General features: G+C 50.1%; 56 protein-coding genes, 3 pseudogenes and 1 other annotated feature (1 of these 60 running past the window's edge). Of the genes and pseudogenes, 36 read left to right on the top strand and 23 right to left on the bottom strand.

From position 1 onward, the window contains the following. Both KNO86_RS06240 and KNO86_RS06235 read left to right on the top strand, forming a co-directional pair. On the top strand, positions 1 to 413 hold the end of the coding sequence (locus tag KNO86_RS06240; RefSeq protein WP_214694150.1) for a UDP-glucose dehydrogenase family protein. The gene continues 829 nt to the left of window position 1, outside the view; the window shows 413 of its 1,242 coding nt (coding positions 830-1,242); the start codon falls outside the window, past its left edge; the stop codon is at positions 411 to 413. A 99-nt stretch (positions 414 to 512) separates the two neighbouring features. After that, a complete protein-coding gene (locus KNO86_RS06235; RefSeq protein ID WP_214694148.1) occupies positions 513 to 1,241 on the top strand; it encodes a DUF3784 domain-containing protein in 729 nt (242 codons plus the stop codon). A 12-nt stretch (positions 1,242 to 1,253) separates the two neighbouring features. Here the strand turns inward: KNO86_RS06235 and KNO86_RS06230 are convergent, their stop codons facing one another. Together KNO86_RS06230 and KNO86_RS06225 are read right to left on the bottom strand one after the other, a co-directional pair. Further along, on the bottom strand, positions 1,254 to 3,950 hold the full coding sequence (locus KNO86_RS06230) for an EAL domain-containing protein (RefSeq protein ID WP_214694146.1): 2,697 nt from the start codon (positions 3,948 to 3,950) through the stop codon (positions 1,254 to 1,256). Positions 3,951 to 4,062: 112 nt separating this feature from the next. Next, complete coding sequence (locus KNO86_RS06225) at positions 4,063 to 5,874, bottom strand: C40 family peptidase (protein ID WP_214694144.1); 1,812 nt, start codon at positions 5,872 to 5,874, stop codon at positions 4,063 to 4,065. A gap of 279 nt (positions 5,875 to 6,153) precedes the next feature. Here KNO86_RS06225 and KNO86_RS06220 point away from each other — a divergent pair, with 279 nt between their 5' ends. Continuing rightward, entirely contained in the window at positions 6,154 to 8,001 is a 1,848-nt protein-coding gene (locus KNO86_RS06220) for a sensor domain-containing phosphodiesterase (protein WP_214694142.1), read from the top strand. A 14-nt stretch (positions 8,002 to 8,015) separates the two neighbouring features. On the opposite strand, the gene KNO86_RS06215 is transcribed toward KNO86_RS06220, so the two are convergent. Together KNO86_RS06215 and KNO86_RS06210 are read right to left on the bottom strand one after the other, a co-directional pair. After that, positions 8,016 to 9,389: a sensor histidine kinase gene (locus KNO86_RS06215; RefSeq protein WP_353047684.1), complete on the bottom strand. Its 1,374-nt coding sequence runs from the start codon at positions 9,387 to 9,389 to the stop codon at positions 8,016 to 8,018. Positions 9,390 to 9,401: 12 nt separating this feature from the next. Further along, positions 9,402 to 10,088, bottom strand: coding sequence for a response regulator transcription factor (locus KNO86_RS06210; protein ID WP_214694138.1), 687 nt, complete (start codon positions 10,086 to 10,088; stop codon positions 9,402 to 9,404). A 106-nt stretch (positions 10,089 to 10,194) separates the two neighbouring features. Between KNO86_RS06210 and KNO86_RS06205 the strand changes: the two genes are divergently transcribed. The 3 genes from KNO86_RS06205 to KNO86_RS06195 are packed head-to-tail and all read left to right on the top strand — an operon-like array spanning position 10,195 to position 13,133. Continuing rightward, positions 10,195 to 10,956, top strand: coding sequence for an ABC transporter ATP-binding protein (locus KNO86_RS06205; RefSeq protein WP_214694136.1), 762 nt, complete (start codon positions 10,195 to 10,197; stop codon positions 10,954 to 10,956). Beyond that, entirely contained in the window at positions 10,943 to 12,775 is a 1,833-nt protein-coding gene (locus KNO86_RS06200) for an ABC transporter permease (RefSeq protein WP_214694134.1), read from the top strand. Before KNO86_RS06205 ends, KNO86_RS06200 begins: the two co-directional genes overlap by 14 nt. A gap of 13 nt (positions 12,776 to 12,788) precedes the next feature. Beyond that, positions 12,789 to 13,133, top strand: a complete 345-nt coding sequence (locus KNO86_RS06195; protein WP_214694132.1) for a YxeA family protein — start codon at positions 12,789 to 12,791, stop codon at positions 13,131 to 13,133. A gap of 49 nt (positions 13,134 to 13,182) precedes the next feature. Here the strand turns inward: KNO86_RS06195 and KNO86_RS06190 are convergent, their stop codons facing one another. Next, a complete protein-coding gene (locus KNO86_RS06190) occupies positions 13,183 to 13,626 on the bottom strand; it encodes a MerR family transcriptional regulator (protein WP_214694131.1) in 444 nt (147 codons plus the stop codon). Positions 13,627 to 13,943: 317 nt separating this feature from the next. Between KNO86_RS06190 and KNO86_RS06185 the strand changes: the two genes are divergently transcribed. The 7 genes from KNO86_RS06185 to KNO86_RS06155 all read left to right on the top strand — a co-directional run bounded on the left by KNO86_RS06185 (position 13,944) and on the right by KNO86_RS06155 (position 19,568). Next, positions 13,944 to 14,153 carry a hypothetical protein gene (locus KNO86_RS06185; protein WP_214694129.1) on the top strand — a complete coding sequence of 70 codons (210 nt, stop codon included), beginning with the start codon at positions 13,944 to 13,946 and terminating at the stop codon, positions 14,151 to 14,153. A 68-nt stretch (positions 14,154 to 14,221) separates the two neighbouring features. Then, on the top strand, positions 14,222 to 14,362 hold the full coding sequence (locus KNO86_RS06180; RefSeq protein WP_214694127.1) for a YvrJ family protein: 141 nt from the start codon (positions 14,222 to 14,224) through the stop codon (positions 14,360 to 14,362). Positions 14,363 to 14,389: 27 nt separating this feature from the next. Then, on the top strand, positions 14,390 to 14,602 hold the full coding sequence (locus KNO86_RS06175; RefSeq protein ID WP_074036277.1) for a hypothetical protein: 213 nt from the start codon (positions 14,390 to 14,392) through the stop codon (positions 14,600 to 14,602). Positions 14,603 to 14,628: 26 nt separating this feature from the next. Beyond that, entirely contained in the window at positions 14,629 to 14,841 is a 213-nt protein-coding gene (locus tag KNO86_RS06170) for a DUF2922 family protein (protein ID WP_074036279.1), read from the top strand. A 124-nt stretch (positions 14,842 to 14,965) separates the two neighbouring features. Continuing rightward, positions 14,966 to 16,810, top strand: a complete 1,845-nt coding sequence (locus tag KNO86_RS06165) for a methyl-accepting chemotaxis protein (RefSeq protein WP_214694126.1) — start codon at positions 14,966 to 14,968, stop codon at positions 16,808 to 16,810. Between the two features lie 182 nt (positions 16,811 to 16,992). Continuing rightward, on the top strand, positions 16,993 to 18,699 hold the full coding sequence (locus KNO86_RS06160; protein ID WP_353047683.1) for a methyl-accepting chemotaxis protein: 1,707 nt from the start codon (positions 16,993 to 16,995) through the stop codon (positions 18,697 to 18,699). A 119-nt stretch (positions 18,700 to 18,818) separates the two neighbouring features. Further along, positions 18,819 to 19,568 (top strand): SDR family NAD(P)-dependent oxidoreductase, encoded by a 750-nt coding sequence (locus tag KNO86_RS06155; RefSeq protein ID WP_074036282.1) that lies wholly within the window; start codon positions 18,819 to 18,821, stop codon positions 19,566 to 19,568. A 35-nt stretch (positions 19,569 to 19,603) separates the two neighbouring features. Here the strand turns inward: KNO86_RS06155 and KNO86_RS06150 are convergent, their stop codons facing one another. Further along, positions 19,604 to 20,479 carry a tetratricopeptide repeat protein gene (locus tag KNO86_RS06150; RefSeq protein WP_214694124.1) on the bottom strand — a complete coding sequence of 292 codons (876 nt, stop codon included), beginning with the start codon at positions 20,477 to 20,479 and terminating at the stop codon, positions 19,604 to 19,606. A 118-nt stretch (positions 20,480 to 20,597) separates the two neighbouring features. On the opposite strand from KNO86_RS06150, the gene KNO86_RS06145 reads away from it, so the two are divergent. Beyond that, positions 20,598 to 20,822 (top strand): YobA family protein, encoded by a 225-nt coding sequence (locus tag KNO86_RS06145; protein ID WP_214694122.1) that lies wholly within the window; start codon positions 20,598 to 20,600, stop codon positions 20,820 to 20,822. A gap of 19 nt (positions 20,823 to 20,841) precedes the next feature. Then, entirely contained in the window at positions 20,842 to 21,006 is a 165-nt protein-coding gene (locus KNO86_RS06140) for a hypothetical protein (protein ID WP_214694121.1), read from the top strand. 11 nt (positions 21,007 to 21,017) lie between these two features. Here the strand turns inward: KNO86_RS06140 and KNO86_RS06135 are convergent, their stop codons facing one another. Next, on the bottom strand, positions 21,018 to 22,208 hold the full coding sequence (locus KNO86_RS06135) for a S1 family serine peptidase (RefSeq protein WP_214694119.1): 1,191 nt from the start codon (positions 22,206 to 22,208) through the stop codon (positions 21,018 to 21,020). 159 nt (positions 22,209 to 22,367) lie between these two features. On the opposite strand from KNO86_RS06135, the gene KNO86_RS06130 reads away from it, so the two are divergent. Together KNO86_RS06130 and KNO86_RS06125 are read left to right on the top strand one after the other, a co-directional pair. Beyond that, the gene (locus tag KNO86_RS06130) at positions 22,368 to 23,498 is read left to right on the top strand and encodes an AI-2E family transporter (protein ID WP_214694117.1); all 1,131 of its coding nucleotides are present in this window, start codon (positions 22,368 to 22,370) and stop codon (positions 23,496 to 23,498) included. Positions 23,499 to 23,597: 99 nt separating this feature from the next. Then, positions 23,598 to 24,158 carry an AAA family ATPase gene (locus KNO86_RS06125; protein WP_214694116.1) on the top strand — a complete coding sequence of 187 codons (561 nt, stop codon included), beginning with the start codon at positions 23,598 to 23,600 and terminating at the stop codon, positions 24,156 to 24,158. Positions 24,159 to 24,192: 34 nt separating this feature from the next. On the opposite strand, the gene KNO86_RS06120 is transcribed toward KNO86_RS06125, so the two are convergent. The 5 genes from KNO86_RS06120 to KNO86_RS06100 are packed head-to-tail and all read right to left on the bottom strand — an operon-like array spanning position 24,193 to position 28,135. After that, complete coding sequence (locus tag KNO86_RS06120) at positions 24,193 to 24,912, bottom strand: carbohydrate deacetylase (protein ID WP_251126943.1); 720 nt, start codon at positions 24,910 to 24,912, stop codon at positions 24,193 to 24,195. After that, positions 24,881 to 25,174 (bottom strand): PTS sugar transporter subunit IIB, encoded by a 294-nt coding sequence (locus KNO86_RS06115; protein ID WP_214694114.1) that lies wholly within the window; start codon positions 25,172 to 25,174, stop codon positions 24,881 to 24,883. Before KNO86_RS06115 ends, KNO86_RS06120 begins: the two co-directional genes overlap by 32 nt. Beyond that, entirely contained in the window at positions 25,171 to 25,470 is a 300-nt protein-coding gene (locus KNO86_RS06110; RefSeq protein ID WP_214695105.1) for a PTS sugar transporter subunit IIA, read from the bottom strand. The genes KNO86_RS06115 and KNO86_RS06110 overlap by 4 nt, the downstream gene beginning before the upstream one ends. 29 nt (positions 25,471 to 25,499) lie before the next feature. Beyond that, positions 25,500 to 26,819, bottom strand: a complete 1,320-nt coding sequence (locus KNO86_RS06105; protein ID WP_214694113.1) for a PTS sugar transporter subunit IIC — start codon at positions 26,817 to 26,819, stop codon at positions 25,500 to 25,502. Then, positions 26,816 to 28,135 carry a 6-phospho-beta-glucosidase gene (locus KNO86_RS06100; protein ID WP_214694111.1) on the bottom strand — a complete coding sequence of 440 codons (1,320 nt, stop codon included), beginning with the start codon at positions 28,133 to 28,135 and terminating at the stop codon, positions 26,816 to 26,818. Before KNO86_RS06100 ends, KNO86_RS06105 begins: the two co-directional genes overlap by 4 nt. Before the next feature lie 174 nt (positions 28,136 to 28,309). Between KNO86_RS06100 and KNO86_RS06095 the strand changes: the two genes are divergently transcribed. After that, positions 28,310 to 29,026 (top strand): GntR family transcriptional regulator, encoded by a 717-nt coding sequence (locus KNO86_RS06095; protein ID WP_214694104.1) that lies wholly within the window; start codon positions 28,310 to 28,312, stop codon positions 29,024 to 29,026. 218 nt (positions 29,027 to 29,244) lie between these two features. Here KNO86_RS06095 and KNO86_RS06090 read toward each other — a convergent pair whose 3' ends face one another. After that, entirely contained in the window at positions 29,245 to 29,514 is a 270-nt protein-coding gene (locus tag KNO86_RS06090) for a type II toxin-antitoxin system RelE family toxin (protein ID WP_159562856.1), read from the bottom strand. Continuing rightward, positions 29,511 to 29,735 (bottom strand): type II toxin-antitoxin system RelB family antitoxin, encoded by a 225-nt coding sequence (relB, locus tag KNO86_RS06085; protein ID WP_214694103.1) that lies wholly within the window; start codon positions 29,733 to 29,735, stop codon positions 29,511 to 29,513. The genes KNO86_RS06090 and relB overlap by 4 nt, the downstream gene beginning before the upstream one ends. 142 nt (positions 29,736 to 29,877) lie before the next feature. Between relB and KNO86_RS06080 the strand changes: the two genes are divergently transcribed. From KNO86_RS06080 to KNO86_RS06070, 3 genes and pseudogenes are all read left to right on the top strand, one after another. Continuing rightward, positions 29,878 to 30,579: an ABC transporter ATP-binding protein gene (locus tag KNO86_RS06080; RefSeq protein ID WP_214694101.1), complete on the top strand. Its 702-nt coding sequence runs from the start codon at positions 29,878 to 29,880 to the stop codon at positions 30,577 to 30,579. Next, a complete protein-coding gene (locus KNO86_RS06075; RefSeq protein ID WP_074035973.1) occupies positions 30,579 to 31,346 on the top strand; it encodes an ABC transporter permease in 768 nt (255 codons plus the stop codon). The genes KNO86_RS06080 and KNO86_RS06075 overlap by 1 nt, the downstream gene beginning before the upstream one ends. A 3-nt stretch (positions 31,347 to 31,349) precedes the next feature. Further along, positions 31,350 to 31,707 (top strand): annotated as a pseudogene (locus KNO86_RS06070) (VOC family protein). A gap of 41 nt (positions 31,708 to 31,748) precedes the next feature. On the opposite strand, the gene KNO86_RS06065 reads toward KNO86_RS06070, so the two are convergent. Together KNO86_RS06065 and KNO86_RS06060 are read right to left on the bottom strand one after the other, a co-directional pair. Beyond that, a complete protein-coding gene (locus KNO86_RS06065) occupies positions 31,749 to 32,213 on the bottom strand; it encodes a hypothetical protein (protein WP_214694099.1) in 465 nt (154 codons plus the stop codon). A gap of 117 nt (positions 32,214 to 32,330) precedes the next feature. Then, positions 32,331 to 32,672: pseudogene (locus KNO86_RS06060) on the bottom strand (Rossmann-fold NAD(P)-binding domain-containing protein); the annotation flags it as partial. Positions 32,673 to 32,880: 208 nt separating this feature from the next. Between KNO86_RS06060 and tnpB the strand changes: the two are divergent. Continuing rightward, complete coding sequence (tnpB, locus tag KNO86_RS06055; RefSeq protein ID WP_214694095.1) at positions 32,881 to 33,969, top strand: IS200/IS605 family element RNA-guided endonuclease TnpB; 1,089 nt, start codon at positions 32,881 to 32,883, stop codon at positions 33,967 to 33,969. 165 nt (positions 33,970 to 34,134) lie between these two features. Here tnpB and KNO86_RS14705 read toward each other — a convergent pair. The 5 genes and pseudogenes from KNO86_RS14705 to KNO86_RS06030 form a co-directional block, all read right to left on the bottom strand. Beyond that, positions 34,135 to 34,353, bottom strand: a pseudogene (locus tag KNO86_RS14705) (NAD-dependent epimerase/dehydratase family protein); the annotation flags it as partial. Between the two features lie 69 nt (positions 34,354 to 34,422). Continuing rightward, positions 34,423 to 34,782 (bottom strand): nuclear transport factor 2 family protein, encoded by a 360-nt coding sequence (locus KNO86_RS06045; RefSeq protein WP_214694093.1) that lies wholly within the window; start codon positions 34,780 to 34,782, stop codon positions 34,423 to 34,425. Next, complete coding sequence (locus KNO86_RS06040) at positions 34,779 to 35,111, bottom strand: DMT family transporter (protein ID WP_214694091.1); 333 nt, start codon at positions 35,109 to 35,111, stop codon at positions 34,779 to 34,781. The genes KNO86_RS06045 and KNO86_RS06040 overlap by 4 nt, the downstream gene beginning before the upstream one ends. Positions 35,112 to 35,122: 11 nt before the next feature. Next, positions 35,123 to 35,431 (bottom strand): DMT family transporter, encoded by a 309-nt coding sequence (locus tag KNO86_RS06035; RefSeq protein ID WP_214694089.1) that lies wholly within the window; start codon positions 35,429 to 35,431, stop codon positions 35,123 to 35,125. A gap of 1 nt (position 35,432) precedes the next feature. After that, the gene (locus KNO86_RS06030; RefSeq protein ID WP_214694087.1) at positions 35,433 to 35,960 is read right to left on the bottom strand and encodes a TetR/AcrR family transcriptional regulator; all 528 of its coding nucleotides are present in this window, start codon (positions 35,958 to 35,960) and stop codon (positions 35,433 to 35,435) included. Positions 35,961 to 36,076: 116 nt separating this feature from the next. Between KNO86_RS06030 and KNO86_RS06025 the strand changes: the two genes are divergently transcribed. The 8 genes from KNO86_RS06025 (at position 36,077) to KNO86_RS05990 (ending at position 41,921) form a co-directional block, all read left to right on the top strand. Further along, entirely contained in the window at positions 36,077 to 36,643 is a 567-nt protein-coding gene (locus tag KNO86_RS06025; protein WP_214694085.1) for a zinc dependent phospholipase C family protein, read from the top strand. Continuing rightward, a complete protein-coding gene (locus KNO86_RS06020) occupies positions 36,640 to 36,927 on the top strand; it encodes a hypothetical protein (RefSeq protein WP_214694083.1) in 288 nt (95 codons plus the stop codon). Before KNO86_RS06025 ends, KNO86_RS06020 begins: the two co-directional genes overlap by 4 nt. Before the next feature lie 2 nt (positions 36,928 to 36,929). Further along, positions 36,930 to 37,151, top strand: coding sequence for a hypothetical protein (locus KNO86_RS06015; protein ID WP_214694081.1), 222 nt, complete (start codon positions 36,930 to 36,932; stop codon positions 37,149 to 37,151). A 228-nt stretch (positions 37,152 to 37,379) separates the two neighbouring features. Continuing rightward, complete coding sequence (locus KNO86_RS06010; protein WP_214694079.1) at positions 37,380 to 38,390, top strand: siderophore ABC transporter substrate-binding protein; 1,011 nt, start codon at positions 37,380 to 37,382, stop codon at positions 38,388 to 38,390. A gap of 9 nt (positions 38,391 to 38,399) precedes the next feature. Continuing rightward, on the top strand, positions 38,400 to 39,404 hold the full coding sequence (locus KNO86_RS06005; RefSeq protein ID WP_214694072.1) for an ABC transporter permease: 1,005 nt from the start codon (positions 38,400 to 38,402) through the stop codon (positions 39,402 to 39,404). Then, entirely contained in the window at positions 39,401 to 40,459 is a 1,059-nt protein-coding gene (locus tag KNO86_RS06000) for an iron chelate uptake ABC transporter family permease subunit (protein ID WP_214694070.1), read from the top strand. The genes KNO86_RS06005 and KNO86_RS06000 overlap by 4 nt, the downstream gene beginning before the upstream one ends. After that, on the top strand, positions 40,456 to 41,208 hold the full coding sequence (locus KNO86_RS05995; RefSeq protein WP_214694068.1) for an iron ABC transporter ATP-binding protein: 753 nt from the start codon (positions 40,456 to 40,458) through the stop codon (positions 41,206 to 41,208). Before KNO86_RS06000 ends, KNO86_RS05995 begins: the two co-directional genes overlap by 4 nt. A gap of 17 nt (positions 41,209 to 41,225) precedes the next feature. Then, entirely contained in the window at positions 41,226 to 41,921 is a 696-nt protein-coding gene (locus KNO86_RS05990) for a ferredoxin--NADP reductase (RefSeq protein ID WP_214694066.1), read from the top strand. A gap of 3 nt (positions 41,922 to 41,924) precedes the next feature. Here KNO86_RS05990 and KNO86_RS05985 read toward each other — a convergent pair whose 3' ends face one another. After that, positions 41,925 to 42,500: an anthranilate synthase component II gene (locus KNO86_RS05985; protein ID WP_214694064.1), complete on the bottom strand. Its 576-nt coding sequence runs from the start codon at positions 42,498 to 42,500 to the stop codon at positions 41,925 to 41,927. Beyond that, on the bottom strand, positions 42,497 to 43,828 hold the full coding sequence (gene trpE, locus KNO86_RS05980; RefSeq protein WP_214694062.1) for an anthranilate synthase component I: 1,332 nt from the start codon (positions 43,826 to 43,828) through the stop codon (positions 42,497 to 42,499). Before trpE ends, KNO86_RS05985 begins: the two co-directional genes overlap by 4 nt. A gap of 54 nt (positions 43,829 to 43,882) precedes the next feature. Further along, positions 43,883 to 44,114: a binding site (T-box leader), on the bottom strand. Positions 44,115 to 44,232: 118 nt separating this feature from the next. Between trpE and KNO86_RS05975 the strand changes: the two genes are divergently transcribed. From KNO86_RS05975 to KNO86_RS05950, 6 genes are all read left to right on the top strand, one after another. Then, on the top strand, positions 44,233 to 44,604 hold the full coding sequence (locus tag KNO86_RS05975) for a nuclear transport factor 2 family protein (RefSeq protein WP_251126070.1): 372 nt from the start codon (positions 44,233 to 44,235) through the stop codon (positions 44,602 to 44,604). Positions 44,605 to 44,764: 160 nt separating this feature from the next. Continuing rightward, positions 44,765 to 47,494 carry a S8 family peptidase gene (locus KNO86_RS05970; protein WP_214694061.1) on the top strand — a complete coding sequence of 910 codons (2,730 nt, stop codon included), beginning with the start codon at positions 44,765 to 44,767 and terminating at the stop codon, positions 47,492 to 47,494. 215 nt (positions 47,495 to 47,709) lie between these two features. After that, positions 47,710 to 49,026, top strand: coding sequence for an Ig-like domain-containing protein (locus tag KNO86_RS05965; protein ID WP_214694059.1), 1,317 nt, complete (start codon positions 47,710 to 47,712; stop codon positions 49,024 to 49,026). Between the two features lie 632 nt (positions 49,027 to 49,658). After that, positions 49,659 to 52,235, top strand: a complete 2,577-nt coding sequence (locus KNO86_RS05960; RefSeq protein ID WP_214694057.1) for an Ig-like domain-containing domain — start codon at positions 49,659 to 49,661, stop codon at positions 52,233 to 52,235. A gap of 193 nt (positions 52,236 to 52,428) precedes the next feature. Next, on the top strand, positions 52,429 to 54,993 hold the full coding sequence (locus KNO86_RS05955; RefSeq protein ID WP_214694054.1) for an immunoglobulin domain-containing protein: 2,565 nt from the start codon (positions 52,429 to 52,431) through the stop codon (positions 54,991 to 54,993). 171 nt (positions 54,994 to 55,164) lie between these two features. After that, positions 55,165 to 57,276, top strand: a complete 2,112-nt coding sequence (locus KNO86_RS05950) for a heparinase II/III family protein (protein ID WP_214694052.1) — start codon at positions 55,165 to 55,167, stop codon at positions 57,274 to 57,276. Positions 57,277 to 57,389 lie beyond the last annotated feature (113 nt).

The following is a 57,389-nucleotide window of genomic DNA, read 5'->3' as shown; positions in this document are numbered from 1 at the left end:
CACAAGCGCCGTACGTATTGTCGAAACTTCATCTAGAACCTAAGATGCGTGTCGCCATTCTCGGCTTGGCATTTAAACCAGGAACAGATGATATGCGAGATGCCCCGTCGATTCTACTCGCACACCATATGGTCGCCCGAGATGTCGAAGTCATCGGCTATGACCCAATCGCAACATGGGAATACCCGCAAGCGGCGAATGTTGAAGAAGCGTTGAAAGATGCAGATTATGCGATTCTCGTCACCGAGTGGGAGGAGCTTGTGAACTTGGCACCGGAAGCTTTCTCGGGCATGCGTCAACGTCGGTTGATTGATGCGCGGAATGCGTGGAAGTTCGCACGTGACCCAGGTGACGTCGCGTATGAAGGCATCGGGCGGATGCAACGACCGTCCAACACCCCGACATCAAACTGAATTTTCTTTGGGACCGCTCCATTCAGCGGTCCTGTTTTTGTGTGGGATGAATCTTTTTCGTGACGGATGACGTAAAGTAAAGAAGAGGAGGTGAGGCACATGTGGATTCTTGTATTGGCCGCGATCATCGTCATCGCACTCGGTTTTGCAGTGGACCGTCTCGGATGGCACGATTTGATTTCGGGCTACAATACGATGTCTACGGAGAAGAAGGAGCGGGTGAACGTTCAGAAAGTGGCACGTCTCGTCGCGTGGATGTGTTACGGGATTGGCGCCATCTTTCTCCTCATCGCGCTCATCGAAGGATTTGAATTGGACATTCCGCTCGCTCCATTCTTTATCGTGATGATGGTCTTCATCGTAGCCATGCTTTGGCGTATGCAAAAGTATGACGGCAATATTTATGACGAATCGGGACGCTTGAGACCGGGTGGTAAAAAACGTCTCATTCCGATTGTCATTGTCTCCGTCGTCTTACTCGTTGGAGTGCCGGCGCTCATGTTTTGGTTCAGTCAACCGACCGAGGTGACCGTGACAGATTCGACGATCGTCATTGAAGGGAGCTACAGCCGTGAGATTCCGTTCGATGAACTTGATGATGTGACGTGGACGACGTTACCCGAAATCGCGAGACGGACGAGTGGGGCGGAATCGGGATCACGCCTGACGGGACATTTTCGGACGAAAGCAGGGGAGGACGTTCTCCTCTTTATCGACCGTGATGTCGAGCCGGTCATTCGACTCGATTGGTCGGAAGAACCGATTTATTTGAATCAGTCCTCGGCAGAAGAGACGAGGCAATTATATGAGGACATTCGTTCTCGCTGAAGAAAGGGACACTCAAGTAGAGTGTCCCTTTGTGTTAACCCATAATTCAAATGAAGCCGCATCGAGTGCAGGTGAGAAGTAGTAGCCTTGACCGAGTTCGACTCCTTCCCGAATCATACGGGACAGGTCGCTCTCGGTCTCTATTCCTTCAGCGAGAGCGGTTAACTGTTGCTCGTTCGCAAAGCGTGAGACGGCGCGTAAGAAAGAAGTACTCTCTTTTGCTTTCCCGCTCACATACATCCGATCGATTTTCACTTCCTGAATCGGTAAGTGCCAAATCGCTTCGAATGAGGCGTACCCAGTCCCAAAGTCATCAATCGAGAGACAATACCCGAGGTCGGCGATATCTTCTAACCGTTCGAGTTCGCTCGCATACGACATGATATCCGATGACTCTGTCAACTCGATTTTCAGACGGTCCGGTAACCATGGATATTTCTCAATCGAATCACGAAGTTTCGTCACGATTGATGGGTCGACCGAGTGGGCCGACAAGTTGAACGAGAGAGAGATGTCTTCGAACAAAGTCCCTTGCCAAGCGACGAGTTGTTCAATCGTCAGGTCGAGGATGTTGTGCGACAGCCAAAGGATTTGATCAGACCGCTCGGCGATTCGGATGAATTCGTTCGGTGGAATAATTCCCATCTCAGGATGTGTCCAACGGGCGAGTACTTCCGCACCGACGACGCGTCCGGTTTTCAGTTCGACTTGCGGCTGATAGGCGACCGTCAAGTCACCTTTTCGAATCGCATCCGGAAGTGCCTGTTCAATCAAGGCGGCGAGTTGCATTTGAGCTAAAATGTCTGAGTCATACCAAACCGAAGGCGTACGCGTTTCTTTCGCGTGCTGTAAAGCTTTCATCGCTTCGAATAGGCAGTCATTATACGCAGCTTTCGTCTCGGTCGCACCGATTTGGATATGTACATTTTGCCGCTTGTGATTGACAATCAATTCGCTCGGGAACAGTTCCAACAATTCATGTTCATCTTCGGCAGTGAATCCTCTGACATACAACATGAACGTATCGTCCCGGTAACGACCGAAGAGATGGTGCGCATATTTCGATAGACGGGTTTCCACAGCGCGGGCGAACTCCGTCATGAGTAGGTCCGCATACGCCGGGTCGTACCAGTCGACGAGATGATGGTAGTCGTGTAATCGGATCAAGACGAACGCCCCGTCAATCTCTTGTCGCTCCCATTTTCTGATGAAGCCATACTCGTTATAGAGATTCGTCGCCAAATCGAAGCGGACGAGTCGGTCGACTTTTCGCTCCCGTTCGACCCGGTCGGTCTCGTCTTCGACAATCAAATAGTACGTCAGTTTTTCTTCCCGTTTGAGCGGGGTGAGTTTGATGTTCAAATAGCGTGTGTGTTCACCTTTTAAGTGAATGATGAACTGGGCGCTCGTCCCTTGGTCGGTCACGCCTTCGAGTGCTTGCTCGAACAGGCGCCGCCCCGTCTCGGTGAACAGTTGATTGATTTCGTATAAGTTTCGGTCACCGAAAAATTGACGGAACATCTCGTTTCGTTCCATCAGATTATATGAGTCGTCCATCAAGGCGATGGCGAGACCCGTCTCGGAGAAGAGCGATGACCAACGTTCGTGATAGCGAACGAGCTCTTGTGAGCGATTTTCGAGCTCATGGACGGTCGAATGGACGCTCACCGCAATCTCACGTAATTCATCCTCGATGCCACGGAAGTCATGTGTTTTTGGGAACGTCGCTTCGACCGGATCTAAGCTTGGGTCAATGGCGAGCGCACGTGCTTTCAAATGTGCCAAATCGTGATTGTACCGTTTACGCGTATAGTAGAGCAGGAAAATCAGTCCGAGCGATAAGAGGAGCGTCACGACAAAGGATGCCGTGGCAAGGATTTGAAAATGTTTACTTTCCTCTTGCAACATCGTCTCGGACGTGGAACGAATCGAGCGAAGGGCAGCGTAGGTATCTTCGTAGACGTTCGTCGAATTGACGTAACGGGCTTCAAGTGATGCTTCACGACTGGCCATATTCGCAAACGATTGACCACTTTCCGCGACATCGATGACGGCTTTTGTTTGTAACGCCTCGTTCTGGTCGATAATTTTTTGGATGATGATCGCTTCATTGACGATTAAGTCAACGGTACTCATCAGTTGTTCTTCATCAATCGGTTCACGATATAATGCATCACCATTCCGCATGAGCATCGATTGCATCCGCATCATCGCATCCGTCAGCTCATACGTGGCGTTCGGTTGATTGGTTTGTTCGAGCGCTTGATAGAGCCAACGCCGATTGATTGAACTGATGACATCAGACGGGACCGCTTCGAACTGCTCTGCATCAAGAATGTCTGCCAAGTCATTCGAAAATGTCTGAAGCGTCTCTCGTTCTTGTTCGTCCACACCTGATTCAAAGTCTTTCTGCAGTCGTTCATTATATTGAAGCGCTCGCTCTTTATAGGGAACAGAGAGGAATGATGTCGACTGATTCGATTGATCCTCATATCGTGTTGCCGCCTCGAACAAGGTGACATATGCTTCGACGCCAGCTAGGTTTGCTGCCTGATTCAAGTTTATAATCGTCTCGTCAATGGCTTCTTGTTTTTCATGCCAGTAATAACTCGTCCCGAGTCCGAACAATAGGACACCGATGAGACAAGCGATTGCCAGTACCATCGTGTAGGTACGGTATGGAATTTTAGCAAAACGGGGTTGGCCCATCCGGCACCTCCTTTTTTCCTTCATCATACTTCCGATTCCGTTTCATCGGATGAAAATCCTGCAAAACGAAAGAAAAACCCGACTTTCGTCGGGTTTTATGGCGTGACCAAAGTCACGGTCGTTTGTAACCAATCAAGCGTGATTGCCAATACAGTTCTTTACTGATTTGGTTGTAGCCTAATCCGAACGAACCAGCATGAATGAATGTATCGGCGTTGATCATGATGCCCATGTGTGAAGGTCCTGCGGTGTACGTGTTCTCAAAGAAGACGAGGTCACCAGCTTGCGGGACGAACGACGTCGGTAACTGTGGACCGAAGTAAGCACCACCCCAGTAGTTGGCCACGTTTGTGCGTGGGATGCTGACGCCTGACTGATTGAATACATAATAGATGAGACCTGAACAATCAAAACCACCATTTGCGGGACTAGATGAGGCCCATACATATGGGGTGCCGACGTATTGCTTGGCCACCTGAATCGTAGCAAGTCGTGTCGCCTGCGCGTTCTGACCCTTGATTTCGGTGACAGCTGATTTTGCGACGAATCCTGACGCGAGCTTGTAGTGGGTCGTCGTTTCCCCGATGACGTTCAACAATTCTCCGCGAAGTGTTGAACCGACCGTACTGCTCGACTCGTTCGCCTGTGCCCGAATCGCTGTCGGGTAATACGTATAGTATGAATTCGCATCATACGAACCTTCTACCCACGTCGGTCCCTCGGTGCCGGTCGAGCCTTTTGAGACCGTCTTGACGTAAGCGGAAGCGACAAACCCGACCGTATTACCATAGTAGATTTGTAGCCAGCCGTTTGACGCTTGAACGACGCGTAGTGTCTGTCCGGCCTTGACGCTCCCGATAATCGTCGCATTCGTCGATGCGCTCGACCGAACATTCAAGGATGGCGTGTTGACGACATAATCGACTTCTGCATTTCCAGCACCGGCATCGCCTTCGTTCGGGGTTGGGTTGCTTGGAGTTGTCGTCGTCTGTTTCAAATATCCGGCACTCACATATCCAGATTTCCCGTTATACGTGACGTAGTACCAGTCACCTGACTGTTTCGTCGCTTGAACGACCGTACCGTTCGGGATGGTCGTCACGAGTGCATAGCCGATGCCGGCGCCTTGGCGTACGTTCAAGTTCGCCGTCGTGACAAACTGCTGGTTCACCGTATTTTCCGAAGGTGTGCTCGGAGTTGGCGTAGTCGTGACAGGTGTAGACGGTGTCGCGGATCCTGATGTCGTTAAATATGTATGAGCGACATAACCTGTGCGTGAGCCATATTTGACTTGTGACCAAGAACCTTCACGTTTTAGCACCGTGACGGCTTTCCCTTTTGGAATCGTCAATACGATACTGGCTTTCGTCGACTTAGAAGCACGGAGGTTCAAGTTGACTGTCGTCTTCGCAGTAGTCGCACTCGGTTTCACGCTAGGCGGTGTCGTCGGTACGGGTGTTGTGGAAGTCGACGTTGAAGTCTTTTTCAAATATCCGTTATGCACCCACCCCGTTTGACCACCGTAGCTCACTTTTGACCATGAGCCGTTCGTTTGGATCGGTGTGACGACTTTTCCTTTTGGGATCGTCAATAGGATCCGATGGGACGTCCCAGCGCCCGATCGTAAATTTAACGCATCGGTCGTCGCCATGCGCGTCGTGCTCGACGTTGAGAGTGACGAGCCGCCTGTCGACCCAGAACCCGATACTTGAAGGGTTTGACCGACTCGGATCGCATCAGATGTTAATCCGTTCAACGATTTTAAAGCCGAAACGGAAAGGTCGTAGGATCGGCTAATGGACCACAACGTATCACCGGAACGCACCGTATGTGTGCTTGCGGCGGCGGCTTCATCTGTATGCGCCAATACGCTGACCGCTGCGAGAGCCGCGAATGAATAGGTGAGACCTGACTTTGGATTCATAGCGTCACTTCCTTTCAAAAATGAGAGCGAAACATTCAACAAGTGAAACAATACAATTTCATTGTACGGTGAGATGAAATGTGCAAGCAATGGGACAAATGGTCAATTCGGATCTCTTTCTTATAAAGTAGGTCAATAATTTATAAGTGGGAATAAATCCCTATTCAGTTGATTCAAAAAAGTAGGAAGCATTGACTTTCTGTTGAATTTTGGAAAACGTGAGATAAGAGGTTTCATGCTATCATAAGGTCAAATTAAATGTGGTGAGGTAGCAGACTGATGATCGAGAAGAACTTTTCAAACCGAACATATCGTAAACATCAAGAGAAACTGTTCGAGCTCGTCCGGATGCCGATTGTGACCGAAGACACGGTGCAAGAGGCGATTCGATATATGTGTGAGATTGTTGCCGATATGTTGGCAGTAGATACGGTCTCGATTTGGAATTTTGACACATCGTATCAATCCATTTCATGCCAAGTTGCCTATTCTCACGAATCAGGGACACATTATCCAAGACTGACGGTTCATCGTGAACTCGCCCCGGAATATTTTGATGCGCTTCAAACAAATCGGGTACTTGCGTTTGAAGATGTTCGGAACCATCCATGGGTGAAGGGGCTATACACGGAGTATTTTGTAGAAGGACAACGTATCCATTCAATGCTTGATGCCCCAATTTATGCGAACAATCGCGCCAAAGGTGTGATTTGTTGCGAGACATTCTTCTTACGGGAGTGGACATACCTTGAAGAGTTGATTGTCAGTACACTGACGGATTTTATTTCAATTCTCTATTTCCGACTCGATCGACAGGCAGTCGATACACACATTCGTCGTCTAGCCTATATAGATGAATTGACGGGTCTTTTAAAAGATACAGGTTTCATCGAGAAGATGGACGAGGAGCGTCAGCTTCAACCGCAACAACTGGGCGCCTTAGTCTATTTGAAAGTCGATGATTTTCGCTCGGTCGAAGATGCGATCGGAATCGAAAAATCAGATGAGATTGTCCGAGAAGTGGCTAATCGCCTACGTCGTTATGTCGACGAGTCGAATCTGAGTCGTATGTCGCAGTCAGGATTTGCGATTTGGTTACCGTATGGGGATCGAATCAAACTGAATGCTGTCGCGGATGAATTGTGCGAAGTTCTCGTACGCGATCCGTTCCTTGTCGATGAGTTAGAAGTCATCTTGACGATGAGCGCGTTCATCGTCATCGAGCAAAAGGACATCACGACGCTCGAGATGGTTCATCGGGCACGCATCGCCGCGAGTGAACGGGTACTTCAACGGGCGGCGATTGTCTTTTATGAAGAAGAAATGGGAACGAAAGCGGCGAACCGGCTGGTCTTGGAAATGAATTTGCGAAGTGGGCTCGCAGGAAACGAGTTTATGTTGTATTACCAACCGAAAATCGATGCGACGACTGGAGCGCTTAGAGGGTTCGAAGGTTTGATGCGCTGGAATCATCCCGAACGAGGTCTCGTCCCTCCACTCGACTTCATCCCGCTCGCCGAATCGACAGGAGTCATCATTGACTTAGAAGAGTGGGTGTTCGTGACGGCCTGTCGTCAGCTCAAGCGATGGCATGATCGAGGAGAATGGTATTCACTTGCCCTCAACTTATCAGCACGTCACTTCTTGTCTGAAGGAGTCGTCGAGAAATTCGCCCAAATTGCCCGGGAAGAGGGTGTCTGTACGAGCTATTTGACGCTCGAAATTACCGAGAGTGTCGGCATGGAAAACCAACAGCATGTCATCGACCGATTTGTCGCGTTCCGTGAAGAAGGATTTTCGATTTCAATCGATGACTTCGGGACGGGCTTCTCAGCGTTCGTCTACTTGAAGCACTATCCGATTCATGAAATCAAAATTGATCGCCAGTTCATCCAAGTGACCGAGAACGATCCGACCGGGAACGTCATCGTCGAGTCGATCGTCGACCTCGCGCGAGGACTGAATTTGAAGACCGTCTGTGAAGGGATCGAGACGATTGAACAATGGCATGCGTTACGCGAACTCGGCTGCGATGAGATGCAAGGGTATTACTTCTCTAAGCCGCTGCCGCTCGAAGAACTAGAGATATGGATTGATCACTATATGAAACAAAAAAGGGACGCCTGAGTGCGTCCCTTTTGCTATGGGGTGAAGAGAATTCGGATGGTCGTACCTTGTCCTTGATGACTTTCGACCTCGACCTTCCCACCGTGCGCTTCGATGATATCACGCGAAATGGCCATTCCTAGACCGCTCCCACGGGCATCGTCCGTGTTCGTTCCACGGTAATAGCGTTCGAATATATACGGCAATTCGGCTTCAGCAATCCCGCTTCCGTCATCCTGGATTGTTACAACATCATCACGGACCTGAACCGTCACGATGACCGATTCGTCGTTATGAAGAAGGGCGTTATATAGGAAGTTGAGCAGGGCACGTTTCATAAAGTGACGGTCAATCGAAACGGTCGCTGCCGTGGTCGCCTCGAATTCAATCTGACGCTCACTGAAACGGGGGTCGTTCAACACATCGATGACGAGTTCGCGAACGAACGGCTCGAGGCGGGTCTCTTCTAGCGCGAGCGGGAAGTCGCCGTGTTGCAGACGCATCGTCAAGTTGAAGTCATCGAGCAATTCTTTCATATATTTCGCCTGGCGTTCGATCACGTGTACGTATTGGTTACGCTCGGCTACATCTAGCGATTCGTCATCCAATAGTTCGGCGTATCCTTGAATCGAGGCGAGTGGAGTCTTCAAATCATGCGACACGTTACTCATCCATTCTTTCCGTCGCTCATCGAGTTCCTCGCGTTGTCGTTCGTACGTCGTCAGTGTCTCGGAGACCGCATTCAAGTCATGGAAGACAGGACGATAAATCCCGACACGTTTTGGTTCGGATGTCGAAAAATCACGTTGCTTCAGTTGTTGGATGCGCTCGGTCAGTCGATAGACAGGGCGGGTCAATCTGGAGCTAAACAAAAGACCGATTAAGGCGGCTACGAGCAAATCGACGACAAGAATCCAAAGGAACGCCTTTGCGATATAGGAGAGGATCGCTTGTTCATCTAGCATAAAGAGTGCCCGGCGTTCGCTGGCGTCCGGAACACCGATGAGGTAGCTATAATCGTCAAACTCTCCGATGAAGTAAAGGCGAAGCTCATCATCCATGTATTTATAAATTTGAATCAGCTCAATCGGCGAATAGGCATCCGGTAAACCACTCGGTGCGTCAATCTCACTGACGACTCGTCCCGTCTCATCTAAAAAGCGGATGAACGCCCCATACTGCTCGAGCGCCTCCTGACCTTCTGCTGAGACGACGGGTTCTCCATCCTCGAGTGACAGGTACGTGCTGAAGTTACGGGTGAACGTCTCCCCTGAGTTGCTTTCGACATCATCGATACCCGTTCGGTCATTGACGAGAAGTCCGAACAGAATGGTGATGTTGAGAAAGACGACGATGGCGACAATCAATACAATCGACAGTAAATAGCGACCGGTCAGCTTCCATTTCATCATGATCGCTCCTTACACCGTCAACCGATAGCCGAGACCTTTGACCGTCTTGATGTAGGTCGGGGCAGACGGGTTCGGCTCGATTTTTTCACGTAAACGTCGGATGTGGACCATGACCGTGTTATCCGAACCGAAAAACGATTCGCCCCATACTTGTGTAAAAAGGGTCTCTTTGCTGAGAATCCGATTTGGGTTTCGCAAAAAGCAGGCGAGGAGACCGACTTCTTTCGCCGTCAATTCCAATCGTTCGCCGTTCATATACACTTCCGTCTCATCTTCATTCATGAGGAACGGTCCGACAGTCGTCTCTTCCATCGGTGTTTCCATCATCGACAGCCGTCTGAGTTGTGCTTTGACGCGGAAGGCTACTTCTTTCGGACTGAACGGCTTCGTGATGTAATCGTCACCCCCGATGGCGAGCCCGAGCAGTTTGTCGACCTCTTCTGATTTAGCGGATAGGAAGAGGATGGGGATGTTCGAGTGTGCCCGAATCTGTTGGCAAAGTTGATAACCTTCCCCGTCCGGTAGCATGACGTCCAAAATCGCCAAATGCGGATGGAACGTCTCGAAGACGTCATACCCGTCCTTCAATGTGTGAGCGGTCCGGATTTGCGTAATTCCTTCCTTTTCGAGTGCCCGTTGCATCAACGTGCATAAATCTTGTTCATCATCCACGATGAGAATCCGTGGTTGTTCCATCGTCATCACCTCTTATCAAGCATATCACGTAAGGATTTTGTAAGGTACGCGTGAGTTGAAGTTAAGGCAAGGGGCGTAATGTAAGAGTCAGAAAGAGGTGCTGAACATGGAAACATTACTACAAGTGAAATCGATTCAAAAGACATATGGGAAAGGAAATACGACGTTTCAGGCGCTTGATGACGTCTCGTTCACCATCGAACACGGTGAGTTCGTCGGAATCATGGGACCGTCCGGGGCCGGGAAATCGACGCTACTGAACGTCCTCGCGACGATTGATACACCGACGTCCGGTGAGATTCTCGTGGAAGGGGAAGATATCGCGTCGATGAACGAGGAGGCCCTCGCCGACTTCCGCCGTGACCATCTCGGCTTCATCTTCCAAGACTACAACCTGCTCGACTCGTTGACGGTACGGGAAAACATGTTGCTCCCACTCGCCGTCTCGAAGACGCCTGTTCACGAGACACGAGAGAAAGTCGAACGGTTGGCGAAGCGGTTTGGGCTTGAAGGGATCCTCGAGCAGTACCCGTATCAAATCTCAGGTGGGCAGAAGCAACGGACGGCCGTCTGTCGTGCCTTGATCTCGGACCCGAAACTCATCTTCGCCGATGAACCGACCGGTGCGCTCGACTCGAAGTCAGCGACAGATTTGTTGGATACGCTCGCACGGTTGAACGAGGCCGAGACGACGATCATGATGGTGACGCATGACGCCTTTGCAGCAAGTTTCTGTCGCCGTGTCCTCTACATCCAGGATGGACGTTTGAACAAGGAACTGATTCGTGGCAATGCGTCACGGGATGCGTTCTATCAGTCCATCCTCGAAGAGCTGGCGAAAGGCGGTGCCGTCGATGACGCTATTTGAGCTCGCGAAGAAAAACGTCGCGCGTAATTTGTCGCGATACGCGCTCTACGTCGGGACGACGATCTTCTCCATCGTCATTTATTTCACGTTCGCGACGCTCAAACATAGCCATGAGATCAGTGCGCTCGCGGAGACATCGAAGAAAATCAGTGGGCTGATGAGTACGTCGACGTTCATCCTCATGTTGTTCGTCGCGCTCTTCATCGCCTATTCGAACGCCTTCTTCTTGAGAGGGCGAAAGCGGGAAGTCGGGCTCTACTCACTACTCGGGGTCCGAAAGAAACAAATCGGGCTGTTGCTCTTATTTGAGAACATCGTCATCGGAGCGGTGTCATTGATTGTCGGAATTCTTCTCGGGCTCTTCGGGTCGAACGCGCTTCTCCAACTGTTGATGCGTCTCATGAAGAGCGACCTCGACATCGGGTTTGCCTTCTCAGCGTCGGCACTCCTGGAGACGTTCCTCGTGTTTCTTGCCATTTTCCTCTTTACTTCGTTCCAAGGGTATCGGGTCATCTATCGCTTCAAGTTGATCGAGCTGTTTCATGCGGATAAGAGCGGAGAAGGTGTGCCGACGGCGAGAGGATGGGTCGCTCTGATGGGTGTCCTCACAATCGGAGTTGCCTATTGGCTCGCGCTTCAAGACTTGATGACGTCGTCGCTTTGGAGAACGCTCGGGCTCGCGATGCCACTACTCATCATCGGATTGAGCGTCATCGGTTCGGCGCTCTTGTTCCATAGCGTGTTGATTTTTGCGTTGGCGTGGCTCAAACAACATGAGCGCTGGTCGTGGAAACGACTCAACTTGTTGACGACGTCACAACTGCTCTATCGCATCCGTGGCAATGCCAAGACGCTCACACTGATCAGTATCATCAGTGCGACGGCGATTACGGCCGGTGGTGCCATCTTCAGTGTCTACTATTACGCGGAAGAGAATGTCGCATCCTATACACCGTACACGTACGCTTGGAAAGGGGAGGCGGTCGATGTGAAAGGGGCGACGTTCGAATCAAGCGTGGAACAAAAGACGATCCGGATGGAAGCACAGTATGGGGAGCGAGAGCTTGGTGTCATCGATGCGTCGACCTATCGTCACCTTCTCGAAGGTCTCGGGCAGAAAGAACCTGCATCGTTTCCGGAGGACGAGGTGTTGTGGGTTGACCCGTTCTATGACGAGCGTTACTCGGAGGAGATCGAATCGGTCGAACTTTCAGCAGGGACGTTTGAAGTCGCGACACGTGCCGAAACTTCACCACTCAACGTCATAACGTTCGGTGGCACGTTCCTCGTCGTCTCAGACGATGTGTTCCAAGCGATGACGGAGCCGAGCGAGACGTATCACGTCGCCCTCACGGAGTCGTTCAAAGATCAACAAGTTCAATCTGAACGTTTGGCGAATCTCGGGCTCGAATCGTTCTCGAGCGCACCGGACGTATACGCAGAAACGATGGCGATGAACGGGGCCCTCCTCTTCGTCGGAACGTTCCTCGGACTCGTCTTCCTCGTCGCGACAGGCAGCGTCATCTACTTCAAGACGATGACGGAAGCTGAGGATGACCGGGCGAAGTACTCCATATTGCAAAAAATCGGGATATCCGACCGGGACGTACGACGGACGGTGCGTCAACAGATCATCGTCGTTTTCCTCGCACCGTTCGCACTCGGAATTTTGCATGCGACGGTCGCCCTCATCGCCTTTTCAAACTTGTTAAGTATGAATTTCACGGTGCCTGTTCTCGCATGGATGGGTGTCTATACGGCCATCTATGCGGTGTATTACGGAGTAACGGTTCGTCGGTTTATGGCGGCCATTCGATAAGGAGAGAAGAAAGATGAAGAAATGGATTGGAATGGGAGTACTTGCCATCCTACTCCTCGCGGGTTTATTGCAAGTGGATTGGAATCGATTTGGAAAAGACACCTTGTTTGTGGAAGTCCAAACACCGAGTGACGTGGAGGAGACGACACTTGAAAATGGGGATGTGATGAAACGGTACGTGTACACGCAACCCGCGTATACACTAGAAGGGGAGTCGAAAGAAGTCACGTTTACCGCAGGAAAAGAACTTCGAGAAGGTGCGTATTTGCGATTATACGTTAGGGACGGGGACACCGTCACGTCGTATGACGAAGTCTCCCGCGAGGACGTACCAGATCCGATCATTCAAAATTGGTAACAAATAAAGCCATTCGTCATGAGCATCATGGCGGATGGCTTTTGCCTGCTCAGACGACAGGCGCTTCATAGGCGTTCAGTTCGAGTTGTAATATGTACGTCAATTCATGATGCGCCAATTCCGAGAAGTTTGTCTTTTTGACATGTGTCCGTGGACGCAATCCGCATTCTAATGCGATGTCGACAATGGTACGAATCTGATTTTCCGTATAGAATCGCTTCCGGCCGAACGTGAACGGGGTAGCTGGCAATACGCCATCTGTCTCCCATTTAATCAACTGTTGTTGGCTGCGTGGAATGCCGGCCACACTAAAGGCACGGCTCAATTCTTTGAGCGGATAGACGATCAAATGTTGCTCTTTATACGAGATTGGTTTTCCTTGTTCCGGTCGGTATGTATCCCATTCGGTCGCTGAAAACGTCAGGTCGGCCTGGTCGAAGTCGTGTTGAGCGGAAGGAATAGAAGTAGTACGTGCGAGGTCTAAGCTGTTCATATGATGGATCTCCTTCTTCAAGACTGACTGGTCATTTCAAAATGTCTTCTTACGTATCGTACCCCATTTTCAAGATTTTAACTTACAGTTTTTTCAAAGTGGGGAAATGATTCATGGGACTTTTGGCGTAATTTTGAACGATGTCTGTCGAACATTAAGATACCCTAATTGGTATCAAAACTCAAGTGGCGCAGTAAAAAATTGAAAAATGAATAAAAATTCAGAAAATATGGGACTTTCGTCTTGAAGACACCTTGAAAATAGTTTGAGCACATTTTTCTTGTAAGCGGTTAATAAGGGCGAAGGAGGTGAGACAGATGGCAACTTACGAAGAAGTGGCGACGATGTTTTATTTGGACGCTCGTCGACTTGTAGATGGGAAAGAGAAGAAGCAGCTCGTTCGCTTCGGACCGCTCGGCGGTCAAATGGATGAGACGTTGATGCGGCAGTTCGGAGATTTACTGACGGCACTCATCGATGTCGAATCCGTCAATTACGTCGTCGCTAAAGAATCGATCGTGTATTAACACGGAGGACTTATGCAAAACCTCACTCGTACCGGCACCGACATTTGGCATGATGAGCAGGTGGTCACATGAGTTGGCCCGAACTCATCTCGAATCTCGGGTTCCCGATCGTCGTTTCGCTCTATTTGCTTCATCGAATCGAGACGAAGCTCGATCGGATGATCCAGCTCCTCGAGCGCATGGATGATTCGACCTTATCAGAAACCTAATCCCCCATTGAAAGGAGCCATCCCCCTATGGCTGTCTTAACGGAAAAGAAAGCGACACTCGTCTTGACGACACACCACGACATTGAAACGGCAAAACCGACGAAAAAAGCACAACGGTTCGGTCCAGTTCGTGCCGACCTCACGGCCGATACGGTCAACGCGTTCGGTCGTCTCTTGATTGATTTAGTGATTCAAGAAGACGCAGACCTCGGCATCATCCGCGAATACGATTTAGTCTAACCCATACCCTAAGGAGGACATAACTCATGACTGACACAAAACTTGAAATCTCATTTTTAGACGCATTCCATAAGGTCGTTCGTTTCCGTCTCAACAATGTGAAGCAACCCGTCGACTCACAAAAAATCGAAGCATTGGCGGACTTCATGGTCGCCAACGATCCACTTGCGAAAAACGTGATGGAATGGACGGAAATCAAAATGATTGAAGGCACGCAGACAGTATTGAGTGCAAAATAATCTGTTGGCTGGCGACTCTTGCAATTGGGGTCGCCTTTTTTAAGTTTGGTCAATCCCCTTCACTATTTTCAGAAAATTGTCGATAGTATAGGAAACACTGCATGATTGAGAGGGGAATACATAGATGGCATGGAAATCAATCTGGTCTAAGACACTCAGTCGGATCAAACGAAAACCGACATGGACGTGGAAACCGACGCTCAAACGAAAACGTGGAGAGAAGCGTGAACGCACGACATCTTTCGGGGCGAACGTCGGCAAGAACTTGACGATTCGTCAAAAATTGTGGGGACTCGTCATCATCTCACTCGTGATGGTCATTGGCGTCGGTGGGTATGCACTATTTTCGATGAACGACGCGAACCGTCAAGCGGACGATATCGTCAACAACTGGAACAAAGGGCTCGACTACGCCCATGAACTGAACACGCTCGCAGCAAACTATCGCACGCTCGAACTTGATCACATCGTGACAGAGGATGCAACGCAAAAAGAAGAATTGATGACGCAAATGAAAGAGATTCGGGATGAAATCAATACGATTGCGCCGAAGTATGAAGAAAGAGCCGTGAATGAAGAGGACAAAGAACTCTTCCATAACTTCTCACGTCAATGGGAGATGTATCAGCGTGTCTCAGACAACATGTTGACGTTCAGTACGACTGGAAACACGGGCATGGCACGTTCATACTACGATGCTCAGTCGCAGTCGACATATGACAACTTCACACAAAAACTAAGTGATCTGGTCGCATACAACTCAGAAGGATCACAGCGTGTCGGACAGGACATGGAACGTGAATTCATGCAGTCGCTCATGGCGCTCGTCGCCGTGACGGTCGGAGCCGTGGTCATTCTGTTATTCCTCGGACTCAGTTTGTTACGCTCGATTATCCGACCGATGCAGACACTGCAGACTCGCTTCGATGAGCTTGCGACGCAGGGCGGCGATTTGACGATGACAATCCCGGTGACGTCGAACGATGAGATTGCCCAAGTGAGTCGCTCGTTCAACACGTTCCTCGCAACACTCCGCGAAATTATGATTGATGTCGATGAGACGGCGAAAGTCGTCCTGTCCTCTTCAAAAGACGTATCTGCTGAAGTGACGCGACTCAGTCACTATATGGAAGAAACATCTGGAACGGTCGAAGAATTGACGGCTGGGATGGAAGAAACGGCAGCATCTTCGCAAGAGATGAGTGCTTCGACGACCGAGATGGGAAGCTCGATCGATTCCATCGTCGACTTATCCAACGATAGTGCTGAAACGGCGACACGTGTCGAGACACGCGCGCACGAAATGCGTGAACAGGCTGTCGTCTCGAAGACGGAGGCCGTGACGATTATCGAGAAGAAACAAGTTGAACTCGCGGAAGCGATCAAGGGAGCACAGTCTGTCGAAGAGATTCGCGTCTTGACGACGGCCATTCTCGCCATCGCCGATCAGACGAACTTGCTCGCATTGAACGCATCGATTGAAGCGGCACGAGCGGGTGAAGCGGGTCGTGGGTTTGCGGTCGTCGCTTCTGAAATCCGTAAACTTGCAGAAAACTCACGTCAGACGGTGAACGAGATTCGTGACGTATCAAACACGGTCATCGATTCGGTCGAGCGCCTCAACACGAGTTCGGCTGACATGCTGACGTTCTTGAACACGAAAGTCATGGCCGATTACGATCGTCTCGAAGAGGCTGCGACGCAGTATGAACAAGACGCAACGGTGTTCGGCGAGACGGCGAAAACGTTCGAAGGCAATGCGCTTCAACTCCGACATATGACGGACAACATTCTCGGCGTCATTCAAGAAGTGGCGACGACCGTGACAGAAGGCGCGGACGGAACGCAGTCGATCTCAGAGAAAGTTCAACTTTCGGTCGAACGCTTCAATGATGTCCAGGCGAAGATGAGTGAGACGGAAAAACGCGCGAGCGAACTATCGAATCGCGTCGCTCAATTTAAACTATAAGCAGTAATCAGAACCAGGCGTATGTCTGGTTCTTTTTTTGCTGTCTTTTCGAAAGGTAGGTCAATGCATTTATGAATTTCAAATTGTTGGTACAAATTAGGGTGTGATGTCCGATATAGAAAAGGCAGTACTTAAACAAAAAGAGAAAAAGAGGTGGAAGAGGAGAAGACTCCTCGTAAGTCGTGAAAACAGTATTCAACAAATGGACGTTGTCCAAAAAAATTATGGCGAGCATCGGATTGCTCCTCATCTTGACGTTCGTCGGGATGGGATACAACCTTTGGACGCTTGAACGCATGACGAGTCAGTATGAGCAGATGATCTCAAACGATGTCATGAAAATGAAAGCAGCGGACGATTTGGCGCTCGGAATGGTACGTCAAGCATATGGAGTCCGTGGTTATGTCTTAGTTCAGGATGATGAACGCAAACAACAAATTATCCAAGGTGGAGAAGAAAAGAAAACGGCCATCGAATCATTGATTGAACTCGCAGACAATGAAGCTGAACGGAACGAGTTTGAAGCATTGCTGGAATATGCGACCGGATACGATGTACTCGCGACACAAGCAATCACCGCCATCGATGCGAATGACCAAGAGGCAATCGATCGCTTGACGCTCCGCCTCATGCCGGACGTCACAAAGTCGATCTCGTCGACAGGAGAGGCGCTTCAAGCTGAAACGGAGAAAGACATGTTGGCGATGCAAGCGGAACTCCAACAGGCGGGTGAGCGTGCTTTCTTGTATTCGATTGTCATCGCCATCGTGAGTGTTGTGTTGATGGTTGGGGCCGGGTACGCGATCAGTCGAATGGTGACGGCACCGTTACGCTTTTTAGCGAAAGAAGTGGCCGTGGTCGCAGAAGGTGATCTGACACGTGCAGACCTCGAGGCACTCACACAAGATGAAATCGGACAGTTGATGACCGGCTTCAACCGAATGAAAGGAAACTTGCGCGAATTGATTGACCGTGTCACACAAAACGCACAAGAAATCACAGCACAATCTGAAGAGCTGTATGCGAGCACAGAAGAGATGGCGTCACAGACGGAAGAGACGACTCGCCTCATCGACCGGGTCGTGGAAGAAACGGTCGCCCAGGCGAAAGAAGCGAGTGATTCAGCGCGGTCCGTGGCAGCTGCGGACGAAGGCATCGGTCAAATCGCCGGTTCAATCGGTTCGATTGATGATGATGTGTCACAAAGTTTGAAACTCGCTGAAGAAGGTGGAGCGACGATGACGCAGGCGAAAGACGAGGTGCGTGCGCTTGAGCGAGAGACACGTCTCACTGGAGAGTCGATTTCGGCATTGAAACAACAGTCGGATGAGATCGCCCTCATCACAGAAGTCATCCAATCGATCACCGATCAGACGAACTTGTTGGCGCTGAACGCGGCCATCGAAGCGGCACGTGCCGGCGAACAAGGAAAAGGATTCGCGGTCGTCGCAGAAGAAGTGCGTAAACTCGCGGAGCAGTCGAAACAATCGGCGACACAAATCGCTGGGCTGATTGAGTCGATTCAGGCGCAATCGAATGCCGTCCTCGACCAACACGTCGTCAGTGCTAAGCGTGTCGAAACGAATTCAAAGTTACTTGAACAAGCGACACGTGCGTTCGAACAGATTGTCCGTCAACTCGAGACGTCGGTCGATAACACATCGCACATCCGCATCGCGTCAAGCGAGATTGCGAAGACGATGAAGCAAGTCGCGACATCCTCTCTTCAAATGTCACAAGACAGTGAAGCGATGGCCGGAACGATGCGTTCGGTCGGAGAAACTTCTGACGCACAACTTGCGATGATTCAAGAATTGAACGGCGTCGCCGAGTCACTCGGAAATATGACGAGCGACTTACAGACATTGATTGGTAAGTTCACAACATAATGTGAGGGAAGTCCTGTCTCTTCGGAGTCAGGACTTTTTTTCATTCACATCGAGACGATTCATGAAGCAGAAAGTAGGGAAATGAAAACAGGGTAAACGAAAAAAAGGGAGTGGATCACATGAAATATACCGTCATTACAGGAGCAAGTTCAGGAATTGGCTATGAGACAGCGAAGCTGCTCGCTGAAAAAGGAAAGTCACTCGTCCTCGTCGCGAGACGAAAAGATGAGCTCGAATCGCTGCGAGACGAAATCAAATCGATCTCGTCAGAAAGTGACGTCATCATCAAATCGACGGACCTCTCATACAGTGAGAACGTATATGGTCTATATGAATCACTCGCCGACCTTGATATCGAGACGTGGATCAACAATGCCGGCTTCGGAGACGCAGACCTCATCAAAGATGTCGATTTAGGCAAGATTGAGAATATGATTCGCCTGAATATTGAGGCGCTCACGGTCTTGTCGAGTCTATACGTCCGCGACTACCACGATGTTGAGGGAGCACAGCTCTTGAACGTGTCGTCTGTCGGTGGCTATCGCATCGTGCCAAACTCGGTCACGTATTGTGCGACGAAGTTTTACGTGAGTGCTTATACGGAAGGGCTCGCACAAGAATTGATGAATAGTGGCGCGAAGCTTCGGGCGAAAGTGCTCGCACCGGCTGCGACCGAGACGAGCTTTGCCGACCGGGCACGCGATACGGAAGGATTCGACTATAGTGAGAACGTGGCGAAATATCATACGGCACGCGAAATGGCTGAGTTCTTGTATGACCTTCTCGAAGGGGATGAAGTCGTCGGGATTGTCGATCCAGAGGACTATTCGTTCAGTTTACGCGGACCGATTAAACCGTACGCCGGATAACCTAAAAAATCACGCCATTTTGTGGCGTGATTTTTTCATGACATCGGGACAGTGTAGCCACCTGTGAAGCGGTGTGTCAGGCGGCGTGTCCAATAACGCATCCGAAGGCGCAATACATAAAACTGTGACGTGTTCGGGAGAATGACGTTGTTCACATAATCCGCAAACATGTGGCGGAACGTCCGGTCTTCACTGCGGTCATATGTGGCACTCCACATCCCGTGGTTCTCGACTTCGAGGAGCATCCAAATCATCTCTTCGGTGAGCGGGTCCTCGTCTTCAAGTCCGGCGGAGAGGGAAGCGAAACGTTGACTGCAGATGGCGGCATATAGAGAATGGGCATGCGAGTCATGCGGATTGGCCGTCAAATAGCCGCTCGCCGTTTTCATCAGTTCATCGACCATCTCGATTGGAATATCGTCAAATACTTGGAAAAACTCGAGAAGCATCGGGACGGTATCCGGTCCGAGTCCGGCAAGGCGGACGTAATGCATGACGTGAAGGCCGGCCTCTCCGTAGAACTTCCGCTCGAAGTAATGAATGGCGATGGCACGGTGCATGAGCGGAACGTCAGGATAGCGTTCGACACCTCGGAGGAAATGCTGCTCCGCCTCGAACGTGAAGCCCGTATCTTCGCTGACAATCCCGTTCAGCATGTGAAGGATAAAGTGGTCACCGAGTTCGCTTGCTCGATCGAGCCACTCCTTTGCCTTTGCGGTGTTCCCTTCACGAATATACGGATAGGCGCGCATCGCAGGAAAGAATGGATCTTCTGGGAAAGCCGTCTCGCCACGTGTCGCAAGTGCCGTAATTGCTTCTGTGTTATACGCATCTGTTAATTCTGCGAGGAGCATCATCTCAAGAAACGTGCGTTGGAAGTCTGGGCTGTGTAAATCGATGGTGTGCGTCATGTGATCTCCTCCTCACGAATATAGGTGTGGCTTTATTATACTTGTTCTCGAAACGTGGGAGTAGCATCTTTTTGAAAAACGGGAAATGGAAAGTAAGGCATGAAAAGGAGGGGAGGACATGGCGACGTTCACAGGTTATATCGCAGAAGTGATGGAAAGGAAGATCCGGGTCGCTCCGTCACGGGTGGCAGAACCATTCGACGGCATCGTGTTTCACCTAGAGGAACCATTTCCTGAAGAAACACCACTTCTTGTCGGTCAATATGTAAGAGTCGAGCACGATGAACGGATGACGCGTTCCCTGCCGCCGCAGACGACGGCGCATCGCATCGATGTGTTATGATGAGGACGAGGTGAACCATATGGGACAACGTAATTTTTTGTGGCTCGGAGCCGTGATTGGATTCAGTGCCCTCGTCGTCTGGTTATTGCAAGACGCGCTGCCGTTTTGGGCGTTATCCATCTTGCTCCTCGGACTCGGGGCCGTGCTCGGTAATTTGCAACGACGATTCACGCAAGACAAATGACAAGCACACCATCATTCGGATGGTGTGCTTGTGTCGTTTTCTTCACCATTTTCTTCTTCCACCACATCTTCTTCCGTGACCGGGTCGTCCTCGACGATGGAGTCGTCTTCACCATCTGGTTCAAGTGTGGTCGGTTCCTCCGGCTCAACTGGCTCCTCAGGTTCGACCGGCTCCTCGGGTTCAGCAGGCACTTCTGGTTCTGTCACCGGAGGGTCATCCTCGATCGGCTCTTCCGTTTCCGGTGGATCAACTGGTTCTGCTGGCTCTGTAGGTGGTTCTGTTGGTTCTTCAGGAGTGACTTCAGGTGTAGCTGGTTCGGTCTCTTCTGCTACCACCTCTTCCTCGACGTTCTCTTCAGCAGGTGCTTCCGGTTCAGTCGCTGGCGGTAGTTCAGGCTCTGTCTCTGGAACGCTTGGAGCTTCTGGGATGACGACCGGTTCTTCTGTCAAATCAGGTCGGATCGGCTCGACCGGTGCGAGTTCGACCGGTGGTGGCGCGGCTACGTCTGAATCGATCAACGTACGGAGATCTCGTTCGAACAAGGCGGTCGGTAAGGCAATCCCTCGTAAATGAATCGCGACGACCCGACCGGATGCTGAAAGGAGCGGACTGCCATACGCATGACGTGGCAATTCAAAGTTTCGGATGTAGCCGTTCTCTGCGAATGTGACCGTACCATTCATGCGTTCCTTCATGGTCAATGTGATAAGGTTTTCATCTTCTGCGGCGATGGCTTGCGTCAGCAAGAACGGTGTTTTGTCGGTTTCTTCGATGCGAATGACGGCAATGAAACTCGTACGACCGACGACTGTTCCGGAGACGGCCTGTCCGTCATGGTACATGATGATGTTCGTCAAGCCGGCTACGTTCGAGGCCGCAGTGACGACGTCGCGGGAGCTGACCAAAAAGCCGGTCCCGTAACTGACGGTAAAGAGGCTGTCCTGTAACGTATCGAAGTCGGCGGTCGTTGCTTCGTCAGCAGAAACGGTATCCTCACCAATCGGTAAGTCGACCTGATCGGCGAGCGAGTCGGTCGAACGCAACATATCCGTGAAATAGGCGTTTCCAATGAAAGCGGCAAAAGCGATGAGTGCAATGGCGAGCGGGGTGACGAGTAACCAAATTGTGCGACGTGAGCGGCGGCCACACGTCGGACAGACCGTTTTCGATCGTGTCTTCTTTCCGCAGTGGGGACAAGTCACGGGGGCACCTTCTTTCTAAAAAGTTCGATGTTATGCTTATTCCTTCAATTGGAAAGAGGTAAACAAATATTTTGGAAGGTGTTTTATTAAAAATTGTAAGGGAGTGCTTTTTTGAAAACGGGGAAAAATAGGTATACTTCGGACGAAAGGAGGCACGTCATGCAACCCTTCTGGCTCACCCCAGCCTTTCGTAACGGGATTTGGGTGTTGCTCGTTCTCACGATTATTTTTATGTTGAATCAAGTCGAATTTATTTTCTATCCACTCGGTATTTTCTTCGCTACGGTATTGACCCCATTTCTCATTGCGGGCGTTTTGTTCTATCTCACTGTCGGTTTCGTTGATTGGTTAGAGGTGAAGTTGAAACGTCGGTCGTTTGCGATTCTTATCATTCTCCTGTTGCTCTTGCTCATCATGGTCTTATTTGTCATTACGCTCGGTCCCATCATTACCCGACAACTCTTCGCATTACTCGATGCTTTTCCTCGAGTGGCGGAAGCGAGTTATCGACAACTGGTCAGTCTCTATAGAAATTTAGAAGAGTATGCCTGGTTCCAGGAATATATCAATCAAAACGAAACCTCGATTGATACGTGGATTCGTCAATTGACGGATACGATGGGAATGGTCATCGGGAATGTCGCAGGTTCACTAGGGCGGGTCCTTGCTTTCATCATCTCGGGATTGTTCACCCTGTTTATTGCTTTGTTCTTATATGTGTTTATGTTGATTGACGGTGGGAAATTGGCGAGCGCGATTGTTCGCTGGATTCCAGAAGCCTATGAACAAGACGCTCGGCAAATTCTTCGGGATATGCACCAAACAATCAAACGTTACGTTCGGGCCCAGTTGATCGTCTGTACGTTCGTCGGCTTCTTTGCGACGATTGCGCTCTGGTTACTCGATGTCCCGTTCTTCTTGCCGCTCGGTATCTTTATTTTTGCTACGAATATCATTCCTTATTTCGGTCCTTTTCTCGGGGCCGCTCCAGCTGTTTTGATCGCGTTCATCGATGAACCGGTCAAAGCGATCTATGTCATCATCGCGATTACCATCATCCAACAAGTAGATGCCAATGTCATCTCTCCTCTTGTACAAGGGAAATCGTTACGGGTCCATCCCATCACAATCACCTTGGTCTTACTCGTCGCAGGTCGATTAGCCGGTATTGTAGGTATGTTGCTTGCTGTTCCTTTCTACGCCGTGTTAAAAGTCACATTTCTTAATCTTCAAAAGCTGTATCGGTTGCGTAAATCGTCGAAACAACCAATTAATCGGTCGGTCAAATGATTCTTTTCGATCATTCCGTGGAAAATTTGATCAATCGTATGATTTTCTATATCTATTTTAGTATGATGAACAAAATGATTCAGCGCAGGGGGAGATTCAATGAAGTTCATCATCTTATTCGGTCCGCAAGCCGTCGGTAAAATGACCGTCGGACAGGCACTCGCCGACCGGACCGGGCTCAAATTATTCCATAACCATATGACGATCGACCTTGTCGGACCGTTCTTCAATTACGGCACGGCAGAAGGGAAACGACTTGTTCAACACTTTCGCCAAGAACTATTCGAAGCGGTCGCCAAGAGTGATCTACCCGGCATGATTTTCACGTTCGTCTGGGCGTTTGACATGCAGGAGGACTGGGATTACGTGAAAAACGTGACGGATTTGTTCGAATCACATGGGGCGGACATCTATTATGTCGAGCTCGAGGCAGAGATGGAGGAGCGGCTCGCGCGCAATACGACGGAGAACCGCCTCACCCATAAACCGTCGAAGCGTGACATCGCCTGGTCCGAGGCGGAACTGAAACAGACGGCGACGATGTATCGCTTGAACTCGCGTCCAGGGGAAATGGATGTCGAGCATTATCTTCGTATCGATAACACGAATCTAAGTCCGGAAGAGACAGCGACGCAGATTCAACGAGCGTTTGACCTATGAAAAAGCGGGTCCCCAACAAGGGAACCCGCTTTTATCATGCCCACCAATCGGGGCGCTGATAGTCGACCAACACCTGTTTTTCGAGGAGGCGTGGCACAAGGTAAGAGGTGATGCTCGGAAGATGATAGTCGATGTCGGCCGGATGAACCATCACTTCGATGGACCCTCCAGGTTCGATGGCGTCGAGCGTCGCATGGGAGACACCGTCCGCGTAAAATTGATCACTGAACCGTTCGGTCACCCACAAGTCCCGGCGCGACCCGAGCGTCGTTAAGGCCCGAAACGTCGTGTCAAATTCTTCAGCGAGACGAATGATGACGTCATGCAGGACCGGCCAACCGTGAACATGGTGATGACTGTCGAGATGGTCGAGCGGGAGACCTGTCGCAAGAAACGCCTCGATTTGGGCTTTCCACTCGAGATAGACGAGCTCTGGATCAGGTGGTGTCTCGGTCAAAAAACGGCTCGTGTAGCGGAACGTGCCGTCTTCTTTTGTAAGGGGCGCACTCGTGTCGGCGAGCGGTTTGCCCCATGACAAGACGAGATGGACCCCGACGCGGAGCGACGGATGTTGTTTTGCAAGTCTGACCGCTTCCTCGACGGCATACCCGTTCATGATCATCGTCGCCGAATTGACGATTCCATTCAGATGGCTCTCCAAGGTGCCGGCGTTCACACCTGTCGTCAATCCGAAATCATCAGCGTTGACCAAGACGAACGTCTTAGGCATTGACGAGACCGAGTGCCTGGTCAAGGACGAGGTCACCTTTCATCATCCCGTACGCCATATTGTCGATGACCGCTACCGGTACGTCGACGGACGATTTGATTTTCCCTTCAAGGTAACGGACTTGTGGTCCAATCAAGATGACGTCGACGTTCGTCTGTTCTTTCAAACGAGACTCGGGGATGGCGTCAATCGACGCGTCGATTCCACGATTCGCAGCTTCTTTCCGCATTTTTTCCACTAAGATCGATGTCGACATACCTGCCGAGCAGACGAGTAAGATGTTCATGTTGTTTCCTCCAATCGATTCAAACGGGTGATCATGTCAATCATTTCGACAGCGAGTTCTTTCACCGTCATCGCCGTCATGAGATGGTCTTGGGCGTGGACGAGGAGGACGCTCATATCGCTCGTCGTCCCCCGTGCTTCTTCTTGTAACAATTCTGTCTGTAATTTATGTGCGTCTAGAAAAGCCGTATCGGCTTCTTTTAATTTGGCTGTCGCCTCGTCCGCTTCACCGCGTTTTGCCGCAGCGATGGCTTCGAATGCCGACGAACGGGCATTGCCGGCGTGCAAAATAATCATAAACGAGAGTTCTTGAATCGTTTCGGTTTTCACGAAATCTTTTCTCCTTCCTCAGTTGCAGCTTTGTTTTTGTTAATTTCGGCTGTCATCGCTCTTGCTCCTGCCATGACGAATGGAATATACATCGCAGTCGCAATCGACAAGTTGACGATTTGAAGCAAGACACCACGGACGCTACCGCCAGTGACGAGGTATCCGCTGATGATCGGTGGAGTCGTCCAAGGAACGATGGCGACCGTCTTCGGAACCATCCCTGTCGAGAGGGCGACGTACGAGATAATCGTGAGCGTGACCGGCACTAAGATGAACGGTACGAGCATGATCGGGTTCAATACGATTGGAAGACCGAAGATGACCGGTTCGTTGATGTTAAAGAGACTGGCTGGTGTCGAGAGTTTTGCCACTTGGTGATATGGGTGATTCCGTTGTTTCCGGACGACGATGAAAATCGCGAGCAAGAGCGCGAACGTCGTACCCGATCCACCCATGAAGACGAATGCATCCAAGAACGGTTTTGTGACCGTATATGGCACATCAAACGCTGATGTTCCGGCTTGGAAAGCAGCCAAGTTTTGTTCGATGAGTGGGAGATAGACCGGTTCGATGACCGCGCCGATAATGTTCGTCCCGTGAAGCCCGAAGAACCAAAGGATGTGGTTCAAGAACGCGATGACAAGGGCAGCTGGGAGCGAATCTCCGAAACCTTGGAGCGGTTGTTGAATCGCCTTGAAGATGACTTCAAATACACTGAGCTCGACGACGAGCGTCATGAAAAGCTGGAATCCTGCGACGACTGTCAAGATGATCATCGATGGGATGAGCGCTTGGAACGAACGTGTGACCCCACCTGGTACACCTTCTGGCATCTTGATTGTCAGTTTCGTATTGATGAGATAGCGGAACATTTCCGTGACGGCAATCGATACGATGATGGCGACGAAGAGCCCTTGGGCACCGAGCCAAGCGAAACTAAGACCCCAGTCAGCAGTGACCGGTACGAGCATGATGTATGAGGCGAGCGACAAGATCCCTGCCGCGAGCCCATCAATTCCGTACGAACGGGCCAAGTTATACCCAATGGAGAAAGCAATCAGCAGTCCGAGTATGGCGAAGGACGCGTTCCAAATACTTCCGCCGAGTCCTTGCCAATTTCCTTCGCCGAATAGACTGTTCATCGAGCCGACGAAATCGAGCGAGAGACTACCGATGTTGACAGCAGGGAAGTTGTTAATGAGGACAGCGAGCGACCCGACGATGATGAGTGGCATGACGGAGACGAACCCGTCACGGATGGCGACTAAGTGCCTTTGGGACCCGATACGTCCCGCGATTTCAATAAACTTGTTCATGAATAAACCTCCTTCTTAAATTGGGGTAGGTACGCCTCGTGCGCTGTGAACAGCTCTTTGAGAAGCGGGTCGATCCGTTTCTCGTCTTGGATGAGCGGGTTCATGAGGCAGGCAAGGTAGGCGTCCTCGTAAGAACCGGATACAGCCGCTTGGATGGCGAGCTGTTCAAACGTTTTTAAGTTCGTAATGAGTCCACGAATCGGGAGCGGTAATGTCCCGATTGAGATCGGACGAGGGCCAGACTTCGTGATGACGGCGTTCACTTCGATGACCGCGTCGTCTGGTAAGTCTCGAATCGTTCCGTTGTTGAGCGTGTTGACCGTCTGGATGTCGCCACGGTCATTGTGAATCGAGTCCATCAAATTGCAGGCGGCGTCTGAATAGTAGGCGCCTCCACGTTTTTCAAGCTCTTCCGGTTTGACGGCGAGGTCGACGTCTTTATATTTCTCGAACAACTGCGCCTCGACTTGTTGAACGACTTCGGCACGGGTGCCGTTTTGTTCGTACGCCTCGAGGTCTTTTTTCAACACGTCTTTCGTCTGGAAATAATACTGGTGGTACGGGTTTGGTAACATGCCGAGTGACGATAAGAACGATTCGCTCCATCCGAGACCGACGATGTTCGCTGGCGAGTAATCGTTCCCAGCGTTGAGCGAGGCAAGGACGTCACCCGTCCGATCCACGCCGTCGACCCAGACGTGATGACCGAAGACGAAATGGTTCAATCCGATAAATTCAATCGCGACTTGTTCGACCGGCGTCTCGAGAATCTCTGCGACCGAGTTTCGCATGTTGAACGGGATGTTGCAGACACCGATGACCTTCTTATGAGATGAGTGCTTGAGTACGGCCTCGGTGACGATGCCCGCCGGATTGGTGAAATTGACGAGCCAGGCGTCCGGACAAATCTCGGCGACTTCATTGGCCAAGTCGATTAAGACGGGGATTGTGCGGAACGCTTTGAATAATCCACCTGCGCCGTTCGTCTCTTGTCCGATGAAGCCATGCTTGAGCGGGATGCGTTCATCGAGCGCACGTGCCTTAAGTCCGCCGACCCGAATCTGTGTCGAAACAAAATCTGCGCCGACGAGCGCGGCTTTTCGGTCGAGCGTCCAACTGAGTGCGATCTTGGCATTTGCCTTCTCAATCATCCGTTTTGCGAGACGACCGACAATCTCTAGTTTCTCCCTCCCTTCTTCGATATCGACGAGCACGATCTCCCGAACGGGGAACGATGCTTGCCGATCAATCAATCCTTCGATGATTTCCGGGGTGTAACTAGACCCACCGCCGATGATGACGACCTTGACTGCCATGGTGTCAACTCCTCCTTTTGAAAGCGATTTCTTTTTGTCGTAACAAATATAACAAATAGTACAACTTTCGGCAATATAAAAAATACAAATAATACAATTAGTTTTTTGTATTTGCAATTGTATGCTTGCTGTATCACAATAAAGGAACCAACCTAACGTAAAGGAGATGGAGATATGTCGCAATCGACGCTCCAAACCGCAATCAAGGATGAATTGTTGTCCCGCATCAAAAGTGGGCATTATAAAGAAGGGGAGAAATTTCCGACCGAGTACGCGCTTTGCGAGGAGTTCGATGTGAGCCGAACGACGGTGCGTGGCGCCCTCAATCAGTTGACGACGGAAGGGTATTTGGTCCGTCAACAAGGTCGCGGCACGTTCGTCGCCGGAAAGAAAGTACAACAGACGTTGTCGTATACACCGAACAACTATGCGGCCCAGCTCGCCGTTCAAGGGAAGCGTGGTCAAGTCGCGTTGATCGACATCTCCGTCATCTCGGCATCCGGTCAAATCGCTTCAGTGTTTGAAGCAGAGGACAATGCGCCGATTCAAAAGATTGAGCGGATTCGTCATGCGGACGGGGAACCGACACAGTATGAGGTCTCATTCATCCCGTGGAAGATTGCACCGGGGATCACGAAAGAACAGGCAGAGCATTCGCTCTTCCGAACACTCGCTGAAGTCCATGATGTCCATGTCGCGAAGACGACAGAGGCATTGGAGATTGCCCTTGCTGACGAGAAGGTGAGTACGCTCCTCAACTGTCCACTCGGGTCACCATGTTTTCATATCGAAACCGTGACAGAGGATGAGTCGGGACGAGCGATTGAATATTCACGCTCGTACTTCCGTGGGGACAAGACGAGCTTCGTCATCGAACGGAATTATAACTAACAAAAGCGCTCGACTGTTTCGTATAGAAACGTTCGGGCGCTTTGTTTGTTTCATCTGTAACGAAAAGAATCATGGTCATTTTGAGTGAAAATGACTATGTTTAAGGATAAATGAACATGTTTAAGCACGATAAACATGTTCATTTCGGTCTGAGATGACTATGTTTTGAAAGAAATAATTTAGAAGAGGAGTGGAAGATAAGAAATGAGAAATGGATATTACGAATAGATATCTCTTCGATGTCCAATTTCTAGAATAAGAATGATAATATTTTCATCTTGGATATCAGCGATTAAGCGATAATCTCCGATACGATAGCGCCATTCACCAGAGTGATTTCCAACTAAGCCCTTTCCATGACGTCGTGGGTCATCAGTACCAACTAAATTTTTCTTAATCCATGCCATAATGATTTTTGATTGCTGTGGATCCATTTTCTTTAGCTTCTTTTGAGCGCTGCGCTCGAACAAGACTTGATAAGTCTTCATTCAGCATTCAATTCCTTCATCATATCGTCAAATGAGATGGCTTCAGGTTGTTTTTTATGGACTTTCATTGCTTCGTGATAAAGTTTCAAATCAAGCTCATCTTCTATCCGTTCCAAAACGGCGTCTCTGACAAGTGTGGACAAGGTTAAATTTTTTGTTTTTGCATACTCTCGAATAAGTCTTGCATCTTCTTCATCTAAGCGAACTGAAATAGTTCCCATAAAATCGCCTCCTTTTGTATTACATTGTATTACAAAAGGATAGATTTGTACAGTGAGTAACAGAGTACGTTTGAATGATTTTGCATTCTTGACCACCTCATCCTCTCTTTTTTGTACACTAGAACCAGGAGGCGAGAGAAGCATGTCAATCATTGAATTTAAAGATGTGAGTCATCAAGACATCCTGCACCATGTGTCCGGGACGTTTCGGGAAGGGAGAATCACGACGTTCGTCGGACCGAGCGGCGCCGGCAAGACGACGTGTCTGAAGCATATCAACGGATTGCTGTCACCAGACACAGGCACGATTCTTTTTAAAGGGGAAGATATCGCGGAGATGGACATCCTCGAACTGCGAAAAAAAATCGGGATGGCGTTCCAAAGCGCGCCGATGATTCAAGGGACGGTGTACGACAACTTGAATCTTCCGAAAGCCATCTTCGACGAGACACTCGACCGCGACCGGGCTGCCGAGTTGCTCCATCGCGTCGATTTGAGTGAGGCGCTCCTCGACCAACCCGTCAAATCACTGTCGGGTGGGGAACGAAGTCGGGTCGCCATAGCACGGACGCTCGTCAATAAACCGGACGTGCTCTTGCTCGATGAGATCACGGCGAGCCTCGATTATCGGACGGTGAAAGAGATTGAGCGACTCATCCGAAAACTGCAACAATCGTACGGTGTGACTGTCATCTGGATCACCCATGACTTAGACCAGGCGCGGCGGGTGAGTGACGACATGTGGTTCTTGAAAGACGGGGAACTGCTTGCGTATGGGGACGCATCGTTCATTGATGAATCGGACGATCCGGTCATCCAACAATTCGTCAGGGGGGAAGATTGATGTCATACATTGAACTCGCGACAGCGCTCATCTTCGTCGTCATCCCGCTTGCCTTGACGCTCGTCCTACGACTCGGACTCGAGCGAGATATTATCATTGCGACCGTCCGTTCCATCATTCAACTGCTGATCATCGGCTATATTTTGACGTTCGTCTTTGAGAGCGACAGTCCGATTTTCATGCTGTTGATGATCTTACTCATGATTGTCGCCGCGACACAGAATATCCGACGGAAAGGGGACGGGATTCCAGGCATCATGTGGATTATCGTCTTGACGCTCGTGACGATCGAAGCGCTGACGATGGGTCTCATGCTCGGGCTCGGCATTATCCCGTTTGAACCGGAGAAGGTCATTCCCATCAGCGGGATGGTCATCGGGAACAGCATGGTGTTGTCGCTCCTCTTCCTGAACAAGTTCAAAGACGAGGTCGAGCGGAGTGACGATGTCATCGAACTCATCCTCTCACTCGGCGGGACACCGAAAGTGGCCATCGACCGTAGCTTGAAGAATGCGATTCGCACGAGCATGATCCCGACCGTGGAGGCACAAAAGACGATGGGGCTCGTCCAGCTACCGGGAATGATGAGCGGTCTCATCATCGGTGGGGCTGACCCGATGGAAGCGGTACTGTATCAACTCTTGATTCTGTTCTTAATTTTGACGACTGCTTCCATTTCGGCGACACTCGTCGGTTACTTGGCATATCCGCGTCTGTTTAACGAGAAGATGCAGTACATCGGATTGACCTATCGGAAGGGGAAATGAAGCATGATTACAGGGATTCATCATGTACAGCTCACGATTCCAACTGGAGCGGAACGAGAAGCGAAGGCGTTCTACTGCGATTTTCTCGGTCTACGTGAAATCGAGAAGCCGGACTCACTGAAAGAGCGCGGTGGATTTTGGCTTCAGGTCGGCGACCGTTCCGTTCGGTACTGAGGACGGCGTCGAACGACAGAAGACGAAAGCGCATATCGCGTATGCTGTGACGGATTTAGGTCATTGGAAGGCGGCCCTCATAGAAAACGAGATTGTATACTCCGAAGGCATCCCAATCCCAGGATTCGATCGATTCGAGTTCCGGGATCCGTTCGGCAATCGGGTCGAAATGATTCAAGCACTCTGACGAAAGGGAGCATCCATCGCGGATGCTCCCTTTGTCGTTCGTCAAGAAATACAGAATAGCTGCGTCAATTGTCTCCATTGGTCAGGATAGGCGTTACTACCGCTATGTTCATGAATGAGTTTTCCGTTAGCGTATACGCTAAGGTTCCACTGCGTACCGTCTAGCGTTCGAACACCTTCGAGTTCTTCGAAAACGGTTGGCCACCAATTCGTTCCAAGCAGGTGAAACGCGACACGCATCTGTTTCGCCTCATCGCCCTCATAGTATTCGAATTCAAAGGGCTCGGTGATGGATCGGTCGGACCGCTCGATGTGACGAAGGACGGTGCCCCTCTCAAAAAAGGTGATCGTACTCACATCATAGGTGCCGAACCCACCGACGCGGAAGATGACCTCGACCATCGATTCCTGAGGACGACCAATCGCCTGAAGGACGCGCTTTTGGAGTGGGTGTTCGACGAAAGAGGGAGGGATATGATAAAGGGTGCGAAACGTTTTGTCTTTCATGAAACTTCAACCTTTCTCGGGCATAAGATGCCCCGAGTATAGCGGAATCTTCCGGACGAGGGAGACAAAATAAAGTGCAAGGTACGAAAAAGCACCTCCTGAGGAGATGCTTCAAGGTTAATACACTTCGTACGTCTGTCCAGTCTGCGCGCCTTCGACGCTCTTCACATAAGCGAGGGCGACCCGTTCACCCGGTACCGCCTCGTAACCACGGAAATAAGGACTATACGCATCGAGTGCTTCGACGAGGACGTTCGGGCTGACGTTGTTGATGCGGATGCCCCGTGGCATCTCAATCGCCGCACCGGTCACGAATCCTTTGATGGCCCCGTTCGCTAGTGCGGCCGATGCGCCTTCTTTGATGGGGTCGTCCATCAAGATTCCGCTCGTCAGTGTGAAGCTACCACCATCGTTCACATGATCGAGCCCGAGAAGGACGAGGTTGACCTGTCCTTTAACTAAATCAGGCGAGAATTCTCCCTCCTCTAAGCGTCTCGGGGCGTAGCCCGGCGTAGGTGGGAGATGAATCGCCCGGTCCAACAGTCTGCTCTCCCTGTGACAGATATGACGAACAAAAGTTCGTCATTCCGTCAGATTCTCCCTCCCCCTCCGCGGGTATCGGATGAGGAGGACACATCACAATCTTCTGGAGGGAGGAGGGACGGACATGCTGAAAGGCTACACGTACAGGCTCCATCCGACGCCGGCACAGGCCGATTTCTTGGTCCGGACGATCGGCTGCACCCGGTTCATCTACAACAAGCTGCTCGAGGACCGGATCGCCATCCGCGAGGAGGCGAAAACAGGGAGTGGAACGAGACGGAAACCGGCGACACCTGCCTCCTACAAGCCCCTGTTCCCGTTCCTCGCCGAGGCGGACAGCCTGGCGCTCGCGAACGCAAAGCTGAACCTCGACACCGCGTTCGCGAAGTTCTTCGCCGGGACGGGCGGCTTCCCGGTGTTCAAATCGAGACGGCGGTCGCGCGCCTCCTACACGACGAACAACCAGCATGGCACGATCCGCATCGAGGCGGGCAAGGTCCGTCTGCCGAAGGTCGGGTTCGTGCGGTTCACACAACATCGCCCGTTCGAGGGCGTCATCCGGTCGGCGACGGTCTCGATAACCAAGACGGGCAAGTTCTTCATCTCCATCCTCGTCAAACAGGACGATGCACCATGGATTCCAGCCGAGAACAAGGTCGGGATCGATCTCGGTTTGGAACATTTCGCCGTCATGACGAACGACGCGATGGTCTCGGAGAAAATCGAAAACCCACGTTTCCTTCGACAATCCGAAGCGAAGGTCAAGAAGGCGCAACGCGCGCTGTCACGCAAGAAGATCGGGAGCAAGAACCGTGAGAAGGCCAGGCTGATCCTCGCCAAGAAACACGAAAAGATCGCGAACCAACGCAAGGACTTCCTTCACAAGCTGTCGAGACGGATCGTTGACGAGAACCAAGTCATCGTCGTGGAGACATTGAAGTCGAAGGACATGATGCAAAACCATAAGCTCGCCAAGTCCATCGGGGACGTCAGCTGGCACGAGTTCGTCCGTCAACTCGAGTACAAGTCAAACTTCTACGGACGGACGCTCATCAAGGCAGACCCCTGGTACGCATCGACGCAGATCTGTTCCACTTGCGGCGTGAAAGGCGAGAAGAAGGCGATGGATGTCCGTGAATGGACGTGTACTTGTGGCGCGCATCATGACCGTGACATCAACGCGAGCATCAACCTGTTGATGTTGGCAAACTAAAACGAATTCCTTCAGGGTGGGAACCACCCGACGAGCTTGGTAAACAATCGTGGCTGGTAAGAGCACGATCTTCCCAAGAAGCTCCCCCTTCAATTTGCGAAGCAAATAAGTGGCGAGTAGTTCACTTTTGCTGTCGATACTCGTCTGATTATCCGCTGGTGTCATCTCGGAAAGTGGACCGAAATGCGTGCTGCCCGCCGTACTGATGACCGCATCGACGCGACCGACTGTCTCGTACATCTGACGGATGCTGTCTTCAGAAGTGAGGTCGACTTGCACGTCCGCTCCGTTACGCCCAGCTCGGATGATTGTATGTGTTTTCTCCAATTCGTTTGCGACGGCCTGACCGACCGTGCCGCTTGCCCCTACGAGTAAAATATTCATGTGAAAATTGCCCCTTTCGTCACGCCTAGATTCCTTTTCAGAGTAGCGGAAGGTGAAGACGTTCGGCAATCAAGTTGCTTCTGAGGGGACGACCGTTCCTTGATGGAAACGCATCTTCCAAAGACCGTCCACGAGTACCCAAATCGAGCTGCGACGTGTCACACGATTTAGTTTCGGTTGAACGAGACGATACGTCACCAAAACGTGTCCTTCCGTCAACGGATGCATAGTGAATTCGGATAACACCGCCTCAATCGGATCGATTTGGAGTGTCGTTTGATCCCAGTCTTGATACAGGACACGTCCTGAGCTGCCGATTTCAAAAAAATCGTCGGTCAACAGTTCACGTAAGCGCTCCGTCGACTGTCGAACTTCCGTCGTCAGCAACGCTTCTTCCAGTGTTTGAAGATGATATGCCAACTCGTTCATGTGACAACCTCTTTTCGTTGTTGATTCATCACGATGACCCCAAGGACAATCAATAACAGACCAATCCCGTTCAATGCGGAGAGGACTTCTCCATATACGAACACGCCGATTAGACCCGTCGCCACCGTACCGAGTCCGGCCCAGATGCTATAGGCGATACTGAGCGGGATTGTCTTCAAGACGATGCCCATGAGGGTGAATGAGGCGGCGAAACTAACTAAAAGAATGACGCTCGGCACAAAGTTCGTGAATCCGTCCGATAGCTTCAACATCGACGTCCCAAGTACCTCGAATGCGATGGAAAAGAACAGTAAAAAATAAGCTTTCATCTTCAATCACCTCACAATTTCATAAAGACGAGCCCGATGATCACGAGCGCAATTCCGGTAACTTTTTGACGACTCACTTTTTCGTGGAAGACGACAAAGCCGATCACAGCCGTGAGCGCCGTCCCGACACCGCTCCAAAACGCATAGGCGAAGCTGAGCGGGATTGTGAAGAGCGCCAGTGATAACAAATAAAACGCCGTCCCGTAGCCGACGGCGACCCCGAGAATCGGAAGTCGATTTGTCGAGGTGGCGTTCACTTTCAACATGCTCGATCCGAATAGTTCGGAAACGATGGCCTCAATCAAATAGATGAATCCCATGTCAGCCACCTCCTTCAAGTAACTCGTCACACGCTTCTCGGATAAGTGTCGCCGCACGATCCTTGAACGATTCGCTATATCCATACAGGGCGGCGAACCAAAAGCCGTCACAGAGGAGACGGAGTTTTAAAATCGCATCTTGGTCGGGACCGTCGGCTGCGAACCGTTCGTTCCAACCGGTCGAGACGTTGCTCCAAATCGACTCGCTCGCCGCATCTTCTTGTGACGAGATGAAGACAGCGATGAGATCTGTGTCCCCATGGTCGACATCATCCAATGTAGCGAGGGCATAAGCACGAGTGAATGGATACGGACCATCCGACAAATGGTCGATGATTCGTGTTTCGAACGTCTCGATGGCCATCTCGTTCATCTGACGCAATAAGTTGGCCTTGCTATCAAAATGATAAAGGACACCGGCTTTCGTGATTCCTGCTTTCGTCGCCAATCGTTCGAGTGACAACTGACTGATGCCGTCCTCTCGAATCATCTGGGCGGCCGTCTGCAACAACAATTGTTTTTTACTCATCGATTCACACCCCACTTTTACTTTACTGACCGTTTAGTAAAGTCATCCTACCAAATAATGATTCAGGTTGTCTAGAGAAATGACTGATGGAATAATGTGGGAAAGAGGGTGTCGGTATGGGCTCACATTTGATGCATCTCGTCATCGCGAACGAGATGGTAAACGGGTTATCAGAACTCGATGAGGTTGCATTCACACTCGGAAGTCTTGCGCCGGACGCGACGACCGAAAAAGGAGATTCGCATTACTATGCGGGAAGACACGACGATTTGTCGCGTCGTCTCGATTTCGAACAGTACTGGCGTGATAGCGAGGGAGAGGACCGCTCGTTTCGACTCGGCTACTACGCCCATCTCGTCGCGGATGAGATTTGGTTGCAAGGATTCTACAAGAGTTGGTTGAAAGAAATCATTACCCAAAATCCAGAGAAACAGGCTGCCTACTATGCAGATTTTGATGCCTATAATGCTCGCCTGTCGAGACGACTAGGGGAGTTCGATTTCGAACGATTAAAAGGGGATCCGGCTTTCGATGAATTGATTGAAAAAATCGAGCGAGACACGGCGATGACAGAAGAGGGGACGTACACCATGTTCTTGCCGCACCAGTTTGATGGCTATGTCGATACGTGTGTTCGCCGTTGCTTGGAGATGGTGAAACGGAAACAGGCGATACTCGTATGAAGAAGCGATTTGCACCGCTATATGCGACGCTCGGACTCTTCATCTTGACGGTCATCACATTCTTCACGCTGAACGGACGGGTGTTTCCGAACCTTGAGATGATGCCGGTCATCTGGGTGTATATTGTGATTGATTTCGGATTGTTCGTCACATTGATTTGGGGATTGTTTTGGAAAGATCCAGTCGTCAAAATATACACAATTCTTGCGACGATTGGATTGATCATTCCACTGTCGATTTGGATTTTCCTGTTGCTGTTGGCGAACGGGATTTCGGAGGCATAACCATGGTGACTAAAAAGAAATCACGGTCACCGTTCCTTGTTCAGACGATTCCGTTTCTGTTGAGTTGCGTGATTTTTGGACCAATTGGTCTGGTCCTAGTCCTGTTCTATTGGCGCAAAATCGAACAAAAGAACAGATGGATGTATGTGATGATTGCCATCGTCTTCACCTTGTTTGATGCGCTTGATTATTTCACGGATGGTCTACTCTATTATTTGATTTGAGAAAATGGATCTTTCCATTTTCTTTTTTTATGCATTTTATAGAAAGAAAAAATTTCCTATCCGAATCTTGACAATTTGGCATTGCGTATCCTTTTTTTGTTTGATATGCTACTTGATGAAAACGACAATGATAATCATTATCACTGATAACGGGAAAGAAAAGAGACATACATAACCAACATAACTCGTTTTTGGTGGGAGAATCATTGAAACTTACATACAGAGGAGATGGATGAAGTGGGGAAATTTAAACTTTCACTCATGTTGACGTTACTCGTCTTCGTACTCGCCGCATGTGGCGGAACGAATGAGACGAAGCAAGAAGAGAACGTCGACGGTGCAACAAAAACAGAGACAGTCGAGATTAAGGATGCACATGGCACAATCGAGGTACCGGTCAATCCGGAGAAAGTCGTCGCCCTTGACAACCGTACGTTCGAAACATTGGCAGCGTGGGATATTGACTTGGTGGCGGCACCAATCGGACTCCTTCCAGCGGAGTCACCATACGCATCAGACAAAGACATCGCAGACGTCGGTATGCACTTTGAACCGAACTTAGAGGCGATTGCGGGAGTGGACCCGGACGTCGTCATCGTCGGTCAACGTTTCGCGGATTACTATGAAGATATCAAAAAGTTGGTACCAGAAGCAGCGGTCATCGACTTGAACATTGAAATCCCAGAAGATGCAGGGACACCGGGTGAAATCTTGGTTAAAGGATTGAAAGACACGACACTCACGCTCGGCCAAATCTTTGACAAGAACGAAGATGCAGCACAAATTGTCGCTGATCTCGACAAGTCAATCGAAGATGCAAAGGTAGCGTATAACGGAGAAGACACAATCATGTCTGTCATCGTATCAGGAGGAGACATCGGATTCTCAGCACCGGTGACGGGACGCGTGTTCGGACCGATGTACGATATCTTCGGATGGGTGCCGGCACTTGAAGTCGAGAAGACAACGGGTGACCATGAAGGCGATGAAGTATCGGTGGAAGCCATCGCAGAAAGCAACCCGGACTGGTTGTTCGTCCTAGATCGTGACGCGCCACTCGGTGACGCAGAAGGAGCGGTACCGGCAGAGGACGTCATCGATAACGCACCTGCCCTTCAAAAGACGACGGCTGTGACAGAAGACCAAATCGTTTACGCGCCGAAAGACACGTACTTGAATGAATCGATTCAAACGTATTCGGAATTCTTCAACAGTGTCGCGGAAGCACTCACGAAGTAAGGTTCGATTATGCAAAAACCGTTGACAGCCAGGGTTGAGACGATGTCTCAGCCCTCCTTTTCTAAATTGTGGACGAAGTCGTTCGTATTCACCGCTATCATCGTCCTCGGTTTAGCGGTGCTGTCACTCTTCACAGGCGTATATGACTTATCACGGACAGACGGCTTCGATATGTTTTGGATCACCCGCGTCCCTCGTACGGTCGCGCTCATGTTGACGGGTGCGGCGATGGCGATGGCGGGACTCGTCATGCAGCTCATCACGCAAAACCGACTCGTCGAACCGACGACGACGGGGACGCTTGAATGGGCCGGGCTGGGCTTACTTACCGTGTACTTGCTCGTTCCGGCACCGAGTCTCATGATGCGGATGACCGGGGCCATCGTCTTTTCGTTCATCGGAACGATGGTGTTCTTCTGGTTCTTACGTTCGGTCAAACTCCGCTCTTCACTCATCGTCCCGATTATCGGACTCATGCTAGGGGCGGTTATCTCCGCTATCTCGACGTTCCTCGGTCTGTTCTTCCGGGCGAGTCAGGCGATTGAAGGATGGTTCGTCGGTTCATTCGCCTCGGTGCAAATCGGGCGCTACGAGTATCTATGGGTCATTATCGTCGTGACGGTGCTCATCTTCTTACTGGCGAATCGCTTGACGCTCGCGGGCCTCGGGGAAGATATCGCGACGAGTCTCGGCGTGAACTATAACCAGCTCATGATGATGGCGACGGGGCTCATCGCCTTATCGGTCGGGGTCGTGGCGACGGTCATCGGGAATTTGCCGTTCCTTGGACTCATCGTCCCGAACCTCGTCTCGATGTTCCGTGGGGATGATCTACGGAGCAACTTGCCGTGGGTCTGTCTTGTCGGGATGGGCGCGATTCTCGTCAGTGACTTAATCTCAAGGACGATCATCATGCCGTTCGAGCTTCCGGTCTCGCTTATTCTCGGAACGGTCGGTGCGATCGTCTTCATCATGATTCTATTGCGGCAACGCAAAAAAGGAGGGGTTCGATGAGTACGGTCATTGAACGAGATGGCGTCGAAGTGAAAGTTGGGGCATTGACAGAAGAACGTCATGCTTCGGCGTTTCAATCGAAACGAGCAGCACGGCGCTACTGGCTCTTTTTAAGTGCCTTTATTCTCGGGGGACTCTTGTGCGCGCTCGGTCTTCTCCTTTACAACAATCCGGTCTCGATTGACTCGCCGTCATTTGTGCCGGTCGTCGAACGTCGAATCGTCGCCATCGTGACGATGTTGATTGCGGCACTGTGCCAAAGTCTTGCAACGGTCGCATTTCATTCCGTGACGAACAACCGAATCATCACACCGTCGCTTCTCGGATTCGATGCGCTTTACTCGACGATTCAGACGAGCATGGTGTTCTTCTTCGGGGCAGGGGCGTTAATCGGATTTTCTGGAACAGGCGCCTTCTTGACGCAAGTCGGGCTCATGGTGACGATGAGTCTTCTCTTATACGGATGGCTCTTATCGGGGAAATATGCGAACCTTCAGCTCATGTTGCTCGTTGGGATTATCATCGGGACAGGACTGAACTCGGTGTCGTCGTTCATGCGCCGCATGCTCGCACCGTCCGAGTTCGATATCTTGCAAGCACGATTGTTTGGATCGGTGACGAATGCCGACGTGGCCTACTTTCCGATTGTCATCCCGATTGTCATCATTGCCGGGACGCTGTTGTTCCTGTTTTCGAACCGACTCAATATCGTGGCGCTCGGTAAGGACGTTTCGACGACATTCGGCGTGAATCATCGGAGAAGCGTCATCTATACGCTCGTCCTGATTTCACTCCTCATGTCGGTGTCGACGGCACTCATCGGACCGCTCACGTTCTTCGGATTTTTAGTCGCAACGCTCAGCTACCAGGTCGCCTCGACGTATGACCATAAATACGTCTTCCCGATGGCGTTCGCCTTAGGGTTCTTCGTCCTGACGAGCGCGTATTTCTTCATGTATCACATATTCCAGACGCCAAGTGTCGTCTCCGTCATCATCGAACTGTTCGGAGGACTCATCTTCTTGGCCGTCATTCTAAGGAAGAGGTCGCTATGATTCAAATCGAACAAGTCAAAAAATCGTATACAGATGACGTCCACATCGGACCGCTCACGCTTGACATCCCAAAAGCCGGGTTCACTTCACTCATTGGACCGAACGGGGCAGGGAAGTCGACGACGCTCATGATGATTGGACGGTTACTCAACTTAGATGAGGGACAGATTCAAGTTGCCGGGATGGATGTTTCGAGCACGAAGTCGAAAGACTTGGCGAAAATCATCACGATTCTTCGTCAAGAGAACCATTTCGTGACGCGGCTCACGGTTCGACAACTCGCCGGATTCGGTCGATTCCCGTATTCAAAAGGAAGATTGACGAAAGAGGATGAGGCGATCATCTCGAAATATATCGACTTCCTTGACTTAACCGAGCTCGAGAATCGCTATCTCGACGAACTGTCAGGTGGGCAGCGTCAGCGCGCATATGTGGCGATGGTACTCTGTCAGGAGACAGAATACGTCCTCCTCGATGAGCCGCTCAATAACTTGGATATCGCTCGTTCGGTACAGATGATGGAATATTTGCGTCACGTCGCCGACGAGTTTGGTCGGACAATCGTCACGGTACTTCACGACATCAACTTCGCGGCGAAATACTCGGATCGCATCTGTGCGATGAAAGATGGACAGATTGCCGCATTCGGGACGGTCGAGGAAATCATGGACGCCAAGATTTTATCGGATATTTTTGAGACGAAACTCGAAATCATCGAAGGGCCGTATGGGCCGATTGCGGTGTATTAACGAAAGGGAGAATTCACATGAAAATTGACTGGACACCCATCACAAAAGTCGTAAACGAAGCGCCCGATACATACACGTTCCATCTCGCCTTGCCACCTGAGTTCACGTGGCAGGAAGGGGCGCATACGCATCTCGCGCTCGAGGGATTTAACGCCGAGGACAAGCCGAACCGAAGTCTTGTCCGCCATATGTCCATCTCTACATTGCCGCACGAAGGGGCAATCGGCATCACAACCCGCATCAAGTCAGAATGTTCACCATTCAAATCCATTCTTCGGGACATGGTACCTGGGGACAAGGTCGCCTTGTTCAAGACACATTCGAACGTCCCGCTCGAACGGAGTGGAAAGAACGTCTATCTGTTGTCGGCCGGTGTCGGACTCGCGACATTCCGTCCGATCGTCCTCGAGTACTTGGCGAACGGGGAAGGTGTCCCGCATCTTTATTCATTGAACGTCGATTCGTCGAAAGCGTATCTGTTTGGTGACGTCTTCGAATCAAACGAACGCTTCACGTCCGAGTTTGTGCCGAGTCGGAAAGACTACTATGAACGAATTGAAGCTCTCGCTGCCGATCAAGATGGATTATTCTATGTCGTCGGCAGTGACGAACTGTTACGCGAAACGATTCACGTGCTCCGGACGAACGGGGTAGCCTGTGACAACATCAAAATCGACAAGCACGATTTTCAGCGTGAAGACTTTTTAGGCTGACACTCAAACCGGGGACATGCGCCCCGGTTTTTTCGTGCACAGCTGGACGAAACGTTCAAAGATACTGCGACCATCTGGTGTCCCAATCGACTCAGGATGGAACTGGACGCCATACGTCGGATGGGTCGGATGTTCGAGTGCCATGATGACACCATCTGTCGTCTCTGCCGTGACAATCAAATCCGTCTCTTGTACGACGAGAGAGTGGTAGCGCATGACATCCATCGACAAGCCTTCGAATAAGACGCCCGGTGAAGTATTGATGCGCGACACTTTCCCATGCATGACCTCGTTCGCCCGACCGACGACACCACCGAACGCCTCCGCTATAACCTGATGCCCGAGACAGACCCCGAGAATCGGGACGTACCCGGACAATTGTCGAACGACCGCGAGGGAGACACCAGCATCTTTTGGACCACCCGGACCTGGAGAAAGAATGATTCCACTTGGGTTCATGCGACGGATTTCTTCTATGGTATGTTCATCATTCCGAATTACGCAGACGTCACTGAATCGGGCGACGTCCTGATAGACGTTATACGTGAACGAATCGTAATTATCGATGAGGAGAATCATGCGAACACCTCCAAAAGGGATTTGGCTTTATGCAGCGTTTCTTCGTATTCTGATACGGGGTCCGAATCATAGACAATGCCGGCACCAGCTTGGACGTGGGCCGTGTCACCTTGGATGACCATCGTCCGGATGGCGAGAGCAAAGTCGAATCCACCCCGGATGTCGAGATAGCCGACCGCCCCGGCATACACTTCGCGCTTGACCGTCTCGAGCTCGTCAATGAGTTGCATCGCCCGAATCTTTGGGGCACCCGAAACGGTACCGGCTGGAAGACAGGCGCGGAGCGCATCGATCGGTGTCACATCTGTCCGCAGTTCACCTTCGACTTCGGAGACGAGATGCATCACATTTTTGAACCGTTCGAGCTCGATGTGTTTCGGGATCGTGACTGTGCCGACTTTAGCGACACGACCGATATCGTTCCGTCCGAGGTCGAGAAGCATCCGGTGTTCGGCGAGTTCTTTCTCGTCCTGAAGAAGCGACTCCGCGTGACGCATATCTTCCTCGACCGTCTTTCCACGTGGACGTGTGCCGGCGATCGGGTTCGTCGTCACTTTGCCGTCTTCGACACGGACGAGACTCTCAGGTGAGGCGCCGAGGACGATGGCTTCCCCGAGGTCGATGTAGAACAAGTACGGGCTCGGGTTTTGTTTGCGGAGCGTCCGGTAAAAGTGGAACGGGTCACCGGTAAATGTGGCATCGATGCGTTGTGACAAGACGAGTTGGAACACTTCTCCGGCGAGGATTGCCTCTTTCGCCTGAAGGACACGGTCGATAAACTCGTCTTTTGTCGTCAAAAGCTGTTCGCTCGTCCGAACGACCGGTTCGAGGGCGTGTGTCTCCGGTGTTTCGAGCTGTTCACGAATGGACTCGAGTCGCTCGGTCGCATCGGTCTCGCTCGTATCGATCAAGACGACCTGTTCTTCGAGATGGTCGTATAAGACGACCGTTTCATAGCGCTGGAAGAGGGCGTCCGGTAAATTACGTGTCTCGGTCGGCGTGTTCGGAATCGGTTCATATACTCGGAGTAAATCATATCCGATATAGCCGACGGCACCCCCGATGAACGGATACGGTGCAGTGATATCTTCACATGTGATGCGTTCAGATAAGGCGTGGAGCGGATCGTCCGCATAGATGGTGCCGGTCGAATCTGTCACGTCGTTCCCATCGACACGGATTGTCTCGACCGGATTCGACGCGATGATGGAATAGCGGCCGTGCTTGCCTTCCGCCCGACTCTCGAGCAGGACCTTACGTTCACCTTGCAGACGGTGAAAGATTGCCACCGGTGTCAATTCGTCGCCATTGATGATCAGTTGTTGCATCGAAATCTCCTCCTTAAACTAAAAAATCTCCCCGTCCCACATGCCCGATTGGACATGAAGGACGAGGAGATTCCCCGTGTTGCCACCTTCGTTGAAAGACGCCTTGTCTTCCCACTCATCGCGAACCATCATTCGCTGTCCCCGATAACGGGAGGACCCGTCAGAGCCTACATGTCGGTCTGAACGCTCAAAAGCCCATTCACGCAAGGCACGACACCGGTTCGCATCGACCACCGGCTTTCTGGAGACGTCCCTTCGCGCTACTCTTCTTTCTCATCGCGAGTTCGTATGAATGTTATCGTTACTTTAACGGGATGAAGCTTTCTTGTCAAGACTCAAAACGCGACAGACATTTGAAAATAGATAAATTATGCTATGATGGATGGTGAAAGGAAGGTGCACCGATGGAGACACTCAACATGAAACAACTTTCTGACGACCGCGCGACGAAACAAGTCGCAGGTGACCTCGACGCGATGCGTGACTTGATGCATGACTCGTTTCGGTATGTCGACTCGAGCGGACGTCAGTTTGATAAAGAGACTTTCCTCGATCAATACGTCGACCCGACTGCGATTCAATGGATTGCCCAAGAAACGGTGACGTTCGATGAAACCGTGACGACGGACCTCGCAATCGTGAAAGTCTTGCTCGAAGAACGGTTTATTCTAGGAACGAATGCATACGAAGGACGCTTTTGGGCGCTCCACTTGTATATAAAAGAAGGCGATGACTGGCTATGGCAAGGCGGTCAAGCGACGATGATCAACGAATAATCTGTAGACACTTCTTGAAAAAGAGGTGTCTTTTTTTGAGCAAATTTACTTGTCGAAACATTGTCGAAACATTTTTGTTACACTTTTGAAACATTAACCGATATATTCCGTAGAACGATTTGGAGCATATACTCCAAGACGAAATGAAAGAGGGGAAACTATGAAAACGAGATTCAAGCAGTTCGTGGCGATGATGACGATCCTCGTCCTCGTCCTGTCATTCCTTCCACCGGTGTCAGCCGACAAAGGGGAAGGCATGAAGGAGGCCACCTTACTCAATCCGGGAGAGGCGGTCGAGTTCACGACCGGAATCGAACCGGTCAACACGTATTGGTTCAAGATGGAACGTGTCGCGTCAACGATGACACATATGGAAGTCACGTTCGAATCTTCCAAACTCGCGAACATCAGCATTTATCCGAGCGCCGAAATGGCGGCGAAGGATGAGACGTTCGATCGCTATCGTGCGAGTGCGACGAAAGAAGAGGGAGAACAGACGGCCAAGATTCCGTTCCCATTCGCTTGGGAAGGTCCATACTACATCAAGGTCGAGTATATGCCGATGGACCTCGGTGACGGGATGATGGATATTCCGGCAGAAGAGATGCCAGTCGGTGAAGAACAAGTAGAAGGGGGCGAACCGACAGAAGGAGAACCAGGAGAAGGGGAAGAGTCACCAGCACCTGATCTCTCGATGTTCGCTTCAGACATCAAGCTCGTCGTCAATCCGGTTAAACTTTCGGTGAAGTACGAAGAAGTCGGTGGTGACATGTGTGCCGTCGAATCAATCGTACAACCGGCACCAGAGCGTGATTCGATGCTCAAACTCATCCGTCGTGTGCAATCGGAAGTACTCGGCAAATCACAAGAAGGTCGGGACTTATCGGCCCTCTATTACCGTGCTTCGCCTTATATCGTCAAAGCGATCACGTTTGATGGAGAAAAACGAAAAGCTGCACTCACAGACTTGAAGACACTCCGTCCATTGTTGACGGCGCTTGTCGACAAAAAGGACTACACGTTGAAGACGCAAGATGCAGCGGCAATCAAACGTCTCCATGCACTTGTTGATGGAAGCGTTCCGACGGCGCTCCAAAGTGAGATTGGTGAAATTGCGACAGCGCTCGAAATGGACTCGCTCGCAGGAACACCCGTATCCGATCTCTTTGGGAAAATCGGCATGACGATTCAAACAGACGGTCAAGACGCACCGCGTTATATCGTCAAATATAAATCGTCACCGAGTAAGTCCCTTGGCAAGATGAATGCGATGAATAACGTATCAGCAGAGCGAATCGCCATCGGTTCGCCATCGGATTACTTTGCGCTCGTCGATGTAGAGGAAGCTTCTACGAAGATGCAGGCACAAGCGAAGTCGACGCTCGAATCAGACCAGAACGTGGAATACATCGAACCGGTCCAGACGTACAAATCGTTCGCAACAGATGTGAGTCTCGATTACCAATGGGCCATCAATTCGAAGTCGATTCTCAAACCGTTCCAGGATGCGGGAATCGGTCTTGATCGCTATGAATCGTTACGATTACCGGGACGTGCCGTGAAAGTGGCCGTGCTTGATACAGGAGTCGACCATCGTCTGCTCGACTTACAAGGGAAGGTCGATATCGCCAACGCGAAGAACTTTGTCGACCCGAACGGGGAAGGCGACGCGATTGATGACCATGGGCACGGCACGCATGTCGCTGGTGTCATCGGTGCTATTCGAGACAACGGTGTCTCGATGCGTGGGATCGTTCCGAACGTCTCGATCTTACCTGTCAAAGTTCTCGATGCGGGTGGTTATGGGGATACGGATCAGATCGCACTTGGAATCAAATATGCGGTCGACGTTGGGGCGAAAGTCATCAACATGAGCCTCGGTGGAAATGAGAGCCGTACACTCGGATACATGCTGAAATATGCACATGACCGTGGTGTCATCATCGTGGCGGCGACGGGGAATGACGGACAGTCACGTGTGTCTTATCCGGCTTCTTCGAAATACACGATTTCGGTCGGGGCAACGAACTCGTTCGGAATCGTCTCGGATTACTCGAACTATGGGATCGATGTCGATGTCGTCGCACCAGGTTCTAAAGTGGCAAGCCTTGTTCCAGATGGAAACGTTGTCTATATGGACGGGACGAGCATGGCGACACCACACGTCGCGGCTGCTGTCGCTCTCTTGAAATCACAGCATCCGAACATGACAGTCGAAGGGGCACGCTCGATTCTTCGTCGTACGGCACAACCTCTCGCATTCTCGGGTGGCGACGCACCACGTGACCCACGAATGGAAGATGGCTTACAGTATGTGCTCGATGAATTAGAACGTCCTCTCCTTCCGTATTATGATGTTGTGAGCGGATACGGGAAAGTAGACGTCTATCGCGCTGAATCGATGCTTCAACTCGCACCGAAACCGAATCGGATCTATGACAATGCGCCAGTCTTCTCGGCTAAAGTCAAATCTGGGACGCGCGTCACGCTCTATAACGGAACGAAGCGTATCGGTTCTGGCGTTTCAAAAAATGGTGCAGTCACAATGTCGATCGCACCTCAACAAGAAGGGGCTGTACTGACGGCTCTCTACACAAATGGTAAATTCAGTACGAACGAGCGCCTCCTTGTCATGAAAGGACTCCGTCCGAAAACGGCACAGGTGAACGCCATGCGTGCGAAGGCAAAACAAGTGACAGGTAAAGCTCAGGCTGGGATGACGGTCGTCATTCGCGACCAGAAGAAACAAGTCATCGGAAAGTCAAAAGTGACGTTGAATGGCACATATGTCGTGAAGACACGAGTGCTGAAGAAAGGCGAGCACCTGATGGTTCATGTCGAGGACGTGACGAAGAAGGTCAGTCCGGTCACAACGATCACAGTTCGATAAAAATAGGAAATTACTGAAAAATCATACGCGTTTCTTTAATATGTAATCGAGTATGCATACAGTGCGACACAATGGGATTCCTTTTCTATAAGGAGTCCTTTTGTGTTTTTAAAAAATATGATTAAAAATAGAAAATTATGTACCTATTTTTAAAATAATCCATTAAAATAAAGATGTTGTCTGAAGAAAACATTATTTAGGAGGAACATCTTTTCATGAAACAACCAAAGTACTTATCTTTATTCTTAGCGGGGACACTCGTTCTCGGCGGCTTCGCTCCAACATTCGTTGCAGCAGAGACGAATGAAACAGTCGTCGACACGACGGCACCTGAAGCACCAGTCGTAGAAACACCACTTCATACGTCGACTTCGTTGAAGATCACAGGAGAAGTCGGAACGAAAGCGGAGATTCTCGTCGCGAACAAAACATATGAACGCGTCGTGCGTTCAACTGGGGAAGCCATCTTTACGATGTCACCACAGCCTGTCGGTCGCGTGATCACAGTCCGTCTCGTCGATGCTAGCGGAAACGTGAGTGAAGAGACGAGCGTCGTCGTCGCAGAAGACCCAGAACAACGTCCGGAAGCACCGGTCATCAACACGGTCGATAACTCGGCACGTGCAATCGTTGTCACAGGGGCACCTGGAGTAGGTGTGACGGTTAAGGTCGGAGGAAGCACGTTCAACGGATCATTTGATGCGAACGGTCAATACCGTCGCGTGATTGCGCTTCAAAAAGTAGGAACGCCGTTATCGGCACAAGCGAAAGCGAAAAGTGGGGCTCTCAGTGAACTCGTTCAAACAACGGTTGTTGCTGACAAAGTTGCGCCAGCAAAAGCGCGTTTGACACAAGCTGTGACGACGACATCGAATGGAATCGCGGGAACGGCAGAACCGCTTGCGACAGTAGTCGTAACAATTGACGGAAAAGCATACTCGGCACCGGTCATGTCGACTGGGAAGTTCGTTCTTCCGATTCCAAAACAACCACTCGGTAAGAAGATGACCCTCGCGGTACGTGATGGTGCTGGTAACTACAGTGCTTCTGAAACGTTGACGGTTCAACACGCACTCTTCAACAACTTCTATCGTGTGACGGATGAAGGATTCCGTGCAGTTTTCCATAAAGAAGTATTCACATGGGATGGATCGACACGTTACGCAGAAACATTCGCACCATTCTTTATCGACCGTCCGACGAAATCGAATATGTTGTTCTTACTAAGCAACTACACAGAATATGAAGATGTGGTTGGATTCAATAAGCTTCGCATCCGTGTAGGGAATGCGACATACACAGAAGCAATCGATGAGTGGGATGTCGATTACTATGAGTACGAAGACGGATCAGTAGAAGAATCATACTGGTTTATCCCGAGCGCGAAGATGATTGCTTTCATCAAACAACACGTTCGTCCAGAGAATCGAATCGTCATCACAATCGAAGGATACGACTATGATGTGGAGTGGGCGTTGATTGCTGGCGAGAAGCGTGCCTTCATCGAGTCGCTTCAATACGCAGGATATTAATTAAGAAGAAATAAGTTATTAGCCGTAGGTGAGTCATTCACCTGCGGCTTTTTTTGTATTCCGTGGATAGGTCTAATGGAGGAGTGATGACGAGTAGGGATTCCCTCGAAATGGTTTTAAAAGTTTGGTCAATGTAAAATTTAGGATTAAATAAAGTCAAAAAATACACAAACCAAAAAATAGACATGGAAATTATACATAAATCCATATTATTCATTTAAATATACAAATAATGTATTTAAATGAATTTATGAATGATAAATGGCTTTAATTCGCCCTTTTTCGACGCATTTCGACATTTATAAAATAGGTAAATTTAATATTGAATAATCTCCAATAGCGAGAAATTCAAAATCATTCCCATTTTTGCGAAAAAAAACGCTTGTGCTAGCTGGAAGCGTTATGTATATTATGGATGTAAGGTTTTCCAAGTTCATACTTGGTAAATTGTTCAAGGGTCACCTCTTGAAAGAATACCTACCCGTTTCGGTGAAGCTCAAGACCTAAACGATCAAGTTGCATAAGTCATTCGTATGAGCGGCGTATACATATGGGATCTTTAGCGGGGGGAGCGTCGACGTAGACGAGTAGAGACAAACACGTAACATAACCAAAGGGAGGATTTACACAAGATGGCTAAGAAATCATTCAAGCTAGTCAAAGCGTCAGCAGCTCTTGCTGTGACGGCAGCAGCCCTTACACCAGTAATGGCAGCAGAAGCATCAACTTCAACAGTTGAACTCAAACCAGAGGTCGTACTCGGTGGGAAGTTCAAAGAAGCACTCGCACTCAACACACCTGCTGGCGTTGAGATCAAATGGGGTAAATACCTCGTTACTGCAATCAACAAATGGCAGACAATCAAAGGCCAAGGTTCTGATGGAAAGACTTACATCAAGAAACTTTACGCTCGTAACTACCCACTCTACATCCTTGATCAAGATCTTGGTGAAGTAGAAGCTGGTTCTGAACTCGAGAAGCCATCAATTCGCGTTATGTACCGCGACGGAAAAGTTTACACACAAGCTCCTGAACGCTTCACAATGAGCTCAACTTACAACACGAAAGATGAAGGCGAGCAAAAAGTTCTCATCTCTTACAACCACAACGGGAACCGCATCACTTCATTCTTGACTTACACAGTTGTTGCTGGAGAAGTTGAATTCGAAAACATCTCTGCTTCAGTTAACCAAGCGACAGAAGTTCTTTCTGTAAACGCTGACGTGAAAAACCTTAAAGAAGACGAGAAGGTTGAACTTCACGTATACGCTAACAAAAACACTGCTGCAGCTCCAATCGTGACGGAAGCAACTGTTACTAAAGAAGGTAAATTGTCAGTTTCACGCCAATTCCCAGTTGGTACACACTCATTCCAACTCGTTTCTGGCGAAGTGAAATCTGATCTTCAAAACTTCACTGTTGAAGCAGCTATGGTTAAACACGTAGAAGCACTCAACGCAAAAGAACTTCAAGTTACGTTCAACAAGCCAGTTGACAAAACTGACGTTGCTGGAAAAGTAGCACTTGAAGGTGAATCATTCACATCTGCAGTTCTTTCTGAAGATGGATTGGTTCTTACACTTACTTCAGCTGACGAGCTCAAAGTTTCAAACGCGAAATTGACTGTTGCTCCAATCAAGACTAAAGCTGATGCTACAGTTAAAACTGCAGCATACAACGCAATCTTCTCTGCTGCTGACACGACAGCTGCTTCTGTAGCGGGCGTTAAAGCTGAAGGTACAACTGCTGAGATCATGTTCTCTGAGCCAGTTAAATCTGCAGGTGTTGTCAGCGTAAACGGTGTTGAAACAACAGGAACGCTTTCAGCTGATGGCAAAACACTTACACTCACAGGTCTTACTGCTGAGAAATCATACCGCGTTGACCTCGTTGGCGTTAAAGACTTCGCGTACAACGTATCAAACCCAATCGCACTCAACTTCATGGTTTCAAAACCAGTTGTTGACAACGTGAAACCAGCTGTTTCTGGTTCATTATCAGGAACTACAGTAACACTCAACTTCTCTGAAGAACTCAAGTCTACTGGTACATTCACAGTAAACGGTACTTCTTACAACTTGGTTCAAGATAAAGACGTGAAAACGAAGTACACAGCAGACGTTAAAGCTGCTCTTGGTACAGCTACATTCTTGAACGCATCATTCAAAGTTTCTGGTTACGAAGATAAAGCTGGAAACAAAGGTGACGACTACACGTTCTCTGGATTGATCCAAGGCGATACAACGGCTCCTTCATTCACAGGTGCTTCTGCTAAGATTCTTGTTGCAGACAACACATCAGCTTCAACTGATTTAGATGCTGTTTACCTCACGTTCGATGAGAAAGTGAACTTCAAGGGCGACCTTAGCATCACGTCAATCGACGGAATCATCCAAAGCAACCCAGTTGTAATCCCTGTTAACCAAACTACTGGCGAAGGTGTCGATGTAGACGGAAACGGGAAAATCGAAGGTGCTGAAGTTTACACAATCAAAGTACCAGTTGACCTCGATGAGTCTTCATCTTACGTCTTCACAGTTGCAAAAGACTCAGTCAAAGATCTTTCAGGTAACGCGTTGACTTCAACATTGTACTTCAACGCAATCACAGGTAAATTTGTTCCTGCTACACCAGAAAGCAAAGCGATCGTTACAGGTACTGTAGTTGTTGAGAAGTCTACACTCGTTCTTACATTCAGCGAGAACATGACGGCATCTGCACTTCAAGCTTCTAACTACACGTTCGGTGGTTCAGCGCTTCCTGCTGGCACAAAGCTTAACTTTGTAGATAGCTTGAAAGAAGTACACGTGAAGTTGCCAGCTGGTTCGGTAGCTGTTAACGGGAAATATGTCTTGGAAGGTAAAGACCTCGTTTCAACTGCAGGCAACACGCTTAAAGACGGGAAGATCTCTGATCTCTTGTTAGTATCTGAAAACGTGGCACCAGTTGCGACGAAGATCGACGTTATGGCGAGCAACGAGTTCACAGTATCGTTCTCTGAAAACGTAATGGGATCAACTGAAGGAATCATCGTTAAAGTGAACGGTGTGACTGTTACACCAGCTTCATTGGCTGTTAACGGTAACAAACTTACAGTTAAAACATCTGCTAACTTCTCAATGACTGATACTTTGTCTGTTGAGTTCAAAGATGCGAAATTGGCTGATGCTGCAGGTAACGTGATTGTTAACGCAACAATCACTAAATAATCGTTGACCCTCCCTTAGGGTTAAATAGAGCAATGTCTTCGGACGGAGCCATCTTGTAAACCGGTAGTGCCTCGGCACTATCGGTTTTTTACATTTATCCTAAAAAACAATTCCCCTTTTCTAGAAAACAAATTATACTTTTATTGTCATCAAATTAATCTTTTACCATTTTTTAAGAAAAGAGGAAATGTACGTGAAACAATTGCTGTGGGCACTTCTGATTGCCGTTTTTCTTCCTATATTCAGTTTGCCTGATTCGGTGCAAGCGGGTGAACCGCTTCCGAACCATTATCGGATTTCTAACAGTCCTTACGTCATCACGATGGATGGAAAGGAACTTTATCACGTGGGGACGAGGGAACGCATTCCGTTATCGACCGAATTGGATTTACACTGGTCCAATGACAAAAATGCTGTGATGAGTGTGGACGGTCAGCATCTCGTCGTTACCATCGGATGTGGCATTTGCTCAACGAGCAGTTACATCATCGACCTTGATGGGCAGATCACATCGCATTGGGTCCCAGAAAATTATCGAATCGTCGGAGCGGACGTCGCACATGATCGACTTTTGTGGGCGACGTGGACAGAAGTGATCATGACGAATCTTCAAGGTGATGTCATTTGGAAGCGTTCCGACCTCGGGACTGCTGTCACGTTATCTACCGATGGTCAGACCGTTATTGCGGCACAACATGATCTTTTGAAGATTGACCGTGTGAACGCAGTGACGGGTGAAACGGAATCGACTCAATCCTTTGATGTGAAGGTTCAAGACCGTGACAAGGAAGCGCTCGCTTTTGACGGGGTCATCGCTTATCCGGAACAAGGTTACGTCTATCTTGAGGAGACCCGACAACTGATCGCGCTTCCTGAGTGGTATGACGTACAATATGCAGAAGAAGATGGGTTCTTGCATTGGTATTCGCAAGGTATGTATGGGGTCTTACATACTGCAACTGGAGAATTGAAGACGTATGACCCAATCGTTTATCCGACGCTATTCCCTGGTGTTTTAGCGTTCTCGGATCAGACGATTCCGCTTTCTTCTTATAAACAAATGCCGACTCAACTAGAATTCGAAGTGGATAAAGGGGCGAACACAGAAGGTGACCCATACCTATATGTCGACCGCTCATATCCGATAACGTTCAAATCGACGAATCTGGACGGGGTTACCGAAACGATTCCGTTTGAGCGCTTAAGAGCGAATAAATCGAATGAAGTCACGTCACCACAAGTATTTTCATACGTGACGGACGTCAACTATGACCTCACGTACATGGGGAAAACGTTCAGTGGGACGCTCTTCTCCTACAATGTTGGGGATGTTTCGATTCGTAAATTTGGACTTGCGGGTGAAATCGTTGGACAAACGGCACCACGCGCAGGTGTGACGGTACGAGTTCATCAAGACGGAAAAGAACCGATCCAATATTCAACGAAAGCGACGTTATCTGGTGAATTCCGAATGACGACGGAACGACTAGCGCCAGGGACGACGTTCACGGTGACGAGCCTGGCGAGCAGGACAGCGGTGTATCGCCAAACGTTCACCGTACCGGTTCCGAATCCAGAAGCCAACACGATTGAGGTGTTAGGAGACTCTGTCGAAACGGGTGTCATGTTTAAAACCGTGCCGAACGGGAAAATTGACGTCTTCGTCAAAGAACAGTTCCATTCGTGGTACGACACGATTCAAGCAGACGCCTCGGGCATTGCGCGCGTGACGGGAACAGTCGATCCGCTCGCAAAAGGCGTCAGTGTGACGTATGCACCAGCGGGCACGGAAGGGGTGGAGAAAGAGCTCGTTGTCTTTGAGTGGGCTGAGCCGACCTTCACGTTCCAGGTGACACCAAATGCAGGTGATACGACATTATCCTATGCGTCTACAGCTAAAGGCATTACGTACAAGACGTATGTCAACGATGTGTTCGTCGGGGACGGTCGCACGCTGACGTTACCGAAGGCGCTTCAAGATGGTGACGTGATTCGTACTGTCGCTACGGTAGGAGACCGCTCGACAACAACGGAGCATCGTGTCGTTGCAGTTGGACCGACGATTCTTCAGGTGACAGATGTCGCAATGACGGCGACACATACGGTCGTGAGCGTTCGTCGTGACGTGAAGGCAGACCTTCAGTTCTACATCAACGGAAAACGCACGACGGCGACGCCGGTCTCCTCGACGCGATTCACGGTTCCGGCACGACCTGGGGACATCGTCCTCGTTCGTCTTGTCCGTGGAGGCAAAAAGCTAGATACTCGTCTTGCGTTACCGAAAGTCACGTTCAGTAACATCCGTCTCCATGACGAACAAAAAACATGGATCGGTATGGTACTTCCAAACAGCTCTGTCACGTTGCAAAACGGCTCGACACGAATCGCGAGCGGGAAGAGTTCATCGACAGGACGTGTCGTCATGAACTTGGCGCCTCAACCGATCAAGTCGAAAGTCACACTCGTCAGTAAGCGAGGTATGTATCGTTTCGTTCAGACGGTCTACGTGAAGGCGGGGCTGACGCCGAAGTTCACGGTGACGACGCCGACGAGCACGTCACGTTCGGTCACGGTGAACGCCAATATCGATTATGGCAAAGTGACCATCTATCGCGGGTCGACACTCCTCGCGTCGAAGACGGTGACGTCAAAATCGACATCTGTCTCGATGGCAGCTCAAAAATCAGGCACACGTTTGACGGTCCGGATGACGACGCCAAAAGGTCGTTCACAGACGATTTACGTCACGGTACGCTAACATTCAACGTCTATCTCATTCAATGGGGATAGGCGTTTTTTATATGGGCTACGTGATTGGCTAGTGAGAACTGTTGTTACGTAGTAAGATTAAAAATTCGCTTTTCTTCTTTTTGAAAAAAATCCCTTTTAGTCATGGTATGATGGTAAAAAAAGATAAATGAGGTATTGGATGAATACATATGGTAAAGGTGCACTCTTATCCACGGTGCTACTTCTCACGACAACTTCTGCTGGTGCAGAAGAGGTGGCACGTCCGTTCTTTACAGAAGTATCAAAAGAAACAACCGTGTATCGATTGTTGCCGGATAAGACGATGAAACCGATCGGGAAACTGATACCGAATGAACAATATACAGTCGTCGGTGTGTCCGGTGGCTATTATCAAGTGGAGGTGAACGGGCGACGCACGTACGTCAAAAAACAAGAGATTCCGTTAAAGGCTCAACTTCTGACGAAAGCAGTCGTCTCTGACGGACAATACGAACGATTGCTTCATAACTATACGGCGCGTGTCGAAAGACGTGAGGTCCCGTATTACTATGGATTTTTGACAAAATCGCAAGCCGTCAGCCAAGCGGACTCGGCAATAAACGGAGTGTGGCGCATCGGGGCAACCCCGGGCAAACAAATCGTGGAAGACATTCATACGTTCGACTGGGAGCGTGACATCACTGTTGGTGATTCGACGTCGTTCATGTTCCAAGTGCAATACTGGATGGTATTGAACCAACTGACGATGGCGTATCACTACACGAAAGACACGAGCTATTTAGCTTACGAAAAGGCATTCGTCGATAGCTGGGTCAAGCAATATCCGACCGACGCGTATCGTCGCTATCCGAACGCGTATCACCAACAAGGGACGGCGATTCGTACGTTCCATCTCATCAACTTTTGGAATCAATACAAGAAGTCTCCTTTAAATAACGACGCAGCATTCAGCGCTCGTGTGCTCCGAACGATTGAAGGGCACGGTGAAATCTTGGCGGACGCGAAATTTTATCGGGAACGACACAATCATGGGATCTTCCAAGACATGGCGTTGACGGATATCGCTCAGACGTTCCCTGAGCTCGAACAATCAAGTGTTTGGAATGAACTTGCGACAACTCGATTGACGACACAGTTGGATCACTCCTTAAGTCCTGACAACGTTCATCTGGAGCATTCACCAGGATATCAGGTGTATACGTATGAGATGCTATATCGCTTCAATCGCTGGATCGAGGCGAACGGCTTCGTGACATCTCCTCGCCTAGAGGCCGTCAAACGAATGCCAGAGACGCTCGTCCATTTGATGAAACCGAACCGGACGCTTCCGCTCTTCGGGGACACGACGGGTGAACCGCGGACGACGTCGATGATCTCGACATTGCGCGACTATCCTGAACTACTTTATGCGGTGACGGGAGGAGCGGAAGGGGTGCGACCGACGGAACGCGTGAAGCAACTTGATACGCAATACGCAGTGTTGCGTGAACATTGGGGAGAGTATGAGCCTCTCGCCGATGCGGTCTCGCTCATGATGACGGCAGGGTTCCATAATACGGCCCATAAACATCAAGATGACCTCAGCATCGACCTGTATGGATACGGACGCGATTTCATCGTCGAGACCGGACGATATGGGTACACGAACCGACCGGAGCGAGATACTGCCGTCCGTGTCGAAGCGCACAACACGGTGAACATGGGATCTCGTCAGCTCACGCTCCATTCGAGTACAATCGGGAAAAGCGGGATCACCTCGGTCGAGGAAGTCGATGGATTACAGCGTGCGAGTGGATTCAGTGACTTGATGGGGCAAGGGATTCATCATACGCGAAGCATCGCACACGATTTAGACGGCACCGTGCTCGTCGCGGATACGATTCAAAGTGACGCCCGCGTCCCGTTCACGCAACGTTTCCATCTCGGGGTCGGTCTTGAACCGGTCGAAGAACGTGAAGGTGAGATGCTTTTCCGTGATGCGGAAGGGCGAACGCTCCAGATGATTCAACTACCAATCGCTTCGACGGGTACGGTGCGAATCGAACCGAGTTTTGTCGCCTATCGTGATTTCGAATGGAAGCCACGTCACCAAGTCGTTTCGACAAAAACTGGGAAAGGCACCTCGTTCGTCACCTTGTTCCATCTTTCGAAGACAGGGACACGCGTCACGTTCTCGAACGTGATGGAGACAGAGACGGCTTACGTCGTGAACTACTCCTTGTCGAACGGTCAATCTCGTACCGTCGAAATGCCGAAAGGTGTGAATGGGGAATTAGATGAAACGCTCTAACAAAACGTGGAGAAGATGCCAATTTGAACTGCCCCATAAAAGTTGGACACGAAAATCCAACTTTTATGGGGTGTTTTTTATGACCAAATATTCAAAGGCATTGAAAGTCCAGA

Source organism: Exiguobacterium sp. s160 (assembly GCF_018617575.1).
GTDB lineage: Bacteria > Bacillota > Bacilli > Exiguobacteriales > Exiguobacteriaceae > Exiguobacterium > Exiguobacterium aestuarii_A.
Note: the sequence above shows the minus strand (reverse complement) of the source record. Positions and strands in the feature narration are given on the sequence as shown.

Excerpts from the sequence above, each read along its gene's own strand:
- KNO86_RS06235 (WP_214694148.1), top strand. The coding sequence starts at position 513 with ATGTGGATTCTTGTATTGGCCGCGATCATCGTCATCGCACTCGGTTTT.
- KNO86_RS06230 (WP_214694146.1), bottom strand. The coding sequence starts at position 3,950 with ATGGGCCAACCCCGTTTTGCTAAAATTCCATACCGTACCTACACGATG.
- KNO86_RS06225 (WP_214694144.1), bottom strand. The coding sequence starts at position 5,874 with ATGAATCCAAAGTCAGGTCTCACCTATTCATTCGCGGCTCTCGCAGCG.
- KNO86_RS06220 (WP_214694142.1), top strand. The coding sequence starts at position 6,154 with ATGATCGAGAAGAACTTTTCAAACCGAACATATCGTAAACATCAAGAG.
- KNO86_RS06215 (WP_353047684.1), bottom strand. The coding sequence starts at position 9,389 with ATGAAATGGAAGCTGACCGGTCGCTATTTACTGTCGATTGTATTGATT.
- KNO86_RS06210 (WP_214694138.1), bottom strand. The coding sequence starts at position 10,088 with ATGGAACAACCACGGATTCTCATCGTGGATGATGAACAAGATTTATGC.
- KNO86_RS06205 (WP_214694136.1), top strand. The coding sequence starts at position 10,195 with ATGGAAACATTACTACAAGTGAAATCGATTCAAAAGACATATGGGAAA.
- KNO86_RS06200 (WP_214694134.1), top strand. The coding sequence starts at position 10,943 with ATGACGCTATTTGAGCTCGCGAAGAAAAACGTCGCGCGTAATTTGTCG.
- KNO86_RS06195 (WP_214694132.1), top strand. The coding sequence starts at position 12,789 with ATGAAGAAATGGATTGGAATGGGAGTACTTGCCATCCTACTCCTCGCG.
- KNO86_RS06190 (WP_214694131.1), bottom strand. The coding sequence starts at position 13,626 with ATGAACAGCTTAGACCTCGCACGTACTACTTCTATTCCTTCCGCTCAA.
- KNO86_RS06185 (WP_214694129.1), top strand. The coding sequence starts at position 13,944 with ATGGCAACTTACGAAGAAGTGGCGACGATGTTTTATTTGGACGCTCGT.
- KNO86_RS06180 (WP_214694127.1), top strand. The coding sequence starts at position 14,222 with ATGAGTTGGCCCGAACTCATCTCGAATCTCGGGTTCCCGATCGTCGTT.
- KNO86_RS06175 (WP_074036277.1), top strand. The coding sequence starts at position 14,390 with ATGGCTGTCTTAACGGAAAAGAAAGCGACACTCGTCTTGACGACACAC.
- KNO86_RS06170 (WP_074036279.1), top strand. The coding sequence starts at position 14,629 with ATGACTGACACAAAACTTGAAATCTCATTTTTAGACGCATTCCATAAG.
- KNO86_RS06165 (WP_214694126.1), top strand. The coding sequence starts at position 14,966 with ATGGCATGGAAATCAATCTGGTCTAAGACACTCAGTCGGATCAAACGA.
- KNO86_RS06155 (WP_074036282.1), top strand. The coding sequence starts at position 18,819 with ATGAAATATACCGTCATTACAGGAGCAAGTTCAGGAATTGGCTATGAG.
- KNO86_RS06150 (WP_214694124.1), bottom strand. The coding sequence starts at position 20,479 with ATGACGCACACCATCGATTTACACAGCCCAGACTTCCAACGCACGTTT.
- KNO86_RS06145 (WP_214694122.1), top strand. The coding sequence starts at position 20,598 with ATGGCGACGTTCACAGGTTATATCGCAGAAGTGATGGAAAGGAAGATC.
- KNO86_RS06140 (WP_214694121.1), top strand. The coding sequence starts at position 20,842 with ATGGGACAACGTAATTTTTTGTGGCTCGGAGCCGTGATTGGATTCAGT.
- KNO86_RS06130 (WP_214694117.1), top strand. The coding sequence starts at position 22,368 with ATGCAACCCTTCTGGCTCACCCCAGCCTTTCGTAACGGGATTTGGGTG.
- KNO86_RS06125 (WP_214694116.1), top strand. The coding sequence starts at position 23,598 with ATGAAGTTCATCATCTTATTCGGTCCGCAAGCCGTCGGTAAAATGACC.
- KNO86_RS06115 (WP_214694114.1), bottom strand. The coding sequence starts at position 25,174 with ATGAACATCTTACTCGTCTGCTCGGCAGGTATGTCGACATCGATCTTA.
- KNO86_RS06110 (WP_214695105.1), bottom strand. The coding sequence starts at position 25,470 with ATGATTATTTTGCACGCCGGCAATGCCCGTTCGTCGGCATTCGAAGCC.
- KNO86_RS06105 (WP_214694113.1), bottom strand. The coding sequence starts at position 26,819 with ATGAACAAGTTTATTGAAATCGCGGGACGTATCGGGTCCCAAAGGCAC.
- KNO86_RS06100 (WP_214694111.1), bottom strand. The coding sequence starts at position 28,135 with ATGGCAGTCAAGGTCGTCATCATCGGCGGTGGGTCTAGTTACACCCCG.
- KNO86_RS06095 (WP_214694104.1), top strand. The coding sequence starts at position 28,310 with ATGTCGCAATCGACGCTCCAAACCGCAATCAAGGATGAATTGTTGTCC.
- KNO86_RS06090 (WP_159562856.1), bottom strand. The coding sequence starts at position 29,514 with ATGAAGACTTATCAAGTCTTGTTCGAGCGCAGCGCTCAAAAGAAGCTA.
- relB (WP_214694103.1), bottom strand. The coding sequence starts at position 29,735 with ATGGGAACTATTTCAGTTCGCTTAGATGAAGAAGATGCAAGACTTATT.
- KNO86_RS06080 (WP_214694101.1), top strand. The coding sequence starts at position 29,878 with ATGTCAATCATTGAATTTAAAGATGTGAGTCATCAAGACATCCTGCAC.
- KNO86_RS06075 (WP_074035973.1), top strand. The coding sequence starts at position 30,579 with ATGTCATACATTGAACTCGCGACAGCGCTCATCTTCGTCGTCATCCCG.
- KNO86_RS06065 (WP_214694099.1), bottom strand. The coding sequence starts at position 32,213 with ATGAAAGACAAAACGTTTCGCACCCTTTATCATATCCCTCCCTCTTTC.
- tnpB (WP_214694095.1), top strand. The coding sequence starts at position 32,881 with ATGCTGAAAGGCTACACGTACAGGCTCCATCCGACGCCGGCACAGGCC.
- KNO86_RS06045 (WP_214694093.1), bottom strand. The coding sequence starts at position 34,782 with ATGAACGAGTTGGCATATCATCTTCAAACACTGGAAGAAGCGTTGCTG.
- KNO86_RS06040 (WP_214694091.1), bottom strand. The coding sequence starts at position 35,111 with ATGAAAGCTTATTTTTTACTGTTCTTTTCCATCGCATTCGAGGTACTT.
- KNO86_RS06035 (WP_214694089.1), bottom strand. The coding sequence starts at position 35,431 with ATGGGATTCATCTATTTGATTGAGGCCATCGTTTCCGAACTATTCGGA.
- KNO86_RS06030 (WP_214694087.1), bottom strand. The coding sequence starts at position 35,960 with ATGAGTAAAAAACAATTGTTGTTGCAGACGGCCGCCCAGATGATTCGA.
- KNO86_RS06025 (WP_214694085.1), top strand. The coding sequence starts at position 36,077 with ATGGGCTCACATTTGATGCATCTCGTCATCGCGAACGAGATGGTAAAC.
- KNO86_RS06020 (WP_214694083.1), top strand. The coding sequence starts at position 36,640 with ATGAAGAAGCGATTTGCACCGCTATATGCGACGCTCGGACTCTTCATC.
- KNO86_RS06015 (WP_214694081.1), top strand. The coding sequence starts at position 36,930 with ATGGTGACTAAAAAGAAATCACGGTCACCGTTCCTTGTTCAGACGATT.
- KNO86_RS06010 (WP_214694079.1), top strand. The coding sequence starts at position 37,380 with ATGGATGAAGTGGGGAAATTTAAACTTTCACTCATGTTGACGTTACTC.
- KNO86_RS06005 (WP_214694072.1), top strand. The coding sequence starts at position 38,400 with ATGCAAAAACCGTTGACAGCCAGGGTTGAGACGATGTCTCAGCCCTCC.
- KNO86_RS06000 (WP_214694070.1), top strand. The coding sequence starts at position 39,401 with ATGAGTACGGTCATTGAACGAGATGGCGTCGAAGTGAAAGTTGGGGCA.
- KNO86_RS05995 (WP_214694068.1), top strand. The coding sequence starts at position 40,456 with ATGATTCAAATCGAACAAGTCAAAAAATCGTATACAGATGACGTCCAC.
- KNO86_RS05990 (WP_214694066.1), top strand. The coding sequence starts at position 41,226 with ATGAAAATTGACTGGACACCCATCACAAAAGTCGTAAACGAAGCGCCC.
- KNO86_RS05985 (WP_214694064.1), bottom strand. The coding sequence starts at position 42,500 with ATGATTCTCCTCATCGATAATTACGATTCGTTCACGTATAACGTCTAT.
- trpE (WP_214694062.1), bottom strand. The coding sequence starts at position 43,828 with ATGCAACAACTGATCATCAATGGCGACGAATTGACACCGGTGGCAATC.
- KNO86_RS05975 (WP_251126070.1), top strand. The coding sequence starts at position 44,233 with ATGGAGACACTCAACATGAAACAACTTTCTGACGACCGCGCGACGAAA.
- KNO86_RS05970 (WP_214694061.1), top strand. The coding sequence starts at position 44,765 with ATGAAAACGAGATTCAAGCAGTTCGTGGCGATGATGACGATCCTCGTC.
- KNO86_RS05965 (WP_214694059.1), top strand. The coding sequence starts at position 47,710 with ATGAAACAACCAAAGTACTTATCTTTATTCTTAGCGGGGACACTCGTT.
- KNO86_RS05960 (WP_214694057.1), top strand. The coding sequence starts at position 49,659 with ATGGCTAAGAAATCATTCAAGCTAGTCAAAGCGTCAGCAGCTCTTGCT.
- KNO86_RS05950 (WP_214694052.1), top strand. The coding sequence starts at position 55,165 with ATGAATACATATGGTAAAGGTGCACTCTTATCCACGGTGCTACTTCTC.